Raw genomic sequence first — 42196 nt, 5'->3', positions numbered from 1 at the left:
CGGCCTTCCGGGAAATTCCGCGTATCGCCGCGAGTGATGCGGCGGCAACCACACCAACTCCCGACACCATGTCCAAACTCATCTTCGCCGCACTCGCGATCAGCGCCGCCGCCGAGAACGCGGAAGCCGAGGCCGTCAAGGCCATCGAGAAGCTCAAGTCCGACAACGAAACCGTCACCGCCCGGGCCGCCGAGCTGGAGCGCGTAAACGGCGAGCTGAAACAGCAGGTCGATGCCGCCGCGGCCGAGGCGAAGAAGACCCGCAAGGAGCGCGCGGAAACGCTGGTCAAGGCGGCGGTGGCCGACGGCCGGATCGCGCCGAAGGACGAGGAGCGCCAGACCAAGTTCCGCGACAAGATCGAAGCCGGCGACAGCTTCGCCGAGGAAATCCTGGCTGGCCTGCCGAAGCTCCACGAAGGCCTCGACAAGCCGGTGATCCTCGCCGGCCAGGGCGACCGCGGCACGCAGGGCGGTCACGGCATCGAGACCAAGGCCCGCGAGCTGGTCACCGCAAAGCAGGCGGAAAGCTTCGACCAGGCGCTCGAGCTCATCGCCGCCTCCGATCCCGCGCTCTACAGCGACTACCTCAAGTCGCTCGGCACCGCCGGCTGATCCTTCCCCGCCGAATCCCGAACCGACACGATCATGCAGACATTCACCGATTCTCCGTACCACGCCTTCGCCGAGGAAGCGACCGACGCGCTGCTCGACAAGGAACACCACCTCGTCGCGCTGGGCGCCGCCGAGGGCACCGTCAAGCTGGCCACCTCGATCGACGATGCCATCGGGGTGCTCTTCCAGAAGCAGCAGGGTAATCCCCACGTCAACGTCCGGCTGCTCGGCAAGGGCGGCACCGTCAAGGTCGTCGCCGGCGGCGTCATCGCCAAGGGCGCCCGGGTCACCTGGGGAGCCGGTGCCAAGGTGGTCACGCTGAGCGCCGCGGCCGGCACCTACCGCACGGTCGGGATGAAGCTGACGCAGGGCAACTCCGCCGCCAACGACGTCATCGAGCTGCTCGATGTGGTCGAAACCCGCATCGTCACCTGATCCGCCCGAACCTCATCACCTCATCTGATTATCCATCATGAAGACACCCCTTCTCAATCCGCTCCTGACCGGCATCGCGACCCGCTACATGGCCTCGCTGCCGCTGGCCGGCCGCCGCATCGCGCCGGTGCTCAATACCCAGCTCCACGCCGCGGCCTACTACGTGTTCGACACCTCGAACTTCACCGACATCCCGACCGACATCCGCCGCGCGCCTTCGACCGGGTTCAAGCGGGTGAAGTCGCGGCTCAGCGACGACACCTTCCTCGCGAAGGACTACGGCATCGAGGAGCCCATCGACAAGATGGAGCTGGCGATGTACGCGAGCATCTTCGCCGCCGACCGCTCGGCCATGGAGCGGGCCATCCGGATCGTTGCGATCAACCACGAGATCCGCGTGCGCAATCTTGCCCGTGGGGTGACCCAGACCGCCAGCCCGGGCGTGAAGTGGAACGCCGCGGCCAACACGACCATCGTCCAGGACCTCCAGGCGGCCAAGGACGTCATCCGCGCGCAGATCGGCGTGGTGCCGAACCTGCTGACGCTGCCCTACGACGTCTACACCGCGCTGACCCACGCGCCGGAGCTCAAGGGCTACTACACCAACACCGACGGCATCCTGACCAAGCAGATGCTCGAGAACGTGCTGCAGGTGGAGATCGTGGTGTCCGGTGACCTGATCAACACCGCCGCCGAGGGGCAGGCCGCCGACCTCGGGGGCATCTGGGACGACGAGGCCTTCCTGTCCTATTCGCAGGAGACCGCCGACCTCAAGGCGCTCAACTTCGCGCGGACCTTCAACTGGACCGCGGCCGGCGGCTCGGGTCCATCCGGGGTGTCGACGTTCACCTACGACCAGGACGAGATCGATTCGCGCGTGGTCCGCGCCCGGCAGTACACCGACGAGAAGGTCGTGGCGGCCGGTGCCGGCTACTACTTCTCCAACGTCCTGAACTGATCCCGAACGTCCCCACCGAAACCGACGCAATGAAGAGCTACAAAGTCACCGACCCGAAAGGGATCACCGTCAACGGCAAGCATCACGCCAAGGGCGAGACCGTCCGCCTGGGCCGCAGCGCCGCGACCAACGCGTTCCTCCACTTCAAGCAGGTGAAGGAACTGGTCGACAAGCCGCCGGCCGCGGAGCCGAAGACCACCGAGCCCAAAGCCGAGGGATCCGGGAGGGAGCCCAAGGCGGGGGACGTCCCCGAGGCGAAGCCCGCCGCCAAGTGAGGCGGGGAGCAGGATCCTGAAACGAAGAGGCCCGTCCGTGATTCGCGGACGGGCCTTTGGTTTGGCGGGAAGAGGGGGAGTGTCGGTCAAGAAGACCTCGGAGGAGAGTCGCCATCGTCGGCTTGTTCGGCTTCTTTGCGGCCGGTGAAAATCGTCCATGCCAAATAAGAAAGCCTCTGCAGATCCTCCTCTGGCAGGCCCTTGAGTCGATAAAGCAAGGCGTCAACTGGCAGGGTGCCTCGATGATCCGGAATTTTAGGATCAGCTCCTAGCTGAAGCAGAAATCCGACGAGTCCTAGATCGCAGGAAGCGGCAGCCGCGAAGAGTGGTGTCTCGTGGTAGTCCCCCTGAGAGTCAATATCGATGCCTGCATCAAGCAGGAGCCTAATCGCAGTGAAGTTGCGTGCTCCTACTGCGACGTGAAGGAGGGTATCACCGTTGCCAGCCCGAGCGTGTAGATTCACGCATCCTTTCTCGCTGCGGCACGGGATCATGTAGCCTTCCTCAGCCTGATCTAGAAGCTCATCGATTTCAGGAGCAACTTCCATCAAATGGGATTTCTTGCCGAACGTCAAAGGCATGGCGCGACGCCCGAACAATGGCGGCGCTCCGTGCCAGATTGGAGGGATCGAATCATCAAAGCGGAAACGTAACAAGGCCGCGGTTAGGCGTCGCCATCGCCGCCTTGTTGGGCTTGTTGATTTGCGAGCTCTCGCCAATCCCGCGAGGCTTGAAACCCTAGTGGCTCGATGAATGCTCGGAAGACGTCCTGAAATGGCTCCGGGGCGGTGCCCGAACCTTCCTCCCACTCGGTATCGCGACATCTGAAGCACACTCTGACGAAACTCTTGTCACCAGTATCCCGGGTGATCTCGATGGTGTGATGAGGCTCGAAGGCGCAAAGTGAGAACATCTGCTTGGGGTCGGGCGGCATCTCGTCGAGCAACTCGATCAGCCGGTCCGCTTGGTCAACCGTCAGGGACACACGCAGATACTCGAACTGGGGGAAGCTGTCGGGGAGCCTACCCTCGTCATCCGTAAAATCGTAGATCCAAGGGTGCTCAACGATGGAGATGGCTTCTGCGGAGTGGAAGGAATCCAACAGGCTCTCCTTAAAGGACGCAGCATTCTCTCTCGCTTCCTTAAGCTCCTTGGGCTCTATGAATCGAATTAGCAAAGGTGCTACGATTGCGACGGCTGTTACTGAGAGCGCGACGATCTTCCACTTCATAGGTTCATGAACGGTTCTCGCTCCAAATTCTTTGGCCCAACAGTATTTATTAACCCGGTGAGCATATCGGCGAGATCCGATATGCCAACGGATGTTTCAGGTGAAGGTTGGCTTGCAAGGTGATGGGTGTCAATGAGATCGAACCGGGCGTCGGCGCTTCTGTGGCAATGAAACCTGTAAGCTCCTGAGGATCATCCGCAAAGGTGAGAGAACCTGTGATGCCTGCTTTCGAGTTCCAAAAGATCAATGGATCTCAAGGTGTTCCGGGTCGAACTGGGCGGGTTGAAGGCCGGGACCACTGAGCGGATTCGCCAAGCGGGGAGGGGGCGCGGTGTCATGGCGCCGTGCCCTGGATTCCCTTTACCGCCGATCACGTGAAGTCCCGGCTCGCCGTGCGCGAGCTGGAGACCTACGAGGCGACGGCCCTTTCGGAATACCCGGAGGGCGGGGGCGAGGCGGAAGTGCCCGGGGATGCGGTGGACCGCTTGCCGGAGATCGCGGCGCAGGTGCTGGCGCGCTTCCGCGGGATGATCCGGGCCAACCCTCGGGTGACCCAGCTGGGACCGACGGGGACCTTGCCGGACTTCTGCATCGAGTCTGCGGCGATCATCGCGCGGGTCGGGCTGGTCGGCCTGAATCCGGTGCCGGAGGGCATGACCGATCCGCGGCGGGATGAGTATCGCAACGCCGAAAAGTTCCTGGAGTCGCTGCGGGGCATGGAGGCCTCCGCCTTCCTCGATGACGAGACCCCGGCGGCCGGGGCGAACGTGGCGCCGGCCTTCGGCGGGAATCCCTTGCTCCGATTCTGATGACGAGGTTCCGCAGCATTTCCCAAGCGATCAAGGCGCGGCTCGAGGAGATCCCCGAGCTGGCGGGCAAGGTGGTCGTCTACCGGCGGAGCGACATCGAGAGCGAGTTCGGCAAGCGGATGGCGAAGACCCGCGGCAAGGCGGTGGTGGTGCGGCTGATGTCGTCGAAGAACGCCTCGCGCTCGAAGTCCTCCTTCTACACCGGCCGCTACTCGGTGGCGCTGTTCACCGTGCCGCTGCTGACGGCGAAGGACGTGAAGGATGCCGACGACCTGATGAGCGAGATGGAGGCCAAGCTGCACGGCTGGTGGCCGCCGGAAGTGAGCTCCAACACGGCGATGTGGCTGCACTGCGAGGGCACCACCTATCCCGACGACCCGACCTATGACGTGGCGGTCCTGTCCCTCACCGCCCCCGGAAACCTCAAGTGATCCCGACTATGCCGAAACAAGCCAACGACAGGACAAGCGCCGCACCCGTGGCGGACGAGCGCAGCGCCAAGATCAAGACCCTGGGCCAGGTGAAGGCCAAGGGCTTCACGCTGGGCCGCGGCCAGATCGTCGCCGGCGTGCCGCTGGCCCATGCCGAATACCTCGCCGGCAAGGGGCTGGCCGAAATCCTCGAGGTCCGCTGAAGCAATCACCCCGTGAACCATTGATCCCATGAAAGACCTGATCCTCGGAAACCACCTGCTCTTTGCCCGGGCCGGCGACGTCATCGACGGCGTGACCGTCGGCGCCGAAGCCCGCCCGGACACCGACCCGGCCGCCAACTTCACGAAGCTCCCGACCGTCGAGGATTGGGAGCCGAAGATCGACCGCAACATCATCAAGCGCCGCGCGCCCTCGCCCGGGAAATACCGCGACCGCAAGTCGATCGTGCTGAACCAGACGATGACCCACGCGTTCTCGCTGCAGGAGTGGACGGAGATGACCTTCGCCGAGCTGCTGCTGGGCGGGAACAAGCCGGTGGGCGGTGTCTTCGTTCCCGGCGAGCGCGAGGAACTGGTGACCGGCTGGTGGATCGTCCAGGGCTACGCTCAGAACAACCAGCAGATCGTGGCGCTCAACATCTACGGCGAGGCGACGATCGGCAGCTACAAGTTCGGCGAGCGGCTGGATCCCTACGCGCTGGTGATCACCGAGCTCTACAGCTCCATCAGCACCGGGCAGGTCCTCAACCTCGATTGATCCATGGCGGCGCCTGACATCATCGGACTGGCGGACATCAGCGGGCCGTGGCCGGCCATTGTGGTGAGCGGCCTGACGGGCGGCTCCGCGGCCCTGAACGGCACCTACCTTGTCGCCGGAGAGGTGCTCCAGGAAAAGCCGGTGTGGCGCAAGGCCGGGAGCGCCCATTTCATCTGGGGCGACTACGACGAGGCCCGGACCTGGCGAATCGACTTCGACGGTGCAACCGAAGGGGTCGCTGCGTCCAACTCGACCGAATGGCCGTGGACATCGACGTCGTGGGGCGACTACGTCGGGGCGCAAGTGCCGGTCTTCACCCGGGCGATGGCCCCACCCGTCTCGGTGGACGTCGACGGAGGTGCGGCCACGGTGCAGGCCACCGCGACCACCGCTCTGGCCGGGGCGAACAACGACCTCGTCTTCACCGCGGTGCCGGCCGGGCGTCTCGGGAACGCCGTCGCGATCTTCTACGTCGACGGCGACGATCCGAACGCGGCCCTCGATGTCAGCATTTACAAGTTCGGCAACGGCCAGGATGCGACCTGGCGCGTCGAGGTGGTGATGGCAACCGACGGCGCCGGCGTGGTGACCAGCACGGCCGCGCAGGTGAAGGCGGCGATCGAGGCCCACGCCGAGGCTTCCGAGCTGGTGACCGTGGCGCACGCCCCCGGCAACGATGGCAGCGGGACGATCCCGGACGACATCGAAGAAGGATGGACGCTCACCGGCGGGCTGGGTGGCCTGCCGTTCCCACCCGACAGCGTGACACTCTGAAATGCCGGGGAATGAACTGCTCGATTCGGCCGTGCGGGTCCTTTGGGATCCGGACGACGCGGCGCTTGTCCTCGTCGACTTCGGGGATCCGATGTGGGCGCCGGTGGCGATCGACGGCGAGCAGGTCGTCCAGACCGCCGGGTTCGTCCGCGGGTCGGGCGTGAAGAACTTCCCACGCGGAAACGAGAGCCATCAGCTGACCTTCGAGCTTGCGCGGATCACCGACGGCGTGGCCGACGCGCTCAAGCAGCGTCTGCTCGGCATGGCGAGCCTTCCCCGGACGATGAAGCCGGTGCTGATCGTCTTCGACGACGGGGTGCAGTGGCGGCTGTCGAATTGCGCGGTGCAGTCGTGGCCAGGCGGCCAGGAGGAGTTCATCGGCCGCGAGGGCGTGGTGATTCTCGGCGGGGCGCTGGCGGCGGATGTCGGCGTCTATGTCCCCGGGGCGACCTGGGGGGAGATCAATTTCACTTGGGAGGACCTCGGGTGAAAAAGCTGAAACGCTGAAAGCCTGAAACGCTGAAATGGGAACGACACTGGAAGGGAAGACACCGGGCGGGGCGGACGCGACGTTCAAGTGGTTGCTGCATGTCGGCAACGCCGCGCTGGGCACCGGGCGCCGGGTGGTGACCGGGGACGGCACCGACACGGCGCTCTATCTCGGGGCGGACAAGATCCGGATCTACAACGCCGGGGGAGTCGGGGTGACGCTGGAGCCGGGAAACGCGACCTTCCCGCGGACGGTCACGCTGCGCGATGCCGACGGTGAGATGGCATTCACCGAGGATCTAACGGCGCTGTGGAACGACGTCACCGATGCCCTCGATGACAAGGCCTCGCTCGCCGGGGCGACCTTCACCGGACAAGTGCAGCTCGCCGCCGGTCAGGCCGCCACCGATGCCAACAGCGCGATGAGCCGGGGATTGTCAGATGCGAGGTATGCGCATCGATCGGGAACGGTCTTCACGCCGGCAACGGTGGTGCGATTGGATCCCGACAACGGATGGTCCGCAAATGCCGCGGTCGGGGGCAGCACGGCCACCATCACGGGCAAAACCTTCTATCTGGTCGCCTCGGCCACCACGGGCAGCGAGGCGTACGCCAGGCTTGCCGGATTCCAGCCGTTCCTATTCTCGCCGCCCGGCGAGGCCGTGTTCGGCGCGGATTGCGCGTTCGACTTCTCCCGGAAGTTTTCGCTTTCCTTCAGGATCGTCCTTCATCCCACAAGCGGGATTCCGGACACCACCGCCGAGGGGTATATCCGCGTTGGGCACGCCCGGTCGCTCGCCACCTACGGCCCGCTCACCACCAAGGGAATCGGGATCAAGATCGCGAACCGCGAGGTTGTGGGAATGGTCCACGACGGGACCACGCTCAACGTGGGGAGCACCCCGCTCTACAGCCTCAATGAATCCACCTACCGGGTTCGCGTTGTGGAACTGATCCCGCTCGGGGACGGCAGCGTGCAATTTTGGATCGACGGCACCTTGATGGACACCCTGACGGGCGGGCCGACCGGCTTCACCGGCCAGGAGGGCACGGGCATTTCTGCCATGGTCAAGAACACCGGAACCCAAGGGTTCACCATGATCATCCCGAGCGGGGAGATGGTGTTCCAATACCTCGACTGAAGCCATGGCGGGCAAGAACGACATCGAGATCGGGGTCCGGACCACGGCGGACACGTCGGGGGCGAAGGCTGCGGAAGAGGCGCTGGAGAAGCTGGAAGACCAGGCGCACGAAACCGATGCCGCGATGGAGGATCTGGCGGCCTCGAGCGGGAGCACGTCGGGGAAGTTGGGACGTCCGGGCAGCAAGGGCGCGGCCGGGGCCCTGAAGGAAGTGACGGTCGAGGCACCGAAGGCGGCCGCGGCCACTGGCAATGCGGGCCGGGCGGTGCTGGAGGCGTCGCGCGCTTTCGAAGACATGCAGTACGGCATCGGCGGGGTGCTGAACAACATCCCGGGGCTGGTGCTGGCGCTGGGCGGAACCGCGGGCATCGCCGGGGCAGCGAGCCTTGCCGCGGTGGCGGTGTCGCTGATCGCCCCGAAGCTGTTGGAGTCGCTGGGCAGTTCCGGGGTCGACGAGGCGCTGGACGACCTGCAGGAGAAGCTCGACCAGGTGCGGCAGAAGGGCGTGGAAGCCGAGAGCGCCCGGTCGTCGCAATCGCTCGATGCATTCGCCGAGAGTTTGCAGCGGGAGGCCGACGGCTACCGCAGGATCAACGACGAGTTGCGGCAGAACATCGGATTGCTCCAGTCGCGGCGGCGGGCGCAGGCGGAGATCGAATCCGCGCAGGCGGCCTTGAATCTGGCGCGGATCGATGCCGACGGGTCGCTGTCGGAGGAGGAGAAGATCAAGCGCCGGGCCGAGGTGCAGGAGCGGCTGGAACAGCAGCGGTTCCAGCAGAGGTTGGCGGGGATCGGCGACCGGCTGGCAACCGCGGATGCCGGGGCGAGGACCGCCTACGAGGAGGCGAAGGCGAAGAGCAACGCGACCACGGAGGCAGGGCAGCTGCTGGACGACGCGCGAGCCGAGCGGGACCGGTTGCGGCCGGGGTTTCAGGCGAGCCGCCGTCTGCCGGGTGCCCGTGCGGCTTATGAGAAAGCACTCGCCGAAGTTCGCCAGCGGGAGGACGACGGGGAGTTCAAGGATGGTGAGAACCTCAGCGCCAGCGCGAAGAGGGCCGATGAACGCTTGAAGTCCGCGCGAGAGCGTCTGGAGGAATTGGAGGCGGTGAAGGTTTCCGAGGCTGAGTTGCGCCGTTACCTGGCGCTTGAGAAGACGATCATTGCCGAGCGGGAAGCGCTGGTGGCGGAGCGGCTCAAGGAGGAGGAAGCGGCACACAAGGCGGCGGGCAAGGCCGCGAAAGAGCGGGATCGGGTGGCCGCCGAAGTTTCCGCGGAAACCGAAGGGGCGGTGAATGCTTTCGAGCTGGGGAGGCAGACCCGGGGAGTCACGACCGGAGCGGCCGCGCAACGTGCGGCCGATGCCGCAGCGAAGCGCAAGGCCGACGAAGCCGCTCGGGAAGCGGCGCGTGTGGCCGCGGAGGCTTCGCAGCGCGAGCAGCTGGGCGCACAGGGCGAGGGAATCGCGGATCAGGCGGCGCGGGCGATCGCGTCGCGGTCGGAGCGGGCGGCGGCGCAGTTCGAGAAGCTGGGCAATGATCTGGCAGGGAACCCAACGGCGGAAGCGGCCGACCGGTTGGGGAGTGCGTTGGAGAAGGTAGCGGCGAACCTGGACGGCCGGGAGCAGAGGACGGCCCGCCAGTTCAGGGCGATGGCCGAGAGGATGGAGCGGCTGGAAGCGAAACTGAGGACATCGGGAGACGGGAAATGAGTGTTTTGTGGACCATTGGCGGGGTATCGCTGGAGAACCTCGGGTTGGAGTTCGTGGGCGGGACCTTCCGCACCGGGGCCGCGAGCGAAATGCGGTTGCGGCGAGTGTGTGACTTCGATGCCGTGCCGCTCTTTTCGTACGCCGACCCGGTGACGCTGGTTCGGAACGGGACGAAGTATTTCCAAGGCAAGGTGGCGAGCCGGCCTTCCTACGGTAGCGGATCCAACGAGGGGCAAGAGATCGTGATCCGGGACGCCTGGCAGGACTTGGAAGACACCGTTTACCTGGAGCCGTGGAGCGTGGGCGCTGGCACCTTCGACTTCCCGGTGGCGGTGCTGGGGGTCAACAAGCTGGGCGAGAGCATCAGTACGGGGACACAGGTCATTGACGCATTGGCCATGGCGATCGACGCCGGCGCCGACCTGCAGGCCGGCAGCATCCCGGCGGGGATCCCGCTGTGGCCGACCGAAGTGCGCAACGTGTCGGTCGCGGAGGTGATCCGGATTTCGACACGGCTGCACCCGGATTGGGTGCCGTGGATCGACCACAGCACGACGCCGCCGACGATCAACTTCACGCCGCGGGCCACCCTGGCGGCCGTTGCTCTGGATGTGTCCGGTGCCGGCGACGTCGAAAGCTTCAGCGTCACGCCGCGGGATGATCTGAAGCCGGATGCGGTGCGCATCACCTACACCAATGCGACGATCATCGACGGGGTGACCTACCGGGACGGTATTCTCGACAAGTGGCCGGAAGCCGGACCCGACAAAGGGCCGCGGGTGCTCTCGAGCGTCATCGAGCTGGCCGGCGGGCAAATGCAGTTTCAAAAGAGCCGGATCCAGACCCGCAACCTGCCGACCGACCAGGCGACGGCGAAGGCCTGGCTGAAGCTCAAGTTTCCGCACCTCCGCGACGTGCCGGACGGCGAGTTCAACGTGACGGAGTTCGAGAAGACCCTCGTCGAGGAAATCGAAGACCACCCGGACCCGATCAACCCGCGGGCGGTGCGGCTCGACGTGGATAACGTCGACGACCTTCCGCGCGAGCTGGTGCGCGGGTCGATTGAGGACTGGATGCGGAAGAAGGTCGGGCAAGTGCGGGTCAAGGTCGCCCTGGCCGTCGCCGGCGGTGCCAGCGCGGCCACCAAAGAAGCGATCGCGAAGGGCATGCCCCCGTTCACGGTCACGGGCACCGATGCGGTGACGAAGATTTACAAGGGCGTCACCCAATGGGTGGCCCCGGAAGCCGCGCCCACGGGCATTGCGCAGGCGGTCTATGAGTCGCTGGAGACCTATCAATACGAGGGCTCGGTGACGCTGGTGCTCGAGGACGTCACGGCCGCCCGCTACCACGGGACGGCGCTGAACCTGTTGGGCGGCATGGCCGCATGGGCGACGATGAAGGCCGGCGTGAATCAGGTGGATTTCGACATCGATAGCGGCTCGGTGACCCTCCGGTTCGGGCCGGCGGCCTACCTGCAGGCGGACGACTTCCTCGAGCTTCAGCGGCTTCTCCGCGGCCGCGCGCCTACCTGGATGAGTTCCGCGGAACGGACCAGCAATGAGCTGGGAGCCGAGAACGACCCGGGCAGCAAGGGCGACACCGTGGGCGGCTACGACATTCCGCAGACGGTTCTCGATCCAGCCATTGGCGGGGAGGCAGGGACGACGCCGTATCGGGTTTCCGTCCGGTATGACTCAGAGGCGGAGATGTGGATGGCCAGCGTCGAGCCGGGTTTCGTCGTCTGCCGCGACCCGTCCAGCTCTGCGGCCGACCCGTTGAAGTACTGGATGCCGGTCGACGGGGAGGACGTCGCCTTGAATGCCGAGACTCCGCCGGAGTTCGAGGTAACCGACGGGCAGGTGATCTACTGCCGGGTCAAGACCAACAACAAGGGCGTGATCGAGGAGGCCCCGGTGATCACCGTGGATGCCGCGGACAAGGAAAGCACGCATTTCCAGCGCGACCCGGATTCGGTCGATGGCGACTATTACTACCAGCTGTGTTCATTCAAGGAGCTCGAACTCCCCGAAGGCGCCGACCCCAGTGACGTTCCCGAACTGGTGGTCGACGAGGTTTTCCACGAAGGCGGGGCGATCGAGTTCGTGCCCAACCTGATCCGGATCAAAAGCATCGGGGGCAAGCGCGAGCTCGTCGCCCCCTACGATACCACGGTGCCGGAGCATCAGATCCGCTCGCTTGAGCAGCTGGACGGAGGGCAGGCGGTCATCGTCAAACCGCTGGAAGAAGGTGAGAGCGAAGGGGGAACGATCAAGTTCAAGGGTCTCCAGGTCTACCCTGAAGCAGAGTTTCCGGTTCGCTTCAGCGATGGCTCCGACGTGGCGAAGCTGCTCTTCGACGGTGTGGATTCGAACGGCTCCAAGAACGGGATCGCGTGGGCCTTCAAGAAGGGCATCTGCACGCAGTTCCAGAGCACCGGAGACGATGGGGGAGCCAACTTCAACCTCGCTCTGAAATCGTTCCAGATGGAACTCCAGCAGAACGGGGAAGCGTACGAGATCACGCTCGCCGATGGGTCGCCACTTCTGACGCTTTATGTCCGCGAGGGTCGGATTTATTCTACCTTGGAATCGATCCCGGATGAAGCGCCGGCGGCATCGAAAACCTACAACCTCTACATCCGGCCGCAGACCGGAGGGGCGAGTCTCCCGCCGTTCGAGGTGACCCTCTCTTGAGCCATGCCCGCCGACCATCGGAGATCTGGTAACTCGCGTCGTGACCGAGAGCGCACGGAGTAGTCCGATGCTCTAACAGCCCAGCACCGGAAATGACCACCGCCGTGACCACTACAGGTGGCGAAATGGGTCATTTGGAGCGTCTGAGAACGAGGAGATCTCCGTTAAATCCCTGAAATGACGGGCTTTGGCGAGCGTTGTCGTGCCGTCTCCTCAATCCTAAGTCAGGTGCGTCTACCAATTCCGCCACCCCGGCATGTTGAGATTGGGTGATTTGCGATGGGGCCCGGGCGTGCGACGACCCGGTGGGACCATCGTTAGCGTGTGCTGCCGCGATGTGCAAGGGGCGTCGTATCCGGGTGTCTGGACTCCGGTGGGCGCCCGGAACATCGAACAGACGGGCGGGGCATTTGTTGCCGCCGAGCCCGGTTCATTACGAAAAAAAATTGACCGAAGCCTATGATCAAGGATCCGCGGATTGCGTGGCTCAAACAGGATGTCGTCTGTTCACATCATTTCATCACGTGTGACGATGGTAATCTGTGACCACAATAGATGCAATTCGGCTTCGTGGTGCTCGCTTTCTGTCCGCAGTGTGGGCAATCAATCACCTCTGCTCCAATTTTTCCGTCGACCACTCCGTCCCGGGCGTCAATTTCCAGGATTTTGGCTCTCAAGTGATCATCGGTAAATCCAAGGTGATCGCGGAGAAGTTCCCACATCGCCTGGCAGGCGAGAGTCAGCTCCTCAAGTTCCTGCTTTGTATTGTCCTTCCGTGCGATCAGACCATCGATCTTGCTCGATGCGAGATCAGCCGCCGATCTTGCCTTTTCGATCTGAAATTGTTGGAGAACGTCCCATCCTAAACTCATGGCGGGCCCGATCTTGACCGGGGCCGGGTGGGGTGGGCAATTCCAACCTGGGACTCTTTGCCTCGAATGCAGAAGCCGAGGCTGCCTCTGTATTTCACCCAGGCGGCCACGTGCGATCAACCGGCTCCCTCTGTTGGAGAAAGAATCGCAAAAAGCCAGGGCTAGCGGTCGGATCCATTGCTGGTTCCATTTGTTTACGTTCCTCGGGCTCCACTGGATAAAACGGCTATCGGGGCCGACAGGCTTGGGGGGGCGACCTCCGTTCGCGGGTGCGCCTGCTACAAAGGGGGAAGCGTCGAGGTTGTCCGAAGCGCTGACGCCTGAGCGCCGGATTCGATGAGAATCCGGCGCATTGATAAACCTCAGGCCTTTGGTTCCGGCCCGGTCGGGATGGAAGCGGGCGGCCTTACTTCTTCTCGGGGCGTGGCAGCTCGTCGACGGTCCACGGCATGAACTTGCGCTTGTCGACCTCCGGACGAAGGGCCTTCACCTGATCGGCGGTGATCGGCTCTTCCTCGATGCCGCCGAAGGCGTGGCGGACGTAGCTGGCGACGGCGGCGAGTTCCTCGTCCGGTGCATGGCTGTGGCCGGGCATGGCGCTGTTGAAATCCTCGCCCTTGACCTTGATCGGGCCCATCAGGCCGCCGAGCATGATGCGGAGGAGGGTGTCGGTGTCATGCTTGACCCACTCGGAATCGAGCAAGGGCGGGAAGGTGGCGGGCACGCCCTTGCCATCGGCCTGGTGGCACTCGACGCAGGTCTTGAGGTAGTGGTCGCGGCCGGCGACGAGGTGGGCGGGGAGTTCCTTGGCGGCCGGGGCGTTGGCAGGGGCTTCACCGAGGATCTTCGAGAATCGCTCGCGGGTGGTCGGGGCGGCCTTCTCCAGAATGGCGGCGAGAGCCGGTCGGTTCGGGCTGGCGGCGACGCGGCGTGCGACTTCTTCCAGTTCTCCGGTGGCCCAGCCGTCGCTGAGGGTTTCTCCGGCGAGTGCGACGCCGAGGAGGGTGGAGCCTTGGCGGCGCATGGCGAGCTGGCTGGCCTGGCGCTCGGCCTCGTCCTGGTCGGGGTGCAGTTTCACCTTGTCCCAGAGGGCGGTGGCGAGGCCTTCGTTCGGTGGGGCGAGGGCGAAGGTGGTGAAGACCAGCAGTCGTTCGCGCGGGGTTGCGGCGGCGGCGAGCAGGGAGGGTAGCTGGGCCACCAGCGCGGGGTCGCCGGGATTGAGCGACTGCATTGCCTGGAGGCGGATGCCGGTGTTGCCGGCGGAGAGGGCGGCGACGATCGCTTGCTTGGCCGGGCTGTCGGCCGCGGTGGCCAGGCCGCCGAGGGTGCGCAGCGCGTGGTAGGCGCCGAGCGGGAGCTCACGGCCTTCCGGGGTGGCGGCCATGTTGACCAGTTCGGCAAGGCCGGGCACGACGTCGTCCTTGCCGCGCTCGACCAGCAGGCGCTGGGCGTGCAGGCGGACGTGCTGCGACGGTGAGTTGAGGGCGCGGACCAGGGCGACCGGATCCTTCTCGCTGAGGGCCGGGGCCTTGCGAAGCGGGGCATCGGCGGGGACGACCCGCCAGATGCGGCCGTGCTTCCGGTCGCGCAGCGGGGTGGTGTAGGCATTGCCCTTGCCGGGACCCTTCTGGCCGGTCTGGTAGGGGCTGTGCGGCTTGTCATAGCCGCGGGCCGGGTTCCAGAAACGGAACACGACGTTGTGCTGGATGATCGGGTTGTACCAATCGGCGATCCACACGGCACCATCGGGACCGGTGCGGGCGGCGACCGGGGCGGCCCAGGCGTCGGCGCTGGCGAAGAGATTGTCGCCGCGCATGTCGATGGACTTGAGCGAACCGCGGTCGGCGACCTTGCCGGTGTTGACGATGTGGCCGGTCGGCTCGCAGATGAAGGCGGCGTTGTCGGGGAGGATGCCCTTGAAGGACGAGTCGGTGTGGAAGAAGTGGCCGGCGGCGGCGGTGTATTTCTCGATCTGGTCGACCTGGGTGAGGTCGCGGGTGTTCATGTACATGAACGGCTGGTCATCGAGGCGTGGGGTCTTCGGTTGTTCGAGGCCGCTGTCCTTGTAGGCTTTTCCGGGGATGGAAACCATCCACGAGGGGTTGTTGTTGGCGGTGGAGCCGAAGATGGAGAGGTCTTCAGAAAAGCCGAGTCCCCAGGTGTTATTGGTGGTGGACTGGAGGAACTCCAGCTCGGAGAGGTCCGGGCGGAAGCGAAAGACGGCCTGGCTGAACTTGTGCTCGCCATCGGCCAGCTTCATTTCGACGCCGCTGTAGCCGACGGTCGCGTAGAGCCAGTTGTCGGGGCCGTACTGGAGCTGGGAGGTCGAGGCGTGGGTGTCCCAGATGTTCAGTCCGCTGGCGAGGACCTTGCGGGTGTCGGCCCGGCCGTCGCCATTGTCATCGCGGAGGAAGACGAACTCGGGGCCGTCGGTGGCGACCACGCCGCCGCGGACGAAGACGGTGCCGGTGCAGTGGCGCAGGCCCTTGGCGAAGACGGTGACCTTGTCGGCCTTGCCGTCGCCGTTGGTGTCCTCGAGGATCTTGATGTTGTCGTCGCCCTTGCCGGGTTCGGCGGGGACGTCATTGGGGTAGCCGAAGCTTTCGACGACCCAGCAGCGGCCGCGCTCGTCCCAGTCGATGGCGATCGGGTTGACGACCATCGGCTCGCTGGCGAAGAGCTCGAGGCGGGTGCCGGCGGGGACCTGGGTGTGCAGGGCGCTGTCGGCGGGGGAAAGCGGCAGCTGCAGCTCCATCATCGGGATGTCCGGGTGGGCGCGGTCACGGACGCGGGGTTCCTTGACGACCAGTTCCGGCAGGCGCAGGGCGGCGAAGGCCTTGGCTTTCGCCTCGCCGACGCTCCAAGTGATGGCGCGGGCGACGAGCACTTGGTAGGCGGTCTCGTTCCAGACCCGCAGGTCGTGGCCGCTGGCGGTGTAGAAGACGCGGCCCTTGCCCTCGGTGCGGGTCCAGGTCCACGGCTCGGGATCCTTTTCATCGCCGTGGATCGGCGGGCGGACCTGGAGGAGGTGGCGGTCGCCGGTGAGATCCTGGTGGACGTAGGTCTCGTCCCACGCCTTCAGCTCCGGCAGACCGCGGGTGATCGGGTGCTCCTTGTCGATGCTTTGAGGGCTGAACTCATGGCCTTCGTGGCTCTTGAACTTGCCGCCGACCAGCGCGAACCACTCAGGCGAGGGGTGGAAGCAGCCGCAGGCACTGTGGAGGGCGACCAGGCCGCCGCCGTCGCGGACCCAGGTAAGGATGTCGGCCGGCACCTTGTCCTGTTCGTGGTTGGCGTAGACGATCAGCGAGTCGTAGCGGTCGAGGCGCTCGCGGGTGACCTGGGAGAGGTCCTCGATGAACGTCAGGTTGTAGCCGCGGGTGCCGAGGGCCTGCTTGAGGACACGGTAGCGCTCGACCGGGTTGTGGCCGCGGTCATCGCCGAGGAACAGGACTTCCAGGCGGCGGGGCTTGAGGTCCTGGGCGATGGCGGTCGCAAGCAGGAGCGGTAGGATCAGGAGACGACGGAGCATGAGGCGGACGGTTGAGGAAATCGTGGAGCGTGGATCGGGCGGGGCCAATACTGAATGGGGGCCGCAAAGTTTTCACGGGTTTCTCATATGTGAAACGCATTTTATTCGTCGGCTTGCAGCCGGACGCGGCTTCGACTAGGACTGCGCCTCCCGACCCGAACCCATGAAACGACTCCTTGCCAGCGCGTTGTTGATCCTGTGCCCGATGATCCTGGATGCCGCCCCGTTGCGGGTGTTCATCCGCGGCGGGGAAAAGACCCACGGTCCGAATGCCCACGAGCACGAGCGCTTCCTCAACGACTGGAAGGTGATCCTGGCGGAGCGGGGGATCCAGAGCGACGGCGCCAAGGACTGGCCCACCGCCGCCCAGCTGGAACAGACCGACGTGCTGGTCATGTATGCGCAGGAAGGCGCGAACGCGACGGAGGAGCAGAAGGCGAACCTGGCGAAGTTCACCCGGCGCGGCGGCGGGATCGTGGTGATCCACACCGCGGTGGTGGGCCAGGACACCGCCTGGTGGAAATCCGTGGTCGGCGGTGCCTGGATCCACGGCACGACCAAATGGCGCGAGGGCCCGATGGCGCTGCACTACGTCGACGAAGCGTCCAAGCGCCATCCGATCACCGCCGGCGCGGCCGATTTCAAGATGGACGACGAGATCTACTACGACCTCGACGTTTCCCCCGAGGTGCGGGTGCTGGCGACCAGCGACACCGGCGATGGCACGCCGAAGGTGCAGGGGCAGATGTGGACCTACGAGAAGGACCAGTACCGCGCCTTCGTCACCATCCCCGGCCACCTCTACTCGACCTTCGAGCGGCCGAGCTACCGGGCGATCCTGCTCCGCGGCATCGCCTGGGCCGGGAAGCGTGACAACCTCGACGAGTTCTGCAAGCCGGAGGAGATCAAGGCGCTTGGCGAACCGGAACTGGGCATCCAGCCTTGAGGACAGCCGCCATGTCCCGACGCATCCTCATCGCCCCCGACAAGTTCAAGGGATCGCTCTCCGCCCCGGAAGCCGCCGCCGCCATCGCGGAGGGCATCCGGCGGCTCGATCCGACCGCGGAACTCGACTTGTGCCCGATCGCCGACGGCGGCGAGGGCTTCATGGAAAGCCTGGCCTCCGCCCTGGCCGGACGCTGGATCCATTGCCCGGCGGTGGATGCCCTCGGGCGGCCGGTCGACAGCAAGTACGTGCTGGCCGATACCGCCGAGGGACCGGTCGCAGTGATGGAAATGGCCGAGACCGCCGGCTTGTGGCGGCTGGCTGCCAGCGAGAGGGATCCGCTGGTCGCAACCACGCTCGGCGTGGGAATGCAGATGGCGCACGCGATCGCCGAGCACCAGGTGAGCCGCATCATCATGGGCATCGGCGGCAGTGCGACCAACGACGGCGGCTGCGGGATGGCGTCGGCCCTCGGGGTGATTTTCCCCGACGAGAGCGGGGTTTCCGTCGATCCGAATCCGTGGAACCTGCTCGGGGCGACCGCGGTCGATTTTTCCAACCGCATGACCTTGCCGAGGGTCACCGCCGCGTGCGACGTCGACAATCCCTTGCTCGGCGAGCGCGGGGCGACCGCGGTGTTTTCCGGTCAGAAGGGGGCGACGGCGGAATCGAAGGTGACGCTGGAAATGGCGCTGCGCAACCTGGTCGCGATCAGCGGCGGTGAGCAGGCCGCGGAGATTCCCGGGGCCGGGGCTGCCGGCGGTCTGGGCTTCGGCCTGCTGCATTTCGCCGGGGCCGAGCTGGTGTCGGGATTCGACCTGTTGGCCGATCTCCTGAAGCTCGAAGAGCGGGTCGTGAAGGCCGACCACGTGATCACCGGCGAGGGATCGATCGACCACCAGAGCCTGTCGGGCAAGGGCCCGGTCGCCCTGGCCAGGCTGGCCGCCCGGCACGGGATCCCGGTCACTGGCTTCTGCGGCATGACCGACGACGCGGCGCGCGGAAGCGGGATATTCGCGTCGCTCCACGCCCTCGCCGACACCGGCCTGCCGCTCGAGCAACTGATCGCGGAAGCCGGCCCCTTGCTGACCGCGATGGTCGAGCAGTCGAACTTTATCCAATCATGAAGACCCCGTTCATCACCGAAGCCGAAGCCATCAAGGAGGATTTCAAGGGCCGCACCAACTACTGGATGTGCCGGCCGGAAATCACCAATGCCAAGGACCTGCAGGTCTGCCGCGCGGTGCTACCCGCCGGCGAGTGTCACAATTTCCACCACCATCCGGAGCTCGAGGAAGTCATCTACGTTCTCGAGGGCGAGGTGGAGCAGTGGGTCGGCGAGGAGAAGCAGACCCTCAAGGTCGGCGAGGCCGCCCACATGGGGCCGGGTGTCGTTCATGCGACCTTCAACGACAGCGACAAGGATGCCGTCATCCTGGCCATCCTCTCGCCCGGCTCGCAGGTCGGACCGTTCATGGTCGATGTGAGCACGGAGGAACCGTGGGCCTCCCTGCGCGGCTAGCGGGCGGGTGAATAGGGTTTGGAATCTGCGCTTCCTGCTGCACCGCACACGGGTTCAGGAGTCCCCGGGGTGGGGGAGCGAATCACTCCCCGGGGGCCGATTGGTCGCAGTTGTTTCCTGTTAGGATCCGCAGGGCCTCGACGGAAGCTTCGTGCTCCGGGAAGTAGAGCGCGTTGTTCTCCGCGATTTCCAGAGCGCTTCGCAGAGATGCACCAGCTTCGGCGAGCAGTTGAATGACCTCGGGGCGATTCTGGATGGCAGCGTTCTCGATGATGGTCCGGTCATGCTCATCGGTCATTTCGAGATCAAAGCCCGAACCGATAAGCCTCCGTAGAGCTTCCAGATCGTTCTCCCAGAGAATGCGTTCGATCTCGGATTCGTCCTCCCTGAATGCGTCGTCAGACTCGAGTCCACGGATGAAATCCTCGAAGGTCGCTGCCACCTTGGTGATCCGATAATCATCTTCCTGATCGACGTGGACTACCTCGGGCTCTCCTTGCGGGCCACAGTTCCGGTAGTCAAGAGCGAGCATGTCATGTCCGGCGGAGGGACAATCAGCAAAATAGACGCCGACAGCGGGATAACCCCACTCCTCCTCCCAGAACCGAGAATTGAATGTCTCTCCGCACAAGGAGTAGAGCTTGCTGCTTCCGATTGAGTAGATCCCGGTGATTGCGATGTGGTCGTCGGACCACGAAGTCGGCTCGTTTGTGCGGTGATTCGTGTTCTTGGGGAAGCCGCCATTTTGCGTCTTGGCTAGTTGAATGTATGCAGCAGGCAATTTGTATCCGAGTCGCTTCTCCACGGCTTCGATTACCTCCGGGGTGGGCTCCTCTCCGACGTAGTTCTCCTTGGCGTATTGGGAGTCCTCCCAGAACGAGGCGAGATCGAAGCCATCGAATTCCTGTGACATAGGCGGTGTGTGGGGGGGGGCTTAGATTTTTGGTGTTCGCGGAGAGTATCTCGCCGTTTCGCGAGTTGTCGCCGGGTCGTTGTGATCGACTCAAGGGCGGAAGTCGAAACGGGTCAAGCGGTCCGGCGGGTGGCGGGAGTTCCGGTGGCGGAGGAAAAGGGGGCGGGGCGATTCCGTGGGGTTCCGGGAGAAAGGTTGGCGGACAAGGGAAGGAGGCCGGTTCCCCGGAAGCGGGGCCGGCGCGGGGAGGGACGCGGGTCGGGGGAAACGCGTTCTCACGAACGCGCCTACGGAAAAAGCTCACGGTTTGCCGGGGAAGGCCGGCTTGCCGCTGGCGGCGGCGCGGTGGGCTTCGGGGGTGTCGATCGGCACCCCGGGGTCGAGCTGGTCGGCGAGCTGGCGGTCGAGGGCGGCGGAGAGCCGTTCCTTGATGGCCTGGTAGTCCGGGTTGTCGGCCAGGTTCGTCATCTCGAAGCGGTCCTCCGCGGTGTGATGGAGATGCTCGGCAGGGCGGCGCATGAAGCGCTCGACCAGCCGCAAGGTGTCCGGGTTGTCGGTGGAGTGGAACAACCAGGTCGGCCAGTAGGCATTGTGCTCGGTGCGGCCGAGCAGGTGCTTTTCGATGTAGAGCCGGTCGGGGGTCAGGTTGCGGATGTAGCGCCAGTCGCCGTCGGTGATCGAGCGGATCGGGTACGGCGGGCCTTCCGGCCAATTATTATGCATGCCGTAGGCGAACTCCCGGTGGCGGTCGCTTTCCCCGCGCAGCACCTTGACGAAGCTGCTGCCGTCGAAGGTGTCCGTGGCCGGCTTGCCGCCGGCGATCTCGATGAAGGTCGGCACGACGTCGGCATACTGGACGAGGGCCTTGGTGCGGGTGCCGGGGGCGATGGCGCCGGGCCAGCGGGCGATCATCGAGGTGTGGAGACCGCTGTCCCAGTTGGTCCACTTGTTGCCGGGGAACTGGGCGCCTTGTTCGCTGGTGAAGAGGACCAGCGTGTCGTCCGCCCGCTTCACCTCATCGAGCAGGTCGAGGATCTCGCCGACCTGGGAGTCCATGTAGGTGATCTCCGCGAGGTAGGCGGAGAAGTCCTGCCGGGTCCGCGGGGTGTCGGCGAGGTAGGGCGGGAGTTTCAGCTTTTTCGGCGGGTAGGCCGAGCGGTCGCCCATGACCCACGGGGCGTGGGGCTCGGTCAGGGCGACGACCAGGCAGAACGGCCGGGCGGTATCGCGGGTGATGAATTCGCGCGCGCCGGCGAGGTCGTGCGGGCGGGTGGGATTGCGCACGCAATTGTCGTCGAATCCCGGGACCTTCTCGAAGGGATAGGCTTCGTGCGGACCGATGTGGGTTTTGCCGGTGAGACCGACGCGGTAGCCGAGGTCGCCGAGGAAGTGGGGCAGGCTGCGGGTGCCGGGGCGGGAGCTGCCGTGGTTCCACGCGCAGCCGTTGCGCAGGGGCAGGCGGCCGGAATAGAGCTCTGAGCGCGACGGCGAGCACATCGCCATGCCGACGTAGGCGCGCTCGAACACCAGGCCTTCCTTGGCGAGGCGGTCGATGTTCGGGGTGTGTGCGTTTTCACCGCCATGGACCGGCAGGTCGCTGTGGGTGCAGTCGTCGGCAATGATGACCAGGATATTGGGCGGGCTGGCGGCGGTCGCCGCCGCGAGGAAGGCGGAGGCGAGCAGGGTTTTGATCGGGAACATGGAATTGGCAGGGATAGGCAGTTGGCTCGGAACGGGCGGACGAGTCGATCTCGGATTGCGTCTCGCCGTCGTGCAAGCGCCCCGGGTGGAGCGCCGCGGCCCGCACGCTATGATATCCCGAGGGCACCCGATCGTTCCTGCTTTCGCATGAAAATTTCCGATTTGCGGACGCTGCACTCGGTTCCGGCGGGTTCGGCGGGGCGGTGACGTGGTTTTCGCGAACGTTTGGCGGGAAGGAGGCATTCACCCTCCCGGAGCCGTGCCCAACGGCTTCTTCCGCCGCGGGCAGCCGCGCGGTCCCCGAAAACCCATCCGAACCCACATGTTTTCCCATACCCCCACCCGCGTCCTGAGCGCGGCCATCGGCCTCGGCCTCGGCCTTTCCCTCTCGCCCGCCTTCGCGGAGATCATCGTTCGCTCGAACGGCAACACCGGCGGGGTCTCGGAGGTAGGGATCCTCGCCGAGCTCGATGGCTCGGGGAACGGCTTCAGTGCGACCGGCATTTGGGACGTCAGCGGATCGGTGACCGAGCCCGGAGCATTCAACGGCAGCGTGCGGCTGAAGTTCGACGCGATGAAGAACGTCAGCACCGACCCGGCGACCCTCGGCGACGAGCTGGTCGACGGCAATGTGGACCGCGACGCGAACGGCTACATCGGGGTCGAGGGCAATCCGAATGGCGGCGGCATCGGTGCGGATGTAACCAACAGGGAGGGCATCGCGATCCGCTTCGACGAGATCAACGGGGTGACGGCCGGGGTCGGCGTCCAGCTCACCCGCATCAATGTCCGCAACGTCGGCCGCAGCGGAACCGACCCGGTCGGGACGGAGTCGTTCACCGTCGTCAATCTCCTGACCCGCGAGTCGATGACCGTGGTGCCGACCGCCGGCAGCGAGGGGGACTTCGACGTGACGTCGCTCAACCTCGTGCGGACCAGTGGCGATCCCGGCCCCGTGGCGGCGATCTTCTCGGGAGATACCGGCGGCTTCCGGATCGACGGGGTGAACTTCACGGTGCAGCCGGGGGAGGGTGACTTGCCGCCGTTGATCGGTGCCTTCGTTGCGAACGACTCCAGCATCTCTGCCGGGGACGACCTGAGGCTGTCGTGGGACGTGCTCGGTGCGGACAGCATCACCATCTCACCCGCACCGGGCGAGGTGGGCGGCGGGACCAGCGGTTTCGCCATCGTGAATCCGGCGACCATCACGACTTACAGCCTCACCGCAACCAACGAGCACGGCAGCAGCACCAGTGAACTGACCGTCCGGGTCGATGGCAGTCCGGCGACGCCCGCAGGTCCGGTGGGCGAAGACGGCATCCGCTATGTCTCCGGCGAGGTGGTCATCCTCGATCCGCCGCCGGCGTCGGTCCGGGCCGGTGATTCCGAGCGCCACGCCGCGATCCAGCTGATCCCCGAGAAAGGCGGGGTCACCCTGGCTGCACCCGTCGAGGTCGATCACCTGGTCGGCGGCCCGGTGTCGTTGTCCGGCAACGCCGGAACCGCGGGAACGCTGCCGACCGGGGTCCCGCTGAACAGCTTCCTGCTGCATGCCGACCTGCCGGACGACGCGCCCCAAGTGATCCTGACGACCACCATCACCTTCGACGCCCCGATCGTCGGCCTGGCCTACCGGACCGAGACGGCACCGGCGTCCGGCTTCGCGAACCGGCTCGAGGAAACCGATGCCGCCTTCGGTCTGGACGGGATGTTGTTCGAAAGCGAATCGCTGTCGCCCGACTCGGCGCTGCGGCGGAGCGTGGACGGGGAAGTCGCGGATGAAATCTCGATCAGTCCCGACGGGATGACGCTCACCGCGACCTTCCGTCTGCTCGGTTCCTCACCGAAGGTGATCGACGACCTGCGGGTGATCACCCGGGCAACCCCGGTCGCCGCGCCGGCGGGTGCACCGAACATCGTCTTCTTCCTCGCCGATGACATGGGCATCGGCGACACCAGCGCCTATCAGGACTGGTCCGGGCTGGCGGACGGCGACCAGATCGTGACGCCGGCCATGGAGCGGCTCGCCGACCTCGGCATGCGCTTCACCGACGCCCATGCGCAGAACCGCTGCACGCCGACACGCTACGCCTTGATGACCGGTCGCTACGCCTGGCGGGCGGGGCTCTTGAACGGCGTGCTGATGGGAGCGGTGAAGCCGCCGATGATCGAGAAGGAGCGACCGACCTTGCCGGCTTTCCTGAAGGCCAAGGGCTACGCCACGGCAATGGTCGGCAAGTGGCACCTCGGGCTGGAGTACCGGCAGGACGACGGCTTGCCCGCCGCCGGCTGGGACCAGGCGGACTTCGGCGTGATGATGCGCGACACTCCGCTGGACCACGGCTTCGACTTCTTCCACGGGTTCTCTCGGTCGCACCTCACCTCCGGTCCCGATGGCCAGGACGGCAACGGGCCGGCGCAGGACATCGGGCCGGGATGGCTCGAGGGCCGGCGGGTTGCAGGTGTCACCGGGCGCGGCAAGCAGCTCGACGGCTCCTACGACTGGGACGGGATGGGCCAGGAGATGTTGGATCAGGCGAGGGGCTTCATGCAGTCGCACCTGGGGAACACTTCGGAGAGCCAGCGGCCGTTCTTCCTCTATTTCGCGTCGCACTCGAACCACCAGGTCTACACGCCCGACACGGCCATCGACGGCGTGCCGGTGGTGGGGGAGAGCCATTGGAAGGACGGCAGCCCGACCGGTGACGTCCGCCGCGACTTCGTCTACCTGAACGACGTTCTGTTAGGACGGCTGATGGACTACCTGGAAACCACGGACGATCCGCGGAACCCGGGCGCCAAACTGATCGACAACACCCTGCTGGTGTTCGGCAGCGACAACGGGTCCGAGATCAACGAGCAGCGCGCGGTCGGCAACCTGCGGGCCTTCAAGGCGCGGATCTACGAGGGCGGCCACCGGGTGCCGATGATGGCCTACTGGAAGAATGGCGGCATCGGCGACGGCACCGAAGGAAACGGCGGTATCACCCGCGACGACCTGGTCGCGATGCAGGACATCTTCCCGACCGTCGCGGAGTTGTTGGGCAGTCCGCTCGACGATCCCGCCGCGGCAGGCGACGCGGCGGTCGACGGCTTCCCGCGGGGCAAGGTCTTCAAGAACCAGCCCGCCGATCCCCGGCCGCCGATCCTGACCAACGAGCAGGCGGGCAACACCTGGCTGGCGCTGCAGTACCACGGGACCATCCCGCTGGATCCGCCGCTCACGGGCTACTGGAAGATCATCTTCGACAATCCCTTGCTCAACAATGCCAACGCCGGCACGGGCAACGCGATCCCGCTCGAACTCTACAACCTGGAAACCGACCGCCTCGAGGCCAACGACCTGATCGGCAACCCGGCCTACGCGGGCCTGATCGACTGGCTTTCGGCGTGGGCGGAGCGGATCGCCAATGGCGACCTCTCGCGCGAGGCCCCGCCGCTGCCCGAGTCTTCGCTGTTCCGGGACAACGGCGGATTGAGGATGGATATCCCCGCCCGTCCCTTCTTTTTCTACGAGGTCTGGGGTTCGGAGAACCTGGACGACTGGTCCCGCGTCGCGACGCTCCAGTCGCCTGCGGCGGCCACCCTCGACTACCCGCTGCCGATCGACCGCCCGCGCCGGTTCTTCCAGGTGAGGGTGCGGCAGTGATGGCGCTGCCCGTCCCGGAGTGACGCAAAAAGTGCAAACGTTTCGCCCGTGATGAAAATGCCACTTTGGAACCGCCCCGAACGTTCCCCGCGATCCCGCGGAAAAACCCCAGCTTGATCCATGAAACCCTCCACGATCGTCTCCCTGTTCGCCCTCGCCGGGCTTGCCGCCACGCCCGCCGCCCGCGGTGCCGTGATCATCGAATCCACCAACAACAGCGACGGCCAGAGCGAGATCGCGCTCAACGTCAGCGTCGACGGCGCCGGCGCGGTGACCACCGGCAGCCCGTGGTTCGGCCTGAGCGGAAGCGTCTCCCAGGCGGGTGCCTTCGGCGGCACGATCGGCGTGACCTTCGATGCCGCGAAGAACATGAGCACTTCCGGCCCGACAATCGGCGATGAACTGGCTGACGGCACCTTCGATCGTGATGACGCCGGATTCATGGGGGTGGTGGGCAACCCGAACGCCGGCGGAATCGGCGCGGACGCCACCAATCACGAGGGCATCACCATCTTCCTCGACGAACTCACCGACATCGATCCGTCGGTCGGGGTCCGGATCATCGGCATCAACGTCCAGAACGTGGGACGAACCATCAATGCCACGACTGATCCCGTCGACGAATCCTTCACCGTCGTCAATCTCTTGACCCGCCAGTCCCTTACCTTCGTTCCGGTGGCGCAGGGTCTCAGTGCCGGGACCTTCGATGTCTCGTCGCTCAACATGTTCCGGGTCGGCGGTGACGCCGGGGCGGTGACCGCGATCTTTTCCGGCGATGTCGGCGGCTTCCGGATCGACGGCATCACGATCGAGACCTTCGCGGTCCCGGAGCCGTCGGTTGCGCTGTTAGGCGCGATCGGACTGTTCGGACTGGTCCGTCGCCGGCGCTGATCCTCGAGACCTATCCGGAATCCCACCTCGACGGTTGCGGCGACCGGTAGCGGCCGATAGCATCGCCGCCGCATGTCCGACGGCGATGCCCATGCCCGGCGCTCCCACGTGGTGCGGAGCGATTCGAGCGATAACCGCGAGTGGCTCGCCGGCCAGCCGGTGTGTCCTCTTTTGCAGCAGCATCACATCGCCCACGTCGAGATCCTCGAGGTCCGCGAGCCGTTCCGGATGATGCGGCGCGACCAGTCGGGAACCTTCATGCTCGCTTGCTTCGGCGGCCGCGGGACGGTTCTCGCGGACGGCAAATGGCAACAGGTCGCGGCCGGCCAGGCGTGCCTGCTGCCGCCCTTCGTGACCAACGGGATGCGGGCGACCGGCAAGGAACCGTGGCGGATGTGCTGCGTGCGCTACTTCGAGTCGCGGGAGTCGCTGCCCATCGTCTCGCAACGCTCGCCGGTGCTGGGAACCTACGATCCGGAGCCGTTGCGGCGGGCGATCGAGGGGTTGCACGCGGAGGCCGCCGGCGCCGCCCTGCCGTCGGCGATGCACCTGTGGACCGAGCTGGTTCACGCCTACGTCCTGCGCTTCGCCCAGCCGCACCAGTCGGACTCGCGGCTGTGGAAGCTGTGGGAGGCCGTCCACCAGGCGCTCGATCATCCGTGGACGCTCGACGAACTGGCCGCCCGCGCCTGCCTGAGCAAGGAACACCTGCGCAAGCTGTGCCGGCGCGAGCTCGGCCGCACGCCGATGCAGCAGGTGACCTTCCTGCGGATGCAGCACGCGCGGCATTTGCTTTCGACGACCGACGAGAAGGTCGAGTCGATCTCGCGCCAGGCCGGCTTCGCGAATCCGTTCACGTTCTCGAACACCTTCAAGAAGTGGATCGGCTGGCGGCCCTCGGAGATCCGCCGCCCGGGGGAGGGGGTGCATATTTGAAATCCACATCCGGCTATTGATCCGGCTCGCGGGCTATACAGCCCCGGATCCCCGCGTAAGAAGGGGAACATGATCCTCGAAACCCAAGCATTCCCGCCGTTGCTGCGGGTCTCCTGCCTGCTGGCGGGGCTCACCCTGCCCGGCGGCCCCGCGATGTCTGCCGATCCCGAGATCCTGGTCCGCGCGGAGGTGCCGGTGGTCGAGGGGCTGGCCGGGGTCGGGTCGATCCCCGGTGAGGCCGACTTGAAAGGGAAGGCAGCGGTGCTGGTGGCGGGCGCCGAAGGCTGGGACGATGCCGCCAGGGCGCGTCTCGACGGATTTGTCAAAAACGGCGGCGGGCTGGTGCTGGTACACGACGCGATCACCGCGTCGGGCTTCGTTCCGGGCGAGGTGAAACGCTGGGCCGGGGGCGTCCCCTTGTTCTTCACTCCGGCGGGACGGCAGCAGCCGGTCACCAGCGGCCTCTCGAACTTCGATGTCGAGGATGAGATGTTCCATGGCTTCCCCCTGCCGGACGACGCGGAGGTGCTCGCGACCACCTGGACGCCGAACCGCAAGCACCTCAAGGGGACCGACCCGCAGCCCTACGTCTATGGCGTGTCGCCGGTGATCTGGACAATGCCCCACGGCAAGGGCCGGATCGTGTGCTTCGTGCCCGGCAAAAGCGCGGCGACATTGGAGCATCCCGCGATCCGCACCCTGCTGGCCCGCGCGCTGGCATGGGCCGGCGGGAAGGACGACATCGATGCCTTTTCTCCCGACGTCCCGGAGGAGAGCCTGACCTATCCGAAAGGAGGACCGCTGTCGCCGCGGGCATCGGTCGGTTCGTTGCAGGTCCATCCGGAATTCAAGGCGGTGCTGGTGGCGGCCGAGCCGCTGGTTTCAAAACCGCTCAACATCGACTGGGACGGCCAGGGGCGGCTGTGGGTCGTGGAGAGCCTCGAATACCCCGAAGGCAAGAAGGGCGGCGGGCCGGAGTCGATGTACGATGTCTGGCAGCGCGAGACGGAACTGCCGAAGCCCCCGCCGGTCGATCGGCTCGGGCACGACCGGATCTCGTGGCTGGAGGATACCGATGGCGACGGCGTGATGGACAAGAAGCATGTCTTCGCCGACGACCTCGACCTCGCGACCAGCTTCTGTTTCTACCGCGACGGGGTCATCGTCGCCCAGCCGCCGGAGATCCTCCGCCTGCGTGACCGCGATGGCGACGGCAAGGCCGACCAGCGCGAGGTGCTCTACACCGGGCTGGGCACCTTCGACACCCACTCGGTGTTGAACAACCTGCGCTGGGGGCTGGACGGCTGGATCTACTCGACCCACGGCTACTCGGGGTCGCCGAAGGTCACCTCGGGCGACGGCAAGACCGACTTCGGCGCGATCGGTTCCGGCATCGTCCGCTTCAGGCCGGACGGCTCGAAGATCGAGATGGTCAGCGCGAAGAGCGGCAACTGCTGGGGCTTCGAGATGACTTCCGACGGCGAGATGTTCATGACCCAGCCGACTTCCGGTGACCTGCTGATGCACGTGCCGGTGTCCGACCGGATCATGGCGGAAGCCGGGATGGGACGCGATCCGTCGTGGAACGTGCTGATCCACCTGCGGCCGGTGAAGCCGCTGATGTCGTGGGACGAGATCGTCGAGAACCAGCCGAACGACGTGATCGGTTCGTTCACCGCGGCCTGCGGCAACGCGATCTACGAAGGCGGATCGTGGCCGGGTAAGTGGACGCTCGGCTATTTCACCGCCGAGCCTACGGTGCACATCGTACACCACGAGCAGCTCGCGGGTGAGGGAGTCACTTACACGGCGGAGAAGACCCGCGAGGAGGAATTCTCGGCGACGCGGGATTTCTGGAACCGGCCGATCGACACCCGCATCGGTCCCGACGGCCAGCTTTATGTGATCGATTTCTACAACCAGGCGATCCTCCACAACGACCCGCGCGGGCCGATCCATCTCTGGAACAACCAGGCCGCGCGGCCGGACCGCGACCACTTCTTCGGTCGCATCGTCCGCTACGAGCACAAGCGGTCGAAGAAGCTTCCGGCGGCGGATCTTTCCAGTCTCGAGGGCCAGGTGGCGGCGCTCGGTCATCCGAACCGCGACCTCCGCTTGCGCGCCCAGCGGCTGATCGAGGAGGGCGAGGTCAAAGCCGCAGCGGAAATGTTAGGCCGCGCGACCGGGCCTGCGAAGTTGCACGCATTGTGGATCCGCGCGGCGGCCGGGGTGCTGTCGATCGATGACCTGGCGAGAGCGCTGGAAGACGGCGATCCGTCGGTGCGGGTGACCGCGGCGCGGGTGGTCGGCGCGCATCCCGGGCTGGCCACACCGGAGTGGGTGAAGGCCGTGGCCGCGAAACTTCCCGCCGAGAGCGATCCGCGGGTTCGTCTCCAGCTTCTGGCGTCCTTGCCGGCGGACACCGTGATTCCGGCCGGGGTGCTGGTCGGATTGCAAGCCGGCGCCGACGAACGCTGGACCCGCGCGGCGATCGCACGGTTGGCGCGGAATACCCCCGGCGACGTGCTTGCCGCGGCCTTGGCAGCGGATGAGCCGGACAAGCAGTCGCCGCTGGTGGCACTGCTTTTCGAATCCTGCGCCGGTGACGCGGCGAAGCTGGTTCCGATGCTCCAGGCCCTGGGCGGAGCGAAGGGACAGGGGATCGCGGTGGCGTCGCTCGCCTCGCTGCAGGGGCGCCCGCTGCCGGATGCCGCGGAGGTGGTCTCGACCTTGGAAAGCCTTGCCGCCGGTGACAATCACCAGCTCGCCGGCATGGCCCTGCCGCTGGCGGCCCGCTTCTGGGCACCCGCTGAGGTTGGCAAGAAGCTGGATCTGTTGCTGCCGCGGATCCTCACTGGCACGCCAGTCGAACCGGGAGTGCTGGCGGCGCTGGCGAAGTTGCCTGCATTCACCGCAGAGCTGGTGGAATCGATCGAAAGTGCCGTGGTCCAATCCGAAGACGCGCGGCAGGTGGTGCTGCCGGCCTTGTTTTCGAATGGCTCGAAAGCAGCGGCCGGGTTGATCATCGATCTTCTCCCATCGTTGCCTCCGGCCGAGAAGGCGGGTGCCCTGGAGGCGCTGTTAGGCCGGCCGGAATCGGCGATCGCGCTGTCCGATGCCCTCGCCGATAATCGCCTCACCGTTGCCGTTGCCGGGCCTCAGGTGTTGAACCGGCTGGCCTCGCATCCTGATGAAAAGGTGCGGGGGCACGCCGCTCCGATCGTCGAACGCTTCCGCGGGGCCGCCGAGGCGAAGTCGGCGATGATCGACCGGTTGCTGCCGCAAGTCAGTGCTCCCGGGGATCCGGCAGCGGGCAAGCAGCTCTTCGCCGCCTGCGCGGTGTGCCACGTTTTCCAAGGCCAGGGCACCTCGATCGGGCCGGTGCTGGAGGGCATCGGCGTGCATGGGGTCGAGACGCTGCTCACCCACATCGTCGACCCGAACCGCGAGGTCGAACCGAGCTACCACACCTGGAATGTCAGCACCAGCGACGGCCGCACGGTGAGCGGTTTCATCAGCCGTGAAACCGCGGGCAGCCTGTTCCTCCGCAATGCCGGCGGCGAGGTCGAGATCCCGCGCGACCAGGTGGCGAGCCAGACGGACACCGGGAAGTCGCTGATGCCGGAGGGCTTCGACGCCCTCGGTCCGGTGGCCTTGCGCGACTTGATCTCCTATCTGCGTTCCGGTGAGCAGCGTTTCCACACCCTGCCGCTGGGCAAGGCCGCGACGGCCGATGGCAGCCGCGGTGTTTACCTCTCCCCGGAGACTGCCGGCGATCGTGTCGGCCTCAAGCGCTACGGCCTGGTCGAGGAACGCGGCGTGCCCTTCCACCTGCAGGATCCGGCGACCGCGCCCGGCGGGAAGAACGTCGTCGTGCTCAAGGGCGGAATGGATCCGAATGCGGTCAGCCGCAGCATGCCGGCCGAGGTGGAAATCCCGGTGAACGTCGCCGCCGGACGCCTGCACCTGCTCGGAGCGGTGGCTGGCTGGGGATTCCCGGCGGTGCGGGAACAGGACCCGCTGGTAACGATTTCCGTCCACTATGCGGATGGTAGTTCGGAGGACATCGTGCTGAAAAACGGCATCGACATCGCCGACCACGTCGCCGGGGTCGACGTGCCCGGATCGGCCCGCACCGATCTCACGAATCACGGCCAGGTCCGCTACCTGTGGCGCGATTTGAAAAAGCCCGGCCAGGTCATCTCGAAGCTGGTACTGTCGAGTCCGGGCAAGGCGCCCGCGCCGATGATCGCGGCGATCACGCTCGAGTCCGCCAGCAAGGACGGCGTTATGAACGATGCCCCGCAAGACGGCGGTCCCGCCGTCCAGCCCTGAATCCGAAGTCCATGAACCAAGTCTTTCATCTTCACCCCGACGACAATGTTGCCGTCGCCGTTGCCGATCTCGCCGAAGGCGAGTCACTGAAACTCACCGGGGCGACCGTGAAACGCACGGTGCCGCGCGGCCACAAGGTCGCCGTGCGCGACATCGCCGCCGACGAGCCGGTGTTCAAATACGGCCAGGTCATCGGCCACAGCACCCGGCCCATCGCCGCAGGCGAGCACGTCCACGTGCACAATCTCGGCATGTCGCCGCACAGCGACGACTACGCCCATGGTAGCGCCGCGCGGCCGACCGAGTTTGTGCCCGAGGCGGAGCGCGACACTTTCCTGGGCTACCGCCGCGGCGACGGGAAGGCCGGCACGCGCAACTACGTCGGCATCATTTCGTCGGTGAACTGCTCCGCCACCGTGGCGAAGCATGTCGTTCGCGAGGTCGAAAGTCGCGGAATCCTCGAACGGTTCCCGCACGTCGATGGCGTGGTCGCGATCACCCACGGCGTCGGCTGCTGCATCTCGAACAAGAACGAGGCCTTCGCGATGCTCCAGCGCACGGTCTGGGGCCACGTCCGGCATCCGAACTTCGGCGCGGTGATGATGGTCGGGCTCGGATGCGAGACCAACCAGATCCCGGGCATGGTCGAGACTTTCGGCAAGCCGCCGTCGGGAAACCTGCATTTCATGACGATCCAGCAGATGGGCGGCACCCGGAAGACGATCGAGGCCTGCCTCGAGAAGTTGGAAGAGGACGTGCTGCCGGAGGCCGACAAGGCGCGGCGCGAGGAACTGCCGGTAAGCGAGCTGATCGTGGCACTGCAATGCGGCGGTTCCGACGGCTACTCGGGGATCACGGCCAACCCCGCGCTCGGCCTGGCGGTCGACCGCCTGGTCGCGCAGGGCGGTTCGGCGATCCTTGCCGAGACGACCGAGGTCTATGGGGCGGAGCACCTGCTGACCCGCCGGGCGGTGCGGCCTGAAGTGGGCGAGGCCTTGATCGAGCGGATCCGCTGGTGGGAGGACTACGCGGCCAAGCTGGACGGCGAGATCGACAACAATCCCACGCCGGGCAACAAGGCCGGGGGGCTCACGACCATCCTCGAGAAGTCGCTCGGCGCGGTGTGCAAGGCGGGTTCGACCAACCTGGTTTCCGTGCTCCGCTACGCCGAGCCGGTCAAGGAAGCGGGAATGCACCTGATGGACAGTCCCGGCTACGACCCGATGTCGATCACCGGCGAGGTCGCCTCCGGGGCGAACCTGATCGCCTTCACCACCGGCCGCGGTTCGGTCTACGGCTACAAGCCGACGCCTTCGATCAAGATCGCCACCAACACGCCGATGTTCCGCCACATGGAGGAAGACATGGACCTCAACGCCGGGACCATTGCCGATGGCGAGGAAACCCACGAGGACGTCGCCGGAAGGATCTACCGGGAAATGCTGCGCGTCGCCAGCGGCGGCAAGACGAAGTCGGAAGAGCTCGGATTCGGCGACTGCGAGTTCGTGCCTTGGAACATCTCGGCCCAGATGTAGGTATCCGTGCCATGAGCGAGCAACCCAAGCGCTTCGTCGCCGAGCACGAGGTCATCCACGAGGACAACGACTGGACCCACAACGAGTGGCTCTGCCGCCCCGGGCTGGCCGAGGCCGAGCGGCTTTTGATGGTCCGCGCGCGGATGAAGCCGCACCACTGTCACCCCTTTCACATTCATCCGCACCGCGAGGAAATCATCCACGTCGAACAAGGTCGCGCCGAGCAGTGGGTGGGGGAGGAGCATCGCATCCTCGGGCCGGGGGAGGTGGCGGTCATCCCGCCCGGCGTCCCACATGCGACCTACAATCCCTTCGACGAGGAACTGGTCTTCCACGCGATCCTCTCGCCCGGCGTGCTCGGCGATGAACTCGCTTGCGATCCGGATCCGTGCGACGTCTCCGATGCCGAGCCGTGGAAGTCGATCCGCGACGGCATGACTCCGTGCCGCTTGCTGCGCGACGACTCCGTCGGCTAGCGCCGGAAATCCGACGGCCGGCGGCCGATCCACTGGCGGAAGGTGTTCGAGAAGGTGGTCACGCTTTCGAAGCCGACGGCGCGGGCGATGACCTCGACCTTGTCGTCGCTGACGGAAAGCAAGTGCCGCGCCCGCTGGAGGCGCAGGTGGGTCAGGTGCTGCATCGGGCTGCGGCCGAGTTCCTTGCGGCACAGGCGGCGCAGGTGCTCGCCGCTGAGACAGGCGATGCCGGCCAGCTCGTCGAGGCTCCACGGCCGGGCGAGCTCGGTTTCCACCTGCTGCCAGACCCGCCACAGCCGGTCGTCGGAGGTGTGGGGCTGGGCGAAGCGGACGACGTAGTGGTGCACCAGTTCGCTCCAATGATGGAGGGCCGCGGCGCCGTTGTCGCCGGTGCATTCGAAGTGCAGGCCGTCGATCGCGGCCTTCAGCGGGGCGACCTGGAACGATCCGGTCACCGGCGAGGAGGAAGAGACGATCGGTCGGGTCTCGCGTTCCTCGCGGTAGCGGACCCAGGCGAAGCTCCAAGGTTTCCCCGGCAAACACTTCAGCGCGTTCATCACGAAGGGCGGCAGCAGGCAGGCCTGGCCGGTGCGGATCCGCTTCCAGCGGCCGTCGGCGAGGATCGCCCCTTCGCCCTCAAGGGTGGCCAGCATGAAGGTGCCGTTCTGGTCGGCGCGGACGATCTCGAAAGGCGGCACCGCCTTCATGATCCCGCAGTGGGAAATGTGATGCTGCCCGAGCAGCGGGCAGATCGGCCCGTCCCGCATCCAGTCGCGCGGATCGGATTCGTCCGAACGCACGACCTGATAGCGCGTCGATCCGCCGAGGATCTCCCGGTCGGCAGCGGGCAGGGCGTTGGCGGCAGCGGTCATGAACGGGTGCGGGCAAGGCTGGCCAAACGGATGCGCCGCGTCGAGGCCGCGATGTGGATGTCGAATAGCCGGTGGTGGACGCCGCACGGCATCGGCGCTGGACGGGGAGGGGGCACCCCGGCATACACTGCGGGATGCCTAACCCATGGACCGGGATCGGAAATCCCTACACTCGTGAAGAAGTCGTCGCCCGCCTGCAGTCCACCGTTGACTCCGGCAAGGCCATCATCGCCGCCGGTGCCGGCACCGGCATCTCCGCCAAGTTCATCGAAAAGGGCGGCGCGGACCTGATCATCATCTACAATTCCGGCCGCTTCCGCATGATGGGGCACGGCTCGACCGCGGGCATGATGGCCTACGGCGACGCCAACGCCATCGCCATGGAAATCGGCGAATACGAGGTGCTGCCGGTCGTGAAGGAATGCCCGGTGATCTGCGGCGTCCACGCCACCGACCCGCGCCGCCGCATGTGGCACTGGCTCGGCAAGGTGAAGGACATGGGCTTCTCCGGCATCAACAACTTCCCGACCCACACCATCGTCGACGGCCACTTCCGCGGCGTGCTCGAGGAAACCGGCATGAGCGTCGAGAAGGAATACGACGCCGTCAACCTGGCCCGCCGGATGGACATGTTCTCGATCGTCTACGTCGGCTCGCCCGAGGAGGCGAAGCGCATGGCCGAAAGCGGTGCGGACGCGATCATCGCCCACGTCGGCACCACCGTCGGCGGCTCGATCGGCGTGACCAACGCGGTGGTGAGCTGGTCGGACACGATCAAGCGCACCCAGGACATCATCGACGCCGCCAAGACCGTGCGCGACGACATCTTCTACCTCTGCCACGGTGGCCCGATCAACACGCCGGAAGACGCCGCCAAGGTGATCGGCGAGACCGATTGCGTCGGCTTCGTCGGTGCCTCGAGCCTCGAGCGCATGGGTGTGGAAGAGTCGCTGACCAGCCTCACCAAGGAGTTCAAGTCGATCAGCCTCTGAGGCAAGGACCCATGGCGACGATTGCCGTTCTCGGAACCCTTGATTCGAAAGGCGCCGAACACGCCTTCGTCGCCGACCGCATCCGCGAATGCGGTCACACGCCGCTGCTGATCGATGTCGGCAGCGGCGGGCCGCCGACGGTCGAGCCCGATGTCACCCGCGAGGAGGTCGCGGCGGCGTCGGGGATCGACCTCGCCCCGCTGATGGCCCGCCATGACCGCGGTGAATGCGTGGTCGCGATGAGCCAGGCGGCCCCCGTCTTCCTCGCCAGGCTGGTGGAGGAGGGGAAGGTCGCCGGGGTGATCTCCCTCGGCGGCGGCGGTGGTACCGCCATCGGCACCGCCGCGATGCGCGCGCTGCCGCTTGGCCTGCCCAAGGTGATGGTTTCCACCCTCGCCTCGGGGAATACCGCACAGTATCTCGGCACCAAGGACATCACCATGGTGCCCAGCATTGTCGACGTCGCCGGATTGAATTCCGTCTCGCGCGGCGTCTTCGCCCGCGCGGCCGGCGCCATCTGCGGGATGGTCGAGGCCAAGGTCGACCAGGCGGACGCCAAGCCGCTGATCGTCGCCAGCATGTTCGGTAACACCACCGACTGCATCAACCACGCCAAGGCCATCCTCGAGGATGCCGGCTATGAAGTGCTGGTGTTCCATGCCACCGGCTCCGGCGGGCGGGCGATGGAGGACCTGATTGCCTGCGGCCTGGTCGCCGGCGTGCTCGACCTGACCACCACCGAGTGGGCGGACGAAGTGGTCGGCGGCATCCTCGGCGCCGGACCGGATCGCCTCGATGCCGCAGGCAAGGGCAAGGTGCCCGCAGTCGTCGGCCCGGGATGCCTCGACATGGTGAACTTCGGCGCCAATGAAACGGTGCCGGAGAAGTTTTCCGGCCGCACGTTCTACATCCACAACCCGCAGGTCACCCTGATGCGCACCACGCCGGACGAATGCGCGGCGATCGGCAAGGTGATCGGGGAGAAGGTCAGCGCCTACACCGCGCCGGCCGCAGTGATGCTGCCGACGAAAGCGGTCAGCGTGATCAGCGCGGAAGGCCAGCCCTTCCACGATCCGGCGGCGGACGCGGCGCTGTTTTCGGCGATCAAGGCGAATGCCACGATCCCGGTGGTGGAGCTCGACGAAGACATCAACAGCCCCGTTTTCGCCAAAGCCTGCGCGGAGAAGCTGTTGGAACTGATGGGGGCGACCACCGCTTGAAGCCGGGATTCCTTCGCGTCGTCACGATCGGCTCGGCGGGCATCCTGGCCGGGGGCTGTTCCCTCGCGACCAACCGTCCGGGGCTCCAATCCCGGGAAGCCGGGGCCTTGGCGGCACTCCCGATTCCCGGGCACGACCGGTCGCGCATCCCGTCGGATTCCGAGCTTCGGAACCTGTTCCGGGCGTCGATGAACCCGGATCTGGACGGGGAACTCGCCTTCGCGCACCGGCACCGCTTGCTGCTCGCCCTGTTCCAGGCCGGGGACGAGCGTTTCACCCGCCTCCTCGCCGGAGAGTCGCCGGAGGTGATCCGCCGGAATTTGGACGTGATCGTGCCATCGAGCCTCGAACGCCAGGGGATCGGGTGCCCGCAACTCGTTGAACTGGCGGCGGATTGATCGCGCCGGGAGTCCGCGATGGCGGCGGGCGAATCCCCATTCCCACCGTTGACGGCGGGCCCTTTCCTCCCTCAAATGCGCCGCCCGGCGAGGACCGGGACCACGTATGGATTATTCGCAGAAAATTGCCCGTCAGATCGCGGCGATTCCCCGTTCGGGAATCCGCGATTTCTTCGAGCTCGTCCAAGGCCGGGAGGACGTGATCTCCCTCGGCGTCGGCGAGCCGGATTTCACGACCCCCTGGCACATCCGCGAAGCCGCCATCTACGCCTTGGAAAAAGGCCACACCAGCTACACGTCGAACCTCGGCCTGCCGGCGCTGCGGAAATCGATCGCCCGCTACGTTTCCGACTTCTTCCACGTCGACTACGAGCCGCTGACCGAAGTGCTGGTCACCGTCGGGGTGTCCGAGGCGATCGACATCGCTCTGCGCGCGCTGATCAACCCGGGCGAGGAAGTCATCTACCACGAGCCCTGCTACGTTTCCTACTCGCCGAGCATCGCCATGGCCTACGGCAAGGCGGTCGGGGTCCACACCCGCAAGCGCGACGGCTTCTCGCTCAAGCCCGAGGAACTCGCCAAGGTGATCACCCCGCAGAGCCGGGTGTTGATGCTCAATTTCCCGACCAACCCGACCGGCGCCACCGCCAACCGCGAGGACCTCGAGGGCATCGCCAGGCTCTGCATCGAGCACGACCTGATGGTGCTGACCGATGAGATCTACAGCGAGCTTCGCTACGACGGCGAGGAGCACGTTTCGATCGCCTCGCTGCCGGGCATGAAGGAGCGCTGCGTGCTGCTGCACGGCTTCTCGAAGGCTTTCGCGATGACCGGCTTCCGGCTCGGCTACGCCTGCGCGCCGGTGGCGGTCACCGAGGCGATGATGAAGATTCACCAGTACTCGATGCTGTGCGCGCCGATCATGAGCCAGATGGCGGCGATCGAGGCCCTCGAGAACGGGGCGCCGGAGGTCGCCAAGATGCGCGATGCTTATCACCAGCGCCGCGATTTCCTGGTCAAGCGCCTCAACCAGATGGGGCTCGACTGCCACTCGCCGGGCGGGGCCTTCTACGTCTTCCCGGACATCCGCAAGACCGGCCTGAGCTCGAAGGAGTTCGCGATGAAGCTGCTGCAGGAAGAGAACGTCGCGGCGGTGCCGGGGAACGCCTTCGGCGAGTCCGGCGAAGGGTTCCTGCGCTGCTGCTACGCCACCGGCTTCGATGACCTGAAGCTGGCGATGGACAAGATGGAGCGCTTCGTCGGGCGGCTCTGAACCGAATAGGCGGCAGACCGATTCAAGTGATGTCCGATCGAGCCGCCGACCTTCGTCTCCGTGACACGGATGCCTGGGTGCGTGCCCAGGTGATCCCGTTCGCGGTGTTCATGGGTTTCCTGCTGCTGCTTCAGCTGTTCGGCACCCTGCTGACCTGGGAACACCCGGCGGCTCCCTGGTGGCGGCACTGGCCGGAACAATGGGTCTATCCGCTACAGACGGTGGCCTGCCTGGCGGTGCTGGCGAAGTTCTGGAAGTACTACGAGTTCCGGTGGTCGTGGAAATGGTCGGCCGCCGGGGTGGTCTTCGGAGCGGTGGGGATCGGCTTCTGGCTGCTGCCGACGGTGATGTACGACCGGCTCGGACTCAGCGGCGAAACGACGGGCTGGCAGAAGTGGCTCGGCTTGGCCGCCCGGACCAAGGGCTTCAATCCGGCCGAAGCCTTCGGGGCTGGCACGCCGGCATTCTGGGCGGCCTTGATCCTCCGTTTCGTACGGGCGGTCGTGGTGGTTGCCCTGGTGGAGGAGATCTTCTGGCGCTCGTTCGCGATGCGTCTGGCGAGCGACTGGGAAGGGAACTACTGGAAGCGGCCCTTCGGGGAGGCAAAGTGGAAGAGCTACGGGATCGTGACCGGGCTGTTCATGGTCGCCCACGCGCCCGTCGATTATGCCGGGGCCTTTGTCTACGGCTCGCTGACCTACCTGCTCTGCATCTGGAGCAAGAACCTCGGCGCCTGCGTGGTCATGCACGCGGTGGCAAACCTGCTGATGGGCCTCTTCGCGATGACTTACGGGAAGTACGGCCTGTGGTAGCGAAGAGTTTCAGACGGCCAACTTTCCGCGCCTGCGCCAGGTGACGATCCACAGGACCACACCACCGACGAGTCCGGCGAGGTAGGACGCGGAGTGCGCCCATCCACATGTCAAAAACGCGACATGACGTTCCGCGGGGACTAGCTCAGCCAACGGCCCGACCAAACGGATCATCCCCGAGCTTGAGGTGACGAAGCCGATGGTGCCGGCAATCGCTGCAAGCACGAACATCACGACGAGAAGCCGGATCAGTGGTTGCACGAGATCGCGTGCCTGGAGTTTCGGGGGACGACCGCAGCGTGCAGCCACGGCAAGGCCGAAACCGAGTGGTAGTCCCACCCACCAGGTGGCGACGATCCCCCAGAAAAATCCGAGCAGCGTCGGCGAATCACTGTCGATCAGGCGGGCGTGACCGATCGTGAAATATTCGACGCAGATTCTCGCCGTGATCTGATCATGTACGATTCCATAGATGACAGCCGCCAGGACCGACATGACGATGATGGAGAGGAACCGCATGGAAGACGGGAATCAGCCCGCGGTCGCTGCTTTCACCCGCTCCAGCACTTCGGCGTAGGCTTCCATCACGCCGCCGAGGTCGCGGCGGAAACGGTCCTTGTCCATCTTCTCGCCGGTCTTGAGGTCCCACAGGCGGCAACCGTCGGGGCTGATCTCGTCGGCAAGGACGATGGTCGAGGGGTCGGAAGCGAGGCGGCCGAACTCGAGCTTGAAGTCGACCAGCTTGAGCCCGCACTCGGCGAAGAACTTGCCGAGGATGTCGTTCACCTTGAGCGCGGATTCGCGCAGGAAGGCGAGGTCACCGGCGGTGGCCAGCTTCAGCTCGCGGATGTAGTCGTCGTTGATCAGCGGGTCGCCGAGCTCGTCGCTCTTGATGCAGAACTCAATGATCGGTTGGGAGAACGGGGTGCCCTCCTCGACGCCGGTGCGCTTGCAGAAGCTGCCGGCCGCGAGGTTGCGGATGATCACCTCGACCATCAGGATGTCCACCTTGCGGACCTCGACATTGGTCTCGTCGATCTGGCGGACGAAGTGGGTCGGCACGCCTTCCTTTTCCAGGAAGCCGTAGATCAGGGTGCTGATCGCGTTGTTGAGCCGGCCCTTGTCCTCGAACTGCGCCTTCTTCTCGCCGTTGAAGGCGGTGGCGTCGTTCTTGAACTCCATGCGAAGGATGTTCGGGTCCTCGGTGGCCCAGAGACGCTTGGCCTTTCCTTCGTAGAGCGGGTTCATGGGGGAGAGGTATGGAGGCGCCGCCCGGGGGTCAAGCGGGCGTCTTACTGACCGCGGGAAAAATTCACGCCGGTGACGACATTCTTGCCGTTCGGGTTGCCGGTGGCGACGTTCGACGCGAAGGCCTGCCGGTCGAGCCCCTGCTCGAGGACCAGGCCGGGCCCGTGGTTCTTTTCCAGCTTGTTGGTGTCGTAGCTCAGCTGGGAGGCGGAAATGCCGACCGCCATGCCGCCGAGCAGGTTCTCGCGGCAAACGTTGCCGTGCACCCGGCCCGACGAGGCGGAGCTGACGACGATGCCGTATTCGCGGTTCCCGCGCAGGTCGTTGTCGCCGATCACCACGTCGTCGGCGTTGGTGTCGACGAGGATGCCGTTGGCGCTGTTGTCGCGGGCGATGCTGCCGTGGATCGCGGCGGATCCTCCGTCCCAGAGGTCGAAGCCATGGCCGAAGTTCCCGGTCGATTCGCACTCGGAGAATTCGACCCGGCTGCCGGCGCCGCGGACCGCCACGCCGTCCCAGCCGTTGTTCTCGAACACGCAGCGGGACGCTCCCACGCGGCCGTCGTCGACGACCGCGATGCCGTGGCCGGCGGAATCGGCGACGCGGCAGTCGTTCATCGTGATCTCGGCGCCACGCACCAGCAGGGCGGAAAAGCGGTTGGGCCCGGCGTCGAAGCCGCGGTGGCGGAAGGTGATCCCGCTGATGCGGGCGCCGCCGGCATTGCGGCCGAAGGTCGCGGCGGTGCTGACGGCGGCTTCGACCTCGATGATGGTCTTGTCGCGGCCGGCCCCTTCGAGCTGGATCGACTTGTCGGCGATCACCGGGCCGGTCCAGGTGCCCTCGGCGACGACCACCCGGTCGCGGTCGCGGGCGGCGGCGACGGCTTCCGGCACGGTCTCATAGTCACCCGGGACGTGGATGGTCCGGGTGTAGGCGGCCATCTTGTCGTAAAGGGCGGCGATTTCCTCGTCCTCCGGGGCCAGCGCGACGGCTTCGCGCAGCCACTCGACGGCCTCGGGATCGAACTTGCCCTGGTCGCGGACCTTGGCGGCCGCGAACAGCTCGCGCGCGCGGGCCCGGTCCTTGGCCTCCTTGTCGCGTCCGGCGGCGATCTCCGCGAGCATGGCCTCGCCCTCGGCGTCGCCGGGGAAGGCGGCGAGCAGTTCCTTCGCGCGGTTCTCCGCTTCTTCCCAGCGGCGCTTCAAGAGCGCCGCCTTGGTGGCGCCGAGCAGATTCTCGCGGGCCTGGGTGATGCGGGCCTCCTCGATCTTGCGCAACAGCTCGGAGATCTCCTTTTGCCGCGGATATTTCTCAAGCACCGTGCGGGCGGCTTCCGCGGCGTCGTCGAGGCGCCCGAGATCGAACGCGGCGATCGCCTCGCCGGACCAGTAGCCGACAAACTGGCGCTGTTCCTCTTCCATGCCTGCCTCGATGCTGCGGCGGCCGATCTTGGCGGCATCAGCTCCGGGCCGGAGCTGCTCGATCTCGGTATAGGCGGCGTCGGCCTCCGGCCAGCGGCGGGCCTCGATCATCTTGGCGCCGCGGTTCTCGAGGAACGCCACCCGCTCGCGGGTCCGCAGCCGCTGGTCCTCCTGGTATTTCCAATAGCCGGCGACCGCGACGACGATCAGGACCAACAGGCCGAAAAAGACGAGTCCCCCCCGTGAGCTCTCGGCGGGATCCTCGAAATCCTCTTCGTCCGCTTCCCCGGCACCGGGATCCTCCGCCAAAGCCGGGACGGGTTCGGTCGGGGCG

The 42196-nt window shown here is 66.0% G+C and carries 37 protein-coding genes; 27 read left to right on the top strand and 10 right to left on the bottom strand.

Going from position 1 to position 42196, the window contains the following annotated elements; translation table 11 throughout:
- The first annotated feature begins 68 nt into the window (after nucleotides 1–68).
- The 4 genes from IG178_RS22320 to IG178_RS22305 are packed head-to-tail and all read left to right on the top strand — an operon-like array spanning nucleotide 69 to nucleotide 2279.
- Entirely contained in the window at nucleotides 69–611 is a 543-nt protein-coding gene (locus IG178_RS22320) for a hypothetical protein (RefSeq protein ID WP_193214809.1), read from the top strand.
- Between the two features lie 33 nt (nucleotides 612–644).
- Nucleotides 645–1046, top strand: a complete 402-nt coding sequence (locus IG178_RS22315; protein WP_193214808.1) for a DUF2190 family protein — start codon at nucleotides 645–647, stop codon at nucleotides 1044–1046.
- Between the two features lie 37 nt (nucleotides 1047–1083).
- Nucleotides 1084–2004 (top strand): hypothetical protein, encoded by a 921-nt coding sequence (locus IG178_RS22310; protein ID WP_193214807.1) that lies wholly within the window; start codon nucleotides 1084–1086, stop codon nucleotides 2002–2004.
- A 29-nt stretch (nucleotides 2005–2033) separates the two neighbouring features.
- On the top strand, nucleotides 2034–2279 hold the full coding sequence (locus IG178_RS22305) for a hypothetical protein (RefSeq protein WP_193214806.1): 246 nt from the start codon (nucleotides 2034–2036) through the stop codon (nucleotides 2277–2279).
- 86 nt (nucleotides 2280–2365) lie between these two features.
- On the opposite strand, the gene IG178_RS22300 is transcribed toward IG178_RS22305, so the two are convergent.
- The gene (locus IG178_RS22300; protein WP_193214805.1) at nucleotides 2366–2860 is read right to left on the bottom strand and encodes an ankyrin repeat domain-containing protein; all 495 of its coding nucleotides are present in this window, start codon (nucleotides 2858–2860) and stop codon (nucleotides 2366–2368) included.
- Between the two features lie 83 nt (nucleotides 2861–2943).
- A complete protein-coding gene (locus tag IG178_RS22295) occupies nucleotides 2944–3510 on the bottom strand; it encodes a hypothetical protein (protein WP_193214804.1) in 567 nt (188 codons plus the stop codon).
- A gap of 374 nt (nucleotides 3511–3884) precedes the next feature.
- On the opposite strand from IG178_RS22295, the gene IG178_RS22290 reads away from it, so the two are divergent.
- From IG178_RS22290 to IG178_RS22250, 9 genes are read left to right on the top strand one after another with little or no spacing between them, the layout of a single operon-like run.
- Nucleotides 3885–4319, top strand: a complete 435-nt coding sequence (locus IG178_RS22290) for a hypothetical protein (RefSeq protein ID WP_193214803.1) — start codon at nucleotides 3885–3887, stop codon at nucleotides 4317–4319.
- Nucleotides 4319–4750, top strand: a complete 432-nt coding sequence (locus tag IG178_RS22285) for a hypothetical protein (RefSeq protein WP_193214802.1) — start codon at nucleotides 4319–4321, stop codon at nucleotides 4748–4750. The genes IG178_RS22290 and IG178_RS22285 overlap by 1 nt, the downstream gene beginning before the upstream one ends.
- A gap of 8 nt (nucleotides 4751–4758) precedes the next feature.
- Nucleotides 4759–4953 (top strand): hypothetical protein, encoded by a 195-nt coding sequence (locus IG178_RS22280; protein ID WP_193214801.1) that lies wholly within the window; start codon nucleotides 4759–4761, stop codon nucleotides 4951–4953.
- A gap of 28 nt (nucleotides 4954–4981) precedes the next feature.
- A complete protein-coding gene (locus IG178_RS22275; protein ID WP_193214800.1) occupies nucleotides 4982–5509 on the top strand; it encodes a hypothetical protein in 528 nt (175 codons plus the stop codon).
- A gap of 3 nt (nucleotides 5510–5512) precedes the next feature.
- Nucleotides 5513–6283: a hypothetical protein gene (locus IG178_RS22270; protein WP_193214799.1), complete on the top strand. Its 771-nt coding sequence runs from the start codon at nucleotides 5513–5515 to the stop codon at nucleotides 6281–6283.
- 31 nt (nucleotides 6284–6314) lie between these two features.
- Nucleotides 6315–6773, top strand: a complete 459-nt coding sequence (locus IG178_RS22265) for a hypothetical protein (protein ID WP_193214798.1) — start codon at nucleotides 6315–6317, stop codon at nucleotides 6771–6773.
- A gap of 34 nt (nucleotides 6774–6807) precedes the next feature.
- Nucleotides 6808–7914 (top strand): hypothetical protein, encoded by a 1107-nt coding sequence (locus IG178_RS22260; protein WP_193214797.1) that lies wholly within the window; start codon nucleotides 6808–6810, stop codon nucleotides 7912–7914.
- 4 nt (nucleotides 7915–7918) lie between these two features.
- A complete protein-coding gene (locus IG178_RS22255) occupies nucleotides 7919–9622 on the top strand; it encodes a coiled-coil domain-containing protein (RefSeq protein WP_193214796.1) in 1704 nt (567 codons plus the stop codon).
- Complete coding sequence (locus IG178_RS22250; protein ID WP_193214795.1) at nucleotides 9619–12318, top strand: hypothetical protein; 2700 nt, start codon at nucleotides 9619–9621, stop codon at nucleotides 12316–12318. Before IG178_RS22255 ends, IG178_RS22250 begins: the two co-directional genes overlap by 4 nt.
- A gap of 512 nt (nucleotides 12319–12830) precedes the next feature.
- Here IG178_RS22250 and IG178_RS22245 read toward each other — a convergent pair.
- On the bottom strand, nucleotides 12831–13190 hold the full coding sequence (locus tag IG178_RS22245; protein WP_193214794.1) for a zinc ribbon domain-containing protein: 360 nt from the start codon (nucleotides 13188–13190) through the stop codon (nucleotides 12831–12833).
- Between the two features lie 406 nt (nucleotides 13191–13596).
- Nucleotides 13597–16722 (bottom strand): PVC-type heme-binding CxxCH protein, encoded by a 3126-nt coding sequence (locus tag IG178_RS22240; protein ID WP_193214793.1) that lies wholly within the window; start codon nucleotides 16720–16722, stop codon nucleotides 13597–13599.
- 163 nt (nucleotides 16723–16885) lie between these two features.
- Between IG178_RS22240 and IG178_RS22235 the strand changes: the two genes are divergently transcribed.
- From IG178_RS22235 to IG178_RS22225, 3 genes are read left to right on the top strand one after another with little or no spacing between them, the layout of a single operon-like run.
- On the top strand, nucleotides 16886–17668 hold the full coding sequence (locus IG178_RS22235) for a ThuA domain-containing protein (protein ID WP_193214792.1): 783 nt from the start codon (nucleotides 16886–16888) through the stop codon (nucleotides 17666–17668).
- Nucleotides 17669–17679: 11 nt separating this feature from the next.
- Complete coding sequence (locus IG178_RS22230) at nucleotides 17680–18795, top strand: glycerate kinase (protein ID WP_193214791.1); 1116 nt, start codon at nucleotides 17680–17682, stop codon at nucleotides 18793–18795.
- On the top strand, nucleotides 18792–19190 hold the full coding sequence (locus IG178_RS22225; RefSeq protein ID WP_193214790.1) for a cupin domain-containing protein: 399 nt from the start codon (nucleotides 18792–18794) through the stop codon (nucleotides 19188–19190). Before IG178_RS22230 ends, IG178_RS22225 begins: the two co-directional genes overlap by 4 nt.
- Nucleotides 19191–19272: 82 nt before the next feature.
- On the opposite strand, the gene IG178_RS22220 is transcribed toward IG178_RS22225, so the two are convergent.
- A complete protein-coding gene (locus IG178_RS22220) occupies nucleotides 19273–20103 on the bottom strand; it encodes an SMI1/KNR4 family protein (protein WP_193214789.1) in 831 nt (276 codons plus the stop codon).
- 300 nt (nucleotides 20104–20403) lie between these two features.
- A complete protein-coding gene (locus IG178_RS22215) occupies nucleotides 20404–21804 on the bottom strand; it encodes a sulfatase family protein (RefSeq protein WP_193214788.1) in 1401 nt (466 codons plus the stop codon).
- A 322-nt stretch (nucleotides 21805–22126) separates the two neighbouring features.
- Here IG178_RS22215 and IG178_RS22210 point away from each other — a divergent pair, with 322 nt between their 5' ends.
- From IG178_RS22210 to IG178_RS22185, 6 genes are all read left to right on the top strand, one after another.
- The gene (locus IG178_RS22210) at nucleotides 22127–25453 is read left to right on the top strand and encodes a sulfatase-like hydrolase/transferase (protein WP_193214787.1); all 3327 of its coding nucleotides are present in this window, start codon (nucleotides 22127–22129) and stop codon (nucleotides 25451–25453) included.
- Nucleotides 25454–25573: 120 nt separating this feature from the next.
- Nucleotides 25574–26344, top strand: coding sequence for a PEP-CTERM sorting domain-containing protein (locus IG178_RS22205; protein ID WP_193214786.1), 771 nt, complete (start codon nucleotides 25574–25576; stop codon nucleotides 26342–26344).
- A gap of 72 nt (nucleotides 26345–26416) precedes the next feature.
- Nucleotides 26417–27280, top strand: coding sequence for an AraC family transcriptional regulator (locus IG178_RS22200; RefSeq protein WP_193214785.1), 864 nt, complete (start codon nucleotides 26417–26419; stop codon nucleotides 27278–27280).
- Nucleotides 27281–27349: 69 nt separating this feature from the next.
- Nucleotides 27350–31615, top strand: a complete 4266-nt coding sequence (locus IG178_RS22195; RefSeq protein WP_193214784.1) for a PVC-type heme-binding CxxCH protein — start codon at nucleotides 27350–27352, stop codon at nucleotides 31613–31615.
- An 11-nt stretch (nucleotides 31616–31626) separates the two neighbouring features.
- A complete protein-coding gene (locus tag IG178_RS22190; protein ID WP_193214783.1) occupies nucleotides 31627–33150 on the top strand; it encodes a UxaA family hydrolase in 1524 nt (507 codons plus the stop codon).
- 11 nt (nucleotides 33151–33161) lie between these two features.
- The gene (locus IG178_RS22185; protein ID WP_193214782.1) at nucleotides 33162–33626 is read left to right on the top strand and encodes a cupin domain-containing protein; all 465 of its coding nucleotides are present in this window, start codon (nucleotides 33162–33164) and stop codon (nucleotides 33624–33626) included.
- Here the strand turns inward: IG178_RS22185 and IG178_RS22180 are convergent.
- Complete coding sequence (locus tag IG178_RS22180; RefSeq protein ID WP_193214781.1) at nucleotides 33623–34498, bottom strand: AraC family transcriptional regulator; 876 nt, start codon at nucleotides 34496–34498, stop codon at nucleotides 33623–33625. The genes IG178_RS22185 and IG178_RS22180 overlap by 4 nt on opposite strands.
- Nucleotides 34499–34632: 134 nt before the next feature.
- Here IG178_RS22180 and IG178_RS22175 point away from each other — a divergent pair, with 134 nt between their 5' ends.
- The 5 genes from IG178_RS22175 to IG178_RS22155 all read left to right on the top strand — a co-directional run bounded on the left by IG178_RS22175 (nucleotide 34633) and on the right by IG178_RS22155 (nucleotide 39193).
- Nucleotides 34633–35490 (top strand): phosphoenolpyruvate hydrolase family protein, encoded by an 858-nt coding sequence (locus IG178_RS22175; RefSeq protein WP_193214780.1) that lies wholly within the window; start codon nucleotides 34633–34635, stop codon nucleotides 35488–35490.
- A gap of 11 nt (nucleotides 35491–35501) precedes the next feature.
- Entirely contained in the window at nucleotides 35502–36710 is a 1209-nt protein-coding gene (locus IG178_RS22170) for a Tm-1-like ATP-binding domain-containing protein (RefSeq protein WP_193214779.1), read from the top strand.
- Nucleotides 36707–37108, top strand: coding sequence for a hypothetical protein (locus tag IG178_RS22165; protein WP_193214778.1), 402 nt, complete (start codon nucleotides 36707–36709; stop codon nucleotides 37106–37108). The genes IG178_RS22170 and IG178_RS22165 overlap by 4 nt, the downstream gene beginning before the upstream one ends.
- 106 nt (nucleotides 37109–37214) lie before the next feature.
- The gene (locus tag IG178_RS22160; RefSeq protein WP_193214777.1) at nucleotides 37215–38381 is read left to right on the top strand and encodes an aminotransferase class I/II-fold pyridoxal phosphate-dependent enzyme; all 1167 of its coding nucleotides are present in this window, start codon (nucleotides 37215–37217) and stop codon (nucleotides 38379–38381) included.
- 29 nt (nucleotides 38382–38410) lie between these two features.
- Nucleotides 38411–39193 (top strand): CAAX prenyl protease-related protein, encoded by a 783-nt coding sequence (locus tag IG178_RS22155; RefSeq protein WP_193214776.1) that lies wholly within the window; start codon nucleotides 38411–38413, stop codon nucleotides 39191–39193.
- 9 nt (nucleotides 39194–39202) lie between these two features.
- Here IG178_RS22155 and IG178_RS22150 read toward each other — a convergent pair whose 3' ends face one another.
- The 3 genes from IG178_RS22150 to IG178_RS22140 form a co-directional block, all read right to left on the bottom strand.
- Complete coding sequence (locus IG178_RS22150) at nucleotides 39203–39712, bottom strand: hypothetical protein (protein WP_193214775.1); 510 nt, start codon at nucleotides 39710–39712, stop codon at nucleotides 39203–39205.
- 12 nt (nucleotides 39713–39724) lie between these two features.
- The gene (gene purC / locus IG178_RS22145; protein WP_193214774.1) at nucleotides 39725–40441 is read right to left on the bottom strand and encodes a phosphoribosylaminoimidazolesuccinocarboxamide synthase; all 717 of its coding nucleotides are present in this window, start codon (nucleotides 40439–40441) and stop codon (nucleotides 39725–39727) included.
- Nucleotides 40442–40485: 44 nt separating this feature from the next.
- A partial coding sequence (locus tag IG178_RS22140) for a right-handed parallel beta-helix repeat-containing protein (RefSeq protein WP_193214773.1) occupies nucleotides 40486–42196 on the bottom strand: 1711 nt, incomplete at its 5' end.

Origin of the sequence: Neoluteolibacter marinus, assembly GCF_014904755.1 — a bacterium.
Taxonomy (GTDB): Bacteria; Verrucomicrobiota; Verrucomicrobiia; order Verrucomicrobiales; family Akkermansiaceae; genus Haloferula; species Haloferula marina.
Note: the sequence above shows the minus strand (reverse complement) of the source record. Positions and strands in the feature narration are given on the sequence as shown.

Coding starts and splice junctions, on each gene's coding strand:
- IG178_RS22320 (WP_193214809.1), top strand. CDS start 69: ATGTCCAAACTCATCTTCGCCGCACTCGCGATCAGCGCCGCCGCCGAG.
- IG178_RS22315 (WP_193214808.1), top strand. CDS start 645: ATGCAGACATTCACCGATTCTCCGTACCACGCCTTCGCCGAGGAAGCG.
- IG178_RS22310 (WP_193214807.1), top strand. CDS start 1,084: ATGAAGACACCCCTTCTCAATCCGCTCCTGACCGGCATCGCGACCCGC.
- IG178_RS22305 (WP_193214806.1), top strand. CDS start 2,034: ATGAAGAGCTACAAAGTCACCGACCCGAAAGGGATCACCGTCAACGGC.
- IG178_RS22300 (WP_193214805.1), bottom strand. CDS start 2,860: ATGCCTTTGACGTTCGGCAAGAAATCCCATTTGATGGAAGTTGCTCCT.
- IG178_RS22295 (WP_193214804.1), bottom strand. CDS start 3,510: ATGAAGTGGAAGATCGTCGCGCTCTCAGTAACAGCCGTCGCAATCGTA.
- IG178_RS22285 (WP_193214802.1), top strand. CDS start 4,319: ATGACGAGGTTCCGCAGCATTTCCCAAGCGATCAAGGCGCGGCTCGAG.
- IG178_RS22280 (WP_193214801.1), top strand. CDS start 4,759: ATGCCGAAACAAGCCAACGACAGGACAAGCGCCGCACCCGTGGCGGAC.
- IG178_RS22275 (WP_193214800.1), top strand. CDS start 4,982: ATGAAAGACCTGATCCTCGGAAACCACCTGCTCTTTGCCCGGGCCGGC.
- IG178_RS22270 (WP_193214799.1), top strand. CDS start 5,513: ATGGCGGCGCCTGACATCATCGGACTGGCGGACATCAGCGGGCCGTGG.
- IG178_RS22260 (WP_193214797.1), top strand. CDS start 6,808: ATGGGAACGACACTGGAAGGGAAGACACCGGGCGGGGCGGACGCGACG.
- IG178_RS22255 (WP_193214796.1), top strand. CDS start 7,919: ATGGCGGGCAAGAACGACATCGAGATCGGGGTCCGGACCACGGCGGAC.
- IG178_RS22250 (WP_193214795.1), top strand. CDS start 9,619: ATGAGTGTTTTGTGGACCATTGGCGGGGTATCGCTGGAGAACCTCGGG.
- IG178_RS22245 (WP_193214794.1), bottom strand. CDS start 13,190: ATGAGTTTAGGATGGGACGTTCTCCAACAATTTCAGATCGAAAAGGCA.
- IG178_RS22240 (WP_193214793.1), bottom strand. CDS start 16,722: ATGCTCCGTCGTCTCCTGATCCTACCGCTCCTGCTTGCGACCGCCATC.
- IG178_RS22235 (WP_193214792.1), top strand. CDS start 16,886: ATGAAACGACTCCTTGCCAGCGCGTTGTTGATCCTGTGCCCGATGATC.
- IG178_RS22230 (WP_193214791.1), top strand. CDS start 17,680: ATGTCCCGACGCATCCTCATCGCCCCCGACAAGTTCAAGGGATCGCTC.
- IG178_RS22225 (WP_193214790.1), top strand. CDS start 18,792: ATGAAGACCCCGTTCATCACCGAAGCCGAAGCCATCAAGGAGGATTTC.
- IG178_RS22220 (WP_193214789.1), bottom strand. CDS start 20,103: ATGTCACAGGAATTCGATGGCTTCGATCTCGCCTCGTTCTGGGAGGAC.
- IG178_RS22215 (WP_193214788.1), bottom strand. CDS start 21,804: ATGTTCCCGATCAAAACCCTGCTCGCCTCCGCCTTCCTCGCGGCGGCG.
- IG178_RS22210 (WP_193214787.1), top strand. CDS start 22,127: ATGTTTTCCCATACCCCCACCCGCGTCCTGAGCGCGGCCATCGGCCTC.
- IG178_RS22205 (WP_193214786.1), top strand. CDS start 25,574: ATGAAACCCTCCACGATCGTCTCCCTGTTCGCCCTCGCCGGGCTTGCC.
- IG178_RS22200 (WP_193214785.1), top strand. CDS start 26,417: ATGTCCGACGGCGATGCCCATGCCCGGCGCTCCCACGTGGTGCGGAGC.
- IG178_RS22195 (WP_193214784.1), top strand. CDS start 27,350: ATGATCCTCGAAACCCAAGCATTCCCGCCGTTGCTGCGGGTCTCCTGC.
- IG178_RS22190 (WP_193214783.1), top strand. CDS start 31,627: ATGAACCAAGTCTTTCATCTTCACCCCGACGACAATGTTGCCGTCGCC.
- IG178_RS22185 (WP_193214782.1), top strand. CDS start 33,162: ATGAGCGAGCAACCCAAGCGCTTCGTCGCCGAGCACGAGGTCATCCAC.
- IG178_RS22180 (WP_193214781.1), bottom strand. CDS start 34,498: ATGACCGCTGCCGCCAACGCCCTGCCCGCTGCCGACCGGGAGATCCTC.
- IG178_RS22175 (WP_193214780.1), top strand. CDS start 34,633: ATGCCTAACCCATGGACCGGGATCGGAAATCCCTACACTCGTGAAGAA.
- IG178_RS22170 (WP_193214779.1), top strand. CDS start 35,502: ATGGCGACGATTGCCGTTCTCGGAACCCTTGATTCGAAAGGCGCCGAA.
- IG178_RS22160 (WP_193214777.1), top strand. CDS start 37,215: ATGGATTATTCGCAGAAAATTGCCCGTCAGATCGCGGCGATTCCCCGT.
- IG178_RS22155 (WP_193214776.1), top strand. CDS start 38,411: ATGTCCGATCGAGCCGCCGACCTTCGTCTCCGTGACACGGATGCCTGG.
- IG178_RS22150 (WP_193214775.1), bottom strand. CDS start 39,712: ATGCGGTTCCTCTCCATCATCGTCATGTCGGTCCTGGCGGCTGTCATC.
- purC (WP_193214774.1), bottom strand. CDS start 40,441: ATGAACCCGCTCTACGAAGGAAAGGCCAAGCGTCTCTGGGCCACCGAG.